The organism is Enterobacter cloacae complex sp. P13B (assembly GCF_014895915.1).
GTDB lineage: Bacteria > Pseudomonadota > Gammaproteobacteria > Enterobacterales > Enterobacteriaceae > Enterobacter > Enterobacter bugandensis.
This window is the reverse complement of sequence record NZ_JADBQN010000014.1, coordinates 56,655-114,325: the sequence shown is the minus strand read 5'-3', so window position 1 is coordinate 114,325 and position 57,671 is coordinate 56,655. Positions and strand designations below refer to the sequence as shown.

Annotated in this window: 50 protein-coding genes and 3 pseudogenes (1 of these 53 only partly in view); 23 read left to right on the top strand and 30 right to left on the bottom strand. The window is 56.0% G+C overall.

The genetic code is table 11. The annotated features are described in order from the left end of the window. The 7 genes from lpfE to IM273_RS08170 all read right to left on the bottom strand — a co-directional run. Positions 1–487 carry the 5' portion of a long polar fimbrial protein LpfE gene (lpfE, locus tag IM273_RS08200; RefSeq protein WP_193051703.1) on the bottom strand. 41 nt of this gene lie to the left of the window's left edge, so 487 of the gene's 528 nt are visible here — the first part of the coding sequence; the start codon lies at positions 485–487; the stop codon falls past the left edge of the window. A gap of 5 nt (positions 488–492) precedes the next feature. Continuing rightward, on the bottom strand, positions 493–1,566 hold the full coding sequence (gene lpfD / locus IM273_RS08195; protein ID WP_126327120.1) for a long polar fimbrial protein LpfD: 1,074 nt from the start codon (positions 1,564–1,566) through the stop codon (positions 493–495). 17 nt (positions 1,567–1,583) lie between these two features. Beyond that, positions 1,584–4,112, bottom strand: a complete 2,529-nt coding sequence (gene lpfC / locus IM273_RS08190) for an outer membrane usher protein LpfC (RefSeq protein WP_193051702.1) — start codon at positions 4,110–4,112, stop codon at positions 1,584–1,586. Between the two features lie 22 nt (positions 4,113–4,134). Further along, the gene (lpfB, locus tag IM273_RS08185; protein ID WP_045260012.1) at positions 4,135–4,833 is read right to left on the bottom strand and encodes a long polar fimbrial biogenesis chaperone LpfB; all 699 of its coding nucleotides are present in this window, start codon (positions 4,831–4,833) and stop codon (positions 4,135–4,137) included. A gap of 84 nt (positions 4,834–4,917) precedes the next feature. After that, positions 4,918–5,442 (bottom strand): long polar fimbrial major subunit LpfA, encoded by a 525-nt coding sequence (lpfA, locus tag IM273_RS08180; protein WP_226841185.1) that lies wholly within the window; start codon positions 5,440–5,442, stop codon positions 4,918–4,920. A gap of 355 nt (positions 5,443–5,797) precedes the next feature. Beyond that, positions 5,798–7,000, bottom strand: coding sequence for an MFS transporter (locus IM273_RS08175; RefSeq protein WP_193051719.1), 1,203 nt, complete (start codon positions 6,998–7,000; stop codon positions 5,798–5,800). A gap of 236 nt (positions 7,001–7,236) precedes the next feature. Continuing rightward, on the bottom strand, positions 7,237–7,779 hold the full coding sequence (locus IM273_RS08170) for a lipase (RefSeq protein WP_045260015.1): 543 nt from the start codon (positions 7,777–7,779) through the stop codon (positions 7,237–7,239). A 159-nt stretch (positions 7,780–7,938) separates the two neighbouring features. Between IM273_RS08170 and tag the strand changes: the two genes are divergently transcribed. Beyond that, positions 7,939–8,520 carry a DNA-3-methyladenine glycosylase I gene (gene tag / locus IM273_RS08165; RefSeq protein ID WP_028015087.1) on the top strand — a complete coding sequence of 194 codons (582 nt, stop codon included), beginning with the start codon at positions 7,939–7,941 and terminating at the stop codon, positions 8,518–8,520. Next, positions 8,498–8,944 (top strand): N-acetyltransferase, encoded by a 447-nt coding sequence (locus tag IM273_RS08160; protein WP_028015086.1) that lies wholly within the window; start codon positions 8,498–8,500, stop codon positions 8,942–8,944. Before tag ends, IM273_RS08160 begins: the two co-directional genes overlap by 23 nt. Here the strand turns inward: IM273_RS08160 and IM273_RS08155 are convergent. Further along, a complete protein-coding gene (locus IM273_RS08155; protein ID WP_255505982.1) occupies positions 8,907–11,186 on the bottom strand; it encodes a molybdopterin guanine dinucleotide-containing S/N-oxide reductase in 2,280 nt (759 codons plus the stop codon). The two genes, IM273_RS08160 and IM273_RS08155, sit on opposite strands and share 38 nt — an antisense overlap. Before the next feature lie 211 nt (positions 11,187–11,397). On the opposite strand from IM273_RS08155, the gene IM273_RS08150 reads away from it, so the two are divergent. The 6 genes from IM273_RS08150 to ghrB all read left to right on the top strand — a co-directional run bounded on the left by IM273_RS08150 (position 11,398) and on the right by ghrB (position 17,385). After that, the gene (locus IM273_RS08150) at positions 11,398–12,060 is read left to right on the top strand and encodes an OmpA family lipoprotein (protein ID WP_008502762.1); all 663 of its coding nucleotides are present in this window, start codon (positions 11,398–11,400) and stop codon (positions 12,058–12,060) included. Positions 12,061–12,174: 114 nt separating this feature from the next. Continuing rightward, positions 12,175–13,191: a LacI family DNA-binding transcriptional regulator gene (locus tag IM273_RS08145; protein ID WP_028015084.1), complete on the top strand. Its 1,017-nt coding sequence runs from the start codon at positions 12,175–12,177 to the stop codon at positions 13,189–13,191. Between the two features lie 103 nt (positions 13,192–13,294). Further along, positions 13,295–14,044: a sugar phosphate isomerase/epimerase gene (locus IM273_RS08140; RefSeq protein WP_193051717.1), complete on the top strand. Its 750-nt coding sequence runs from the start codon at positions 13,295–13,297 to the stop codon at positions 14,042–14,044. Positions 14,045–14,047: 3 nt separating this feature from the next. Further along, complete coding sequence (locus IM273_RS08135) at positions 14,048–14,986, top strand: sugar kinase (RefSeq protein ID WP_028015082.1); 939 nt, start codon at positions 14,048–14,050, stop codon at positions 14,984–14,986. Positions 14,987–15,103: 117 nt separating this feature from the next. Then, a complete protein-coding gene (locus tag IM273_RS08130) occupies positions 15,104–16,384 on the top strand; it encodes an MFS transporter (RefSeq protein WP_028015081.1) in 1,281 nt (426 codons plus the stop codon). Positions 16,385–16,410: 26 nt separating this feature from the next. Beyond that, positions 16,411–17,385 carry a glyoxylate/hydroxypyruvate reductase GhrB gene (gene ghrB / locus IM273_RS08125; RefSeq protein ID WP_047366950.1) on the top strand — a complete coding sequence of 325 codons (975 nt, stop codon included), beginning with the start codon at positions 16,411–16,413 and terminating at the stop codon, positions 17,383–17,385. 58 nt (positions 17,386–17,443) lie between these two features. On the opposite strand, the gene cspA is transcribed toward ghrB, so the two are convergent. Together cspA and IM273_RS08115 are read right to left on the bottom strand one after the other, a co-directional pair. Then, a complete protein-coding gene (gene cspA, locus IM273_RS08120; RefSeq protein ID WP_003860775.1) occupies positions 17,444–17,656 on the bottom strand; it encodes an RNA chaperone/antiterminator CspA in 213 nt (70 codons plus the stop codon). Positions 17,657–17,903: 247 nt separating this feature from the next. Then, positions 17,904–18,614, bottom strand: a complete 711-nt coding sequence (locus tag IM273_RS08115; RefSeq protein WP_045260020.1) for a DUF3053 domain-containing protein — start codon at positions 18,612–18,614, stop codon at positions 17,904–17,906. Positions 18,615–18,945: 331 nt separating this feature from the next. Here IM273_RS08115 and IM273_RS08110 point away from each other — a divergent pair, with 331 nt between their 5' ends. Further along, complete coding sequence (locus tag IM273_RS08110; RefSeq protein ID WP_028015078.1) at positions 18,946–19,233, top strand: HTH-type transcriptional regulator; 288 nt, start codon at positions 18,946–18,948, stop codon at positions 19,231–19,233. 38 nt (positions 19,234–19,271) lie between these two features. On the opposite strand, the gene IM273_RS08105 is transcribed toward IM273_RS08110, so the two are convergent. Then, entirely contained in the window at positions 19,272–20,891 is a 1,620-nt protein-coding gene (locus IM273_RS08105) for an ABC-F family ATP-binding cassette domain-containing protein (protein WP_193051716.1), read from the bottom strand. Positions 20,892–21,686: 795 nt separating this feature from the next. Here IM273_RS08105 and IM273_RS22680 point away from each other — a divergent pair. Continuing rightward, a pseudogene (locus IM273_RS22680) lies at positions 21,687–21,911 on the top strand (hypothetical protein); the annotation flags it as partial. Beyond that, positions 21,839–22,249: a hypothetical protein gene (locus IM273_RS08095; RefSeq protein WP_305043626.1), complete on the top strand. Its 411-nt coding sequence runs from the start codon at positions 21,839–21,841 to the stop codon at positions 22,247–22,249. The pseudogene IM273_RS22680 and the gene IM273_RS08095, both read left to right, overlap by 73 nt. A gap of 93 nt (positions 22,250–22,342) precedes the next feature. Here IM273_RS08095 and glyS read toward each other — a convergent pair whose 3' ends face one another. From glyS to IM273_RS08080, 3 genes are all read right to left on the bottom strand, one after another. Next, on the bottom strand, positions 22,343–24,412 hold the full coding sequence (glyS, locus tag IM273_RS08090) for a glycine--tRNA ligase subunit beta (protein ID WP_193051715.1): 2,070 nt from the start codon (positions 24,410–24,412) through the stop codon (positions 22,343–22,345). A 9-nt stretch (positions 24,413–24,421) separates the two neighbouring features. Continuing rightward, positions 24,422–25,333 (bottom strand): glycine--tRNA ligase subunit alpha, encoded by a 912-nt coding sequence (glyQ, locus tag IM273_RS08085; RefSeq protein ID WP_003860141.1) that lies wholly within the window; start codon positions 25,331–25,333, stop codon positions 24,422–24,424. 160 nt (positions 25,334–25,493) lie between these two features. Beyond that, positions 25,494–25,799 (bottom strand): YsaB family lipoprotein, encoded by a 306-nt coding sequence (locus IM273_RS08080; protein ID WP_028015074.1) that lies wholly within the window; start codon positions 25,797–25,799, stop codon positions 25,494–25,496. Positions 25,800–25,981: 182 nt separating this feature from the next. Here IM273_RS08080 and IM273_RS08075 point away from each other — a divergent pair, with 182 nt between their 5' ends. After that, on the top strand, positions 25,982–26,977 hold the full coding sequence (locus IM273_RS08075; protein WP_126300638.1) for an acyltransferase: 996 nt from the start codon (positions 25,982–25,984) through the stop codon (positions 26,975–26,977). Here IM273_RS08075 and IM273_RS08070 read toward each other — a convergent pair. From IM273_RS08070 to xylA, 4 genes are all read right to left on the bottom strand, one after another. Continuing rightward, entirely contained in the window at positions 26,970–27,890 is a 921-nt protein-coding gene (locus tag IM273_RS08070; protein ID WP_045260023.1) for a GlxA family transcriptional regulator, read from the bottom strand. The two genes, IM273_RS08075 and IM273_RS08070, sit on opposite strands and share 8 nt — an antisense overlap. Further along, positions 27,890–28,429 carry an isochorismatase family protein gene (locus IM273_RS08065; RefSeq protein ID WP_028015071.1) on the bottom strand — a complete coding sequence of 180 codons (540 nt, stop codon included), beginning with the start codon at positions 28,427–28,429 and terminating at the stop codon, positions 27,890–27,892. Before IM273_RS08065 ends, IM273_RS08070 begins: the two co-directional genes overlap by 1 nt. A gap of 103 nt (positions 28,430–28,532) precedes the next feature. After that, a complete protein-coding gene (gene xylB, locus IM273_RS08060; protein WP_193051714.1) occupies positions 28,533–29,987 on the bottom strand; it encodes a xylulokinase in 1,455 nt (484 codons plus the stop codon). 61 nt (positions 29,988–30,048) lie between these two features. After that, positions 30,049–31,371, bottom strand: coding sequence for a xylose isomerase (xylA, locus tag IM273_RS08055; protein ID WP_088204493.1), 1,323 nt, complete (start codon positions 31,369–31,371; stop codon positions 30,049–30,051). A gap of 371 nt (positions 31,372–31,742) precedes the next feature. Between xylA and xylF the strand changes: the two genes are divergently transcribed. The 4 genes from xylF (at position 31,743) to xylR (ending at position 36,720) form a co-directional block, all read left to right on the top strand. After that, the gene (gene xylF, locus IM273_RS08050; protein WP_028015068.1) at positions 31,743–32,735 is read left to right on the top strand and encodes a D-xylose ABC transporter substrate-binding protein; all 993 of its coding nucleotides are present in this window, start codon (positions 31,743–31,745) and stop codon (positions 32,733–32,735) included. Positions 32,736–32,807: 72 nt separating this feature from the next. Then, the gene (locus IM273_RS08045; protein ID WP_193051713.1) at positions 32,808–34,349 is read left to right on the top strand and encodes a xylose ABC transporter ATP-binding protein; all 1,542 of its coding nucleotides are present in this window, start codon (positions 32,808–32,810) and stop codon (positions 34,347–34,349) included. Next, positions 34,327–35,508, top strand: coding sequence for a xylose ABC transporter permease XylH (xylH, locus tag IM273_RS08040; protein WP_028015066.1), 1,182 nt, complete (start codon positions 34,327–34,329; stop codon positions 35,506–35,508). The genes IM273_RS08045 and xylH overlap by 23 nt, the downstream gene beginning before the upstream one ends. 33 nt (positions 35,509–35,541) lie before the next feature. Next, on the top strand, positions 35,542–36,720 hold the full coding sequence (gene xylR / locus IM273_RS08035) for a D-xylose utilization transcriptional activator XylR (protein ID WP_059357115.1): 1,179 nt from the start codon (positions 35,542–35,544) through the stop codon (positions 36,718–36,720). A gap of 39 nt (positions 36,721–36,759) precedes the next feature. On the opposite strand, the gene IM273_RS08030 is transcribed toward xylR, so the two are convergent. Continuing rightward, entirely contained in the window at positions 36,760–37,584 is an 825-nt protein-coding gene (locus tag IM273_RS08030; RefSeq protein ID WP_032644950.1) for a protein bax, read from the bottom strand. Between the two features lie 314 nt (positions 37,585–37,898). Between IM273_RS08030 and IM273_RS08025 the strand changes: the two genes are divergently transcribed. Both IM273_RS08025 and avtA read left to right on the top strand, forming a co-directional pair. Beyond that, positions 37,899–39,929 carry an alpha-amylase gene (locus IM273_RS08025; protein ID WP_193051712.1) on the top strand — a complete coding sequence of 677 codons (2,031 nt, stop codon included), beginning with the start codon at positions 37,899–37,901 and terminating at the stop codon, positions 39,927–39,929. Positions 39,930–40,130: 201 nt separating this feature from the next. Continuing rightward, the gene (gene avtA, locus IM273_RS08020) at positions 40,131–41,387 is read left to right on the top strand and encodes a valine--pyruvate transaminase (RefSeq protein ID WP_049137190.1); all 1,257 of its coding nucleotides are present in this window, start codon (positions 40,131–40,133) and stop codon (positions 41,385–41,387) included. Between the two features lie 4 nt (positions 41,388–41,391). Here the strand turns inward: avtA and IM273_RS08015 are convergent. Next, positions 41,392–41,532, bottom strand: a pseudogene (locus IM273_RS08015) (IclR family transcriptional regulator C-terminal domain-containing protein); the annotation flags it as partial. Here IM273_RS08015 and IM273_RS08010 point away from each other — a divergent pair. Next, positions 41,512–41,936, top strand: a pseudogene (locus IM273_RS08010) (class II aldolase/adducin family protein); the annotation flags it as partial. The pseudogenes IM273_RS08015 and IM273_RS08010 sit on opposite strands and share 21 nt — an antisense overlap. Here IM273_RS08010 and IM273_RS08005 read toward each other — a convergent pair. Continuing rightward, positions 41,937–42,755 (bottom strand): AraC family transcriptional regulator, encoded by an 819-nt coding sequence (locus tag IM273_RS08005; protein WP_126300642.1) that lies wholly within the window; start codon positions 42,753–42,755, stop codon positions 41,937–41,939. Positions 42,756–42,980: 225 nt separating this feature from the next. Here IM273_RS08005 and IM273_RS08000 point away from each other — a divergent pair, with 225 nt between their 5' ends. Then, complete coding sequence (locus IM273_RS08000) at positions 42,981–44,381, top strand: MFS transporter (RefSeq protein WP_193051711.1); 1,401 nt, start codon at positions 42,981–42,983, stop codon at positions 44,379–44,381. Between the two features lie 10 nt (positions 44,382–44,391). Continuing rightward, on the top strand, positions 44,392–46,341 hold the full coding sequence (locus IM273_RS07995) for a glycoside hydrolase family 127 protein (RefSeq protein ID WP_193051710.1): 1,950 nt from the start codon (positions 44,392–44,394) through the stop codon (positions 46,339–46,341). Positions 46,342–46,384: 43 nt separating this feature from the next. On the opposite strand, the gene IM273_RS07990 is transcribed toward IM273_RS07995, so the two are convergent. From IM273_RS07990 to IM273_RS07980, 3 genes are all read right to left on the bottom strand, one after another. Then, complete coding sequence (locus tag IM273_RS07990) at positions 46,385–46,789, bottom strand: type II toxin-antitoxin system HicB family antitoxin (RefSeq protein ID WP_045260040.1); 405 nt, start codon at positions 46,787–46,789, stop codon at positions 46,385–46,387. 14 nt (positions 46,790–46,803) lie between these two features. Then, positions 46,804–46,989 (bottom strand): type II toxin-antitoxin system HicA family toxin, encoded by a 186-nt coding sequence (locus IM273_RS07985; protein ID WP_041911637.1) that lies wholly within the window; start codon positions 46,987–46,989, stop codon positions 46,804–46,806. Positions 46,990–47,198: 209 nt separating this feature from the next. Continuing rightward, on the bottom strand, positions 47,199–47,939 hold the full coding sequence (locus IM273_RS07980; protein WP_059357122.1) for a MipA/OmpV family protein: 741 nt from the start codon (positions 47,937–47,939) through the stop codon (positions 47,199–47,201). A gap of 117 nt (positions 47,940–48,056) precedes the next feature. Between IM273_RS07980 and IM273_RS07975 the strand changes: the two genes are divergently transcribed. After that, positions 48,057–49,022: a LysR family transcriptional regulator gene (locus tag IM273_RS07975; RefSeq protein WP_193051589.1), complete on the top strand. Its 966-nt coding sequence runs from the start codon at positions 48,057–48,059 to the stop codon at positions 49,020–49,022. Here the strand turns inward: IM273_RS07975 and aldB are convergent. Then, a complete protein-coding gene (gene aldB, locus IM273_RS07970; protein ID WP_041911639.1) occupies positions 49,019–50,557 on the bottom strand; it encodes an aldehyde dehydrogenase AldB in 1,539 nt (512 codons plus the stop codon). The two genes, IM273_RS07975 and aldB, sit on opposite strands and share 4 nt — an antisense overlap. Before the next feature lie 165 nt (positions 50,558–50,722). On the opposite strand from aldB, the gene IM273_RS07965 reads away from it, so the two are divergent. Next, a complete protein-coding gene (locus tag IM273_RS07965) occupies positions 50,723–51,607 on the top strand; it encodes an ROK family protein (RefSeq protein ID WP_193051588.1) in 885 nt (294 codons plus the stop codon). 3 nt (positions 51,608–51,610) lie between these two features. Here the strand turns inward: IM273_RS07965 and selB are convergent, their stop codons facing one another. The 5 genes from selB to IM273_RS07940 all read right to left on the bottom strand — a co-directional run bounded on the left by selB (position 51,611) and on the right by IM273_RS07940 (position 57,129). Continuing rightward, positions 51,611–53,449 (bottom strand): selenocysteine-specific translation elongation factor, encoded by a 1,839-nt coding sequence (selB, locus tag IM273_RS07960; RefSeq protein WP_193051587.1) that lies wholly within the window; start codon positions 53,447–53,449, stop codon positions 51,611–51,613. After that, complete coding sequence (gene selA, locus IM273_RS07955; protein WP_193051586.1) at positions 53,446–54,831, bottom strand: L-seryl-tRNA(Sec) selenium transferase; 1,386 nt, start codon at positions 54,829–54,831, stop codon at positions 53,446–53,448. The genes selB and selA overlap by 4 nt, the downstream gene beginning before the upstream one ends. 103 nt (positions 54,832–54,934) lie before the next feature. Next, complete coding sequence (locus tag IM273_RS07950; RefSeq protein ID WP_193051585.1) at positions 54,935–55,543, bottom strand: glutathione S-transferase; 609 nt, start codon at positions 55,541–55,543, stop codon at positions 54,935–54,937. 90 nt (positions 55,544–55,633) lie between these two features. Beyond that, positions 55,634–56,770, bottom strand: coding sequence for an HlyD family secretion protein (locus IM273_RS07945; RefSeq protein ID WP_028015049.1), 1,137 nt, complete (start codon positions 56,768–56,770; stop codon positions 55,634–55,636). A 2-nt stretch (positions 56,771–56,772) separates the two neighbouring features. Beyond that, positions 56,773–57,129 carry a DUF3302 domain-containing protein gene (locus IM273_RS07940; protein ID WP_028015048.1) on the bottom strand — a complete coding sequence of 119 codons (357 nt, stop codon included), beginning with the start codon at positions 57,127–57,129 and terminating at the stop codon, positions 56,773–56,775. Positions 57,130–57,671: the final 542 nt, after the last annotated feature.

Below are 57,671 nucleotides of genomic sequence, written 5' to 3'. Positions count from 1 at the left end.
CGCCCACGGTGGCATCCGGTTTAACAGGCACGTAGCTGGCGATATAGTTCAGCTTGTTCGTACCATCAAACCAGATGGTATGCTCCACGGGCGTAGAATCGGTACTGGAGGGGAGCTGCTGCACCCCGCCCGACGTTTTAATTTTTAACGCCACGCCCGTCGCGCCGCCGCTGTCCAGGGCAAAGAGTGAAGCGTTTGTCGCATCTGGCGTACCGTCCATCGTGACGTAGGCCTTAGTGGCATACGCGCAGTCTTTCAAGCCGATGCTAAAGCTTTTCTGGTTAAGCTCTTTACCCACTTTTACCGGGCGCTGGAGCACCACGGTATCCATATCGACGTCAATACTGTCGTTTTCCAGCTCGCAGGTGGCCGCCTTAATGGTGATGGTAAAGTGGATATCCCCTGCGGAACCGATATTTACCGGCGCCGCCATCGCTGAGGCGGTGAGCAGCAAACACGCTGGCAAAAACGTATTCATTGTTTTCATCCGGCTTACTCCACATCAATACGCATGGTGGCGATCCCTTCGAACTCCCCGGCGGCCGGTAATTTGCCGGTGGTGCTGATGGGGTAAGCCGAAATTTTCGCCGAGGCAGTGCGGTGCGTCTCGTCAACAAGAGTCGTTACGCTCAGCTCCTGATTCGCGTTGATATCATTAGGCACCAAAATATTACCGTTTTCGCCTTTAATGACGGCACCGATATCCGGATTACCCATGTCGATAGCATTCGAATCATTGGCGTTTGGCATGCCCTCAATATGAAGGAAGATCTTTACGCCATCAGAGATATTGGTGCATTTAAACTGCAGTTCCTTGGTAAATATCGTCGCGTTCTTGGCAATTTGGCCTTTGCGATCTTTAAAATCACTGGCCTTAAATTCACCAAAGGGGATTTCCAGCGTGCTGCCGCTGGAGAGTTCGCAGCCCTGCGGGACGACAATGTGTCCACTAAAGTACACGGAAGCCATTGGTGTCGTACCGTATACCATGGATTTACGGGTGCCATACAAATCCATAATCCTGGTGCTCGGTATTATCAGTTCACCTACGAATGGGCGATGAATATAGAGGGATAATTTTCCTTTCGCTCCTGTTGAGAACAGTACAGGCTTGCCATCCACATCGCATGCTCCTCGGCCAGGGAGAGCATTATCTTTCTCATCGAATGGCACTGTAAAATAATCATTTCTTCCACCCTCGATCCATACATCTGCTGAAATCTGGATATTGTCGTTGATAATAAAATATTCACGATCACCCTCTTTGTGACCAAGAGGGAGCGGGGAAGTGCTCTTATAGTATGTCGGTGCAGTACTCTCCCCAGCTGGACATTCACAAACAGCGCTATATCCCCCCGCCCCTATATCCCACGACCAAAAATCAGGAAAAACAACGCCGGAGGCATTTTTAGACGTATCGGTAATGGTCTTTTCCAACGTAGCGGAAAATACATGTGTCCCCCCTTCCGGTACACACGGCCCCCAGTCTGCCGCCGCCAGCGCCTGGCCGGAAAACAGCACTGACCCGCCCAGCAGGCCAGCAAACATCATCATTTTTTTCATCATACTTGTGTCCTTCCCTGTTACCGGCAGACGGCATTCGCCATCACCACGCCGGTATTATCCTGTTGTTCCGGTAGCGTAAACGCCACGCGGCATTGCTGTGCCTGGTCTTTACCCCAGTTCACCTGGAGCGCACCTTTCTCCGGCATCCCGCTGATATAAAGCTGGCCGTCTTCACCCACGATACTGCTGGACTCTTTTTTGGTATCCAACAGCGTGGCGGTCGCACCAAACGGCACCGCTTTGCCATTCGCCTGCGTCAGGTTCATCAGCACGCGATAGCCCACGCGGGTGTCGAAACGCGCCCGGACAATCGCGCCGCGCGTCGGCACGACGTTGACGGAGGCGGTGTCCAGGTCAACCTGGCTGTTCAGGCTGTCGCTTCGCAGTGAGACTTCCGTTTCACGGTAAGGCGTGAGGTACGGCACCACCGCGTTCCCCATCCAGTCCACTTCCACACCGCCGTTGTTAATAACGTGCGCACCGCGTGCGCCCGGTGCAGAGATAATGGCCATCGACTCGCCCAGCGGCTGGGAAAGCGTAACGCCTTCACTGTGGGCAATCACGCCGCCGCGCAGGCCGTAGTTCACCTGCTGACCATCACGGTTGTAGTTGTAGCCCAGGCTGGCACTTCCTACGCCGCCCTGGTAATCCAGGTTCACGCTGCCGCTGTTACCCTCGCCGTTGCTGCCGTAGCCTTCCTGCACGCTATAGTTCAGGTTGCGGTCTTCCAGCACGGCACCGCTGACGCCCAGCTGCTGGTTTGTGCGGCCATGCTGATCGGTGGTGAGATGGTAGTTACTCCATGCACGTCCCAGCGGAATCGACATGGAGAAGGACAGCAGACGATCGCTCTCATCCCACTCCGGGCTTTTCGTCCAGGTGTAGGCAATGCTGTAGTTCACGCGACCAATACGGCCGTTATAACCGGCATTTAGCGAACGCTGCTTACCTTCATCGTTCCAGTAGTCCTGCTGCGTGACGTTGAAATAGACCGAGCCCCAGGTGCCCAGCTGTTGCGTCACGTTGCCCTGGATCTGGCTACGCTTGTGGTACTGGCTATACGAGCTGTCCGCATCGCTACGGACATCCGTCGCTTCCTGGAAGGTGTAATAGCCGCTGGTCGAATACTTGTAACCCAGCAGACGGAAATCGGTGCCGCTGTTAAAGCTCTTGGAGTAGAGGAAGCGATAAGACTGACCTTCCGAACTATCGTCATTGGCCAGGTTGCTTTTCGCCTGGGTTACGTCGATGGAGACCGCACCGATATAGCCGAAGTTTTTACCTAATCCCCCCGCCAGTGAGTAATAGTTTTCCGAGAAGATCGAACCACCGTAAACGGTAAAGCCGTACGGCAGACCGTACATGGCGTCCAGCTGCCCGAACTTCGGCTCGGCGCTGCTGTAGTTCCCGGCGCGGTATTCCCCGGCAGAGAGGCTGTACTTGAGATGGCCTTCACGCTGAAGGATCGCCACCGCGGAGAACGGCTGAACAAACTTCTGCTCGCTGCCGTCCGCCTCTTTAATGGTGACCGTCAGGTCGCCGCTGTTCGAGGTTGGGTACAGATCATTAATTTCAAACGCGCCTGGCTGAACAAACGTACGGTAAATCACGTAGTTGTTCTGCTCAACGGTAACTTCGGCGTTGCTTTTGGCAATACCGCGGATAACGGGCGCAAACCCGCGCTGACTGTCAGGCAGCATTTCTTCATCAGAGGTTAGCTGCGCACCGCGCATCTGAACGCTGTCAAAAATATCACCGGCTGTGGAGGTATCCCCTAACGTCAGCTGTGATTTCAACGGCACAATGGCACGGCTTAACGAGGTGCCGATGTTATCCCATCGGTTATTGCCATCGTTTCGCGTCCAGGTGCTGTAGTTACGTAACCGCCACGCCCCCAGGTTCACGCCGCTGCGCAGGTTCAGATAGTAACTGTCGCTGTTATAGCTGGAATCGCTGTCATGCGCGTCATAGCTGGCGTTGCTGCCGGTGAAGTTATAATCCACCAGCAGGGCATTCACCCCCTCGTCCCACTGTGATTCCGGCACCGTACCGCGCGCGGTCTGCTTCATCGCGGCCTGCGGGAAGCTCATGATTAACGTCTGATCCGCAAAATCGAAATGGCTGGCGGCCTGAGGAATAATGTCATCAAAAGCGACGCAGGCTTCCGGCGGCGCCATTTTCAACGCCGGGAAGCTATCAATGCGCACGCCCATATTCTCAAGCTGCACGCGGCTTAAGCACGGCACCAGGGACTCACCCATTTTTGCGCGCTGCGCCTCTGTCGCGGCCTTAAACTCCAGGGTGCGCGACTCCATTTTTTTATCGTTGACTATTACCGAGACGCGGTATTTACCCGGCAGCTGTTCGGCTTTATTGGATTCATACATTGAAAGGTCAACGTGCTGATCAATACCCGGCACATCCTCCAGAAAGCGCGGGTTAAATGTTCCCGCATAGGCGGGGAGCGTACCCGCGATCATCAGCGCAAGCGCAGAGAGCGGGAAACGCGGGGTCTTATTGACCAGAGGAAGATGCGTCCATGGCATAGTAATAAACCTTTAAAACGTGTTAATTAACGCGCTGTGTAAGCATGTCGCCAGCCGTACCGAAGTCATTAATAATGTTGTATTTAACTTCGCTTACCTTGCCGGAGTTGGCTGGCAGTTCAATATTTAATGAGCCTTTCGCCGGAACCATTCCCGCTTTCTCAATTTCGCGGCCGTTGGCATAAAATTTATTAAACGTCAGGTTAAAGGCGGATGGGTTTTCCACTTTGATCTGGTTAGCCCCTGCACTTGTAAACTTCAGTTTGCTCCAGCCGTCCATGCTGTTGCCTTTCAGGCCCGCCGGGCGATAGAACAGTTTTAAGCGGGTACGCACGGCAATTTGCAGCACGTTTTTATTCTCTGCGTTTTCACTTTTGGCAGGAATCGCCTTCACGTTAACCCAGTAAACAGATTCACGATCCTGCGGTAACGTATTAGACGTATTCACAATACGTAAGACGTTATTTTTCGTCGGGCTTAATTTAAATAATGGCGGGGTGATGATAAATGGCGTCTTTTTATTACCGCTAGCATCATCAATCCATGACTGGATAAGGAATTCATCCGTGGTACTTTTATTATTGACCGTCAGAGAAGCTTCCTTTCTGCTGCCGTCATAAATAACGCGCGTGCTGCTTAATGCCACGCCGCCTGCAAAACTGTTTTGAGCAATCAGCGCCAGCGCCAGTGCTGCGCAAGATATCAAACGTGAGCGGTTCATGATTCTCTCCCTGAGTCTCCGCTGGAAAAAATGGCAACGGGGTTTCCGTTGCCATTGTGATTGTCTGTATTAACGAAAATTCGATTATTCGTAGGACAGGTTGAAGTCAACTTCTGCGTTGCCGTAACCGGTAGTTACAGTAGCTTTGGTCGCAACGTAGTTAGCGGTGTAGTACAGCACGGTCTGGCCAGCAGACAGCGTGGTGGTGGATTTACCGCTGTTCATATCAACCAGCTGGTTTGCGTTGTCGTAGATACCAATGCCCACGCCAGATGCTGCGCCTGCTTCAGTGCTTACAGAAACCAGTTTCGCGTCGTCTGCATCCGCTACGCCATTGAAGCTCACGTTAACTTTGGTTTTGCTGGAAATATCGCAATCTTCCAGTTTGATCTGGAAAGGTTTGGAAACAGACTTGTCGCCAACCGCTTTGAAGACTGATTTCTTAACCTGACCCAACACAACTTCCTGGTTCTGAGTGTCAGTAGAAACTACGCATGGCGCGTCAACGATTTCGCCAGTGAATTTGATGGTGCCGTCACCAGACTCAGCCGCGAAAGCAGAAGTGGAAACAACAGCGAGAGCAGACAGTGCAAAAATAACCTTTTTCATTAAAAACTCCATTTATGTCGAGAGATGACAGAACGCATCCTTAGGAATAACCTGCATTCTGTGAGGGAATGGAGTATATAGAGCGAAAATCAGATTTTAAAATTAGAATAAATAAAGCTAATTTTCAGGTGAGCTTAAAAATAAGAAAAATCATAAAGCTATAAAACAACGGGTAAAAACACCCTTTTCATTAGGAATAAATCAATATAATTGATTTATTATTTTTGCCAATTCATAAAGCAGCGTAATGCTTCGCCATATTTATCCGCCGTTCCTTATGTTACAATTAATTACGTTTTTATGCTAAATAAAAAAAGCGCCCTCGGGCGCTTTTTTACAACGGGTGCATCAGGCGTTACGCATGCGCTTCGCTTAACATCTCGCGCTGCGGCTGGCGAATCGTCGTGGACAGCGCCAGGGAAATTATCAGCAAGGCAAATATCACGCAGAAGGTCACGTAGAACCCGCCGAACAGGGAAGCAATCAGCGAACCGCAGATACTGCCGATCCCGAAGCCGAGATAAATGACGCCGTAGTTTTTCGCCAGATTGTTCAGGCCGAAGAACTCGCTTACCAGCGACGGGAAAACGGTAATGGTGCCGCCGAAGTTAAAGGCGACGCAGGCAATCGCCGCAAAGAAGGTCGCCTCGTTCAGCGGTGCAAACAGCAGCGCCGCCATGCCCACCAGAGAGATGACCTGCCCCAGCGTAATCACGCGGATGCGGGCGATTTTGTCAGACAGGATACCGAGCACCAGACGACCCGAGAGGTTAGCAATGGAGATGACCGTCACCGCATTCGCCGCCGTCGCGGCATCCAGTTTTACCATCCCCTGCGCGATATCTTTCGCCACGCCAATAACATACAGACCGCTCATGCAGGCCGTCAGGAACATCACCGCCAGCATCCAGTACTGCGGTTTACGCATGGACTGCGCGAGGGTGAAATCGTTCTCCACCACGCCGTTAACGGATTTCACTTCCTGCTGCGGGGCATCTTTCATCAGCGTGGCGCCAAACAGAATCATCACCAGGACAATAGCCCCCCAGATCATGAACGTTTTTTCGAGGCCAACGGACGCCAGCAGTTGAGAGTCGATAAATTTAAAGCCAAGGCTGCCCAGGCCATAGGAGCCGATAGCAAACGCGGAGATTAAGCCTTTACGCTCCGGGAACCACTTCACGCAGTTCGACAGCGTCAGCAGGTAACCTGCGCCGTCCGCCAGCCCCACCAGCACGCCGGCGCTCAGCCACAGCATCATCAGGTTGCTGGAATGCGCCGTCAGGAAAAAGCCCAGGCCCAGCAGAATGCCGGAGGCCATGGTCACGCGCTTCACGCCGAAGCGTTCCTGAAGTTTGCCCGCCACGGAAGAGGAAATCGCTAATCCAAGACTCAGCAAGCCGAAGGAGAATGCCACCTGGCTTATCGGCGCGCCGAGCTTATCAGACAAGGCGCTGTTAAACAGACTCCAGGTATAAACCGAACCCAGTGCGAACTGGGTAATGATGGTGCCGAATAGCGTCAGCCAACGCGTGCGGTTATAGGTTGAGGTGTTCATGGCAGTATCCTGCAAGAGAAATTAAGGAAGTTCGCTGAGGACACGATAAACAAAACCCCAAAACGCCAGGGGTAAAACGGCATGAAATGCAGGAGAAACGGAATGAAATGCCTGGAAGCGGGAATGAACGACCTTGCCGAAAAAGAAAACGTTTAAAGGTGAGTGACCACTATCACCACAACCCTCGCCGTTATTGTATTAAATATGTTACCGCAGCGTTTAAAAAAGTAACAACCCTAAAATTTGGCGCTTAAGCCCAGGGTATACAAATATTCTTCTTCCGACTGCTGGTTGTAGCTGATCTTCGCCCAGGGGTGTAAATCGCCGTACTGGGTATCAACACGCCACCCCAGCGAGTTCACGCTGGCATGCCAGAGGGGTTCGGTAAGCGACTGCGCGGTGGTTGTATCACTAAACGTATTTACCGTTGAGGGTGGAGTGCCCTCTGTGCGCCACGCCATGACCGGCCCGGTTGTGATATGCCCCGCCACGGGAAAATTCCAGCCAACGCTCAGAACAGTTTCCGCATCCGACCCGGATGGGTCGTTCAACGCAAAGCCCGCAGCATTCTGCGAATGGTTAATACGCTCCGCGAGAATATCTTCATAACGAGGTTGGTGATCGGCGTCCCATGTATAGCGTTCTGTCGTATTACTTTGTGCATCTGAAACGATATATTCCTGTTGCCACGCAAAAGCGGTGTTACATATAAGCAGGCAGGCTGAAACGCCCACCAGGCCAGAAGCAGCATGGCGACCACTGATTTTTTTTATCATCATCAAAGCGACTCCAGAAAGAGCCGAGTTCGGCGATATATGTCATTGTTCGAAGAGGTATTGGGCATATAGCCCTGTATTAACTATTGTCTCTTTAGCAGACACGTCAAGCCGGGCAGATTGAAATTTTTGCGTTTATCGTATCAGGAAGGGAGATGACCTATGCAACGTTGCGGTTGGGTAAGCCAGGATCAGCTTTATATCGATTATCACGACAAGGAATGGGGCGTACCGGAAACCGACGGTGAAAAACTGTTTGAAATGATTTGCCTTGAAGGCCAGCAGGCCGGTCTGTCGTGGATCACCGTTCTGAAAAAGCGTGAGAACTACCGCAACGCCTTCCACCGGTTCAATCCGGCTGCGGTAGCCGCCATGACCGACGACGACGTGGAAAGGCTGGTTCTGAATCCCGGTATCATCCGCCATCGCGGTAAAATTCAGGCCATTATCGGTAACGCGCGGGCTTATCTGGCGATGGAGCAAAACGGCGAACCCTTCTCAGCATTTGTCTGGTCGTTTGTGGATAACGAGCCGAAGGTGACGCGGGCCGCCACGCTTGCAGAGATCCCAACCTCGACCCCCGCCTCGGATGCCCTGTCGAAAGCGCTGAAAAAACGCGGCTTCAAGTTTGTGGGCACCACCATCTGTTACTCCTTTATGCAAGCCTGCGGGCTGGTCAATGACCATATTACGGGCTGCATCTGCCACCCGGAGGGCAACCATGATCCGCAAATGGCACAGTGAGAATACCGCTCAGCTCCTGAGACTGTGGCTTGAGAGCACCACCGAGGCGCATCCGTTTATCGACGCCGACTACTGGAAAGCGAACGAAGCGCTGGTGCGGGATGAATACCTTCCCGCCGCCGAAACCTGGGTCTGGGAGGAGAACGGCACGCCGCGCGGTTTTATCAGCGTCATACAGTCGCAGTTTGTGGGGGCGCTGTTCGTTACGCCAGCGTATATCGGAAAAGGCATCGGGCGCGCGCTGCTGAACCATGTTCAACAGCGCTTCCCGCACTTAACCCTGGAGGTGTATCAGAAAAACGTCCGGGCGGTGAATTTCTATCATGCTCAGGGCTTTCGCATTGAAGACAGCGCCTGGCAGGATGACACCCAACACCCGACGTGGATCATGAGCTGGCAGGCGGATCAAACGCCGTTAAGGTAAGCGCCGGGCCCTGATATTTCTCTACCCAGGCCAGCGCCGTGTTCCCTGCGCAACCATTCCCCAGCTTCGAGCTGGGGAGATCTTTGGTCAGCACGTTAACCGCCCCGTTTTTACAGATCCCACCTTCGGTGGGCTCAAGGTCGGGCCATGCGCCCTGATGAATACAGATCACGCCTGGCTTAATCCCGTCGCTGACCACCGCCCCTGCCAGCACCTGTCCACGTGCGTTCCAGACGCGCACCACGTCACCGTCCGCAATCCCACGCGCTTTGGCGTCAAAAGTATTCAGCGTAATTGGCTCCCGCCCGGCGACCGCATACTGCTCGCGCAGAGAGGTGTAGTTAAGCTGACTGTGCAGACGATGCGCCGGATGGGCAGACAGCACCTGCAGTTGCTCCGGCTGAGCGTTGCCGTGCCACTCGTCCGGCTCCAGCCACGAAGGGTGTGGCGGACAATCGGCATATCCAAAGCTGGCGATGCGCTCGCTGTAGATCACAATCTTGCCGCTCTCGGTTTTCAGCGGATGGTTTTCCGGGTCGCGACGGAAATCGGCGAAACGGACAAATCGGGCGTTCTGTTCGCTTTCCGGCATTTCGAGAATCTGGTTCGCCTCCCAGAATTCAGCAAATGGCGGAAGCGTCACGCCCTGCGCCGCACCGCGCTGTCCGGCGATCTGGTAGAAACTCTCCAGCCACTGCAGGTCATTTTTCCCTTCGGTAAAGCGTTCGCGACCGCCCGCTTCCCAGAGCTCGCTCAGTTCAGCAAACACGTCAAAATCATCACGCGCTTCATCACGCGGGGCCACCACGCGCTTCATCGGCACCATATGCTGGTTGCTGTAATCGCCGGTCATGGTGAGATCGTTACGCTCAAACGACGTGGTCGCCGGCAGCACGATATCGGCATGTTTGGCCGAGGCGGTCCAGAAGCACTCGGAAATCACCACCAGCTCCGGCTTTTGCCAGGCGCGGATCAGGCGATTGGTATCCTGATGGTGCGTGAAGTTTGCCCCGCCCGCCCACCAGACAAACTTAATGTCCGGGAAGTGGCGGTCCAGACCATTATGCTGATAAAAACCGCCCGGGTTTTCCAGGGCTTCAACGATTCGCGCCACCGGGATTTTATCCACGGCATCCACGCCGCCCTGCACCGAGCCTTGCAGGGACGCCAGCACCGCCGCTTTACGCGTTGGGTTACCGCCATTCGCAAAGTGATAGGAAAGACCAAAACCGCCGCCCGGCGTACCAATCTGTCCTAGCATCGCGGCAAGCGTCACCAGCATCCAGTGTTTCTGCTCGCCGAACTGCTGGCGCTGCATCCCCCAGCCGGACATTAACATCGTGGTATTTTTATGGAACAGTGCCGCCAGTTCGCGGATTTTAGCGGCTGGAACGCCACAAATTTCCGCGGCCCACTCTGCCGTTTTCACTACCCCATCAGATTCGCCCGTCAGGTAGTCGGCGAATTTGTCGAAGCCGGAGGTGCACCGGGCGAGGAAATCGCGGTCGTGCCAGCCGTTCTCCACCAGCGTATGGGCGATACCCAGCATCATCGCCACGTCGGTGCCCATATGAGGAGCAATCCACTCGGCGCTGTCGCCGAAGAAATCCATGGTTTCAGAACGCATCGGATCAATGCAGATGATGCGTTTGCCGCTTTTGCGCAGCGCGTCGAAATACCCAATCCCCTGCTCGTCGCTGGCATTCCAGGCAATTTTCAGCGTGTTCAGCGGGTTGGCGCTCCACAGCACCACCACGTCGGTATGCTCCAGCACCAGCGGCCAGCTGGTCTGCTGCTGGTACACTTCGTTCCCACCCACGACGTACGGCATGATCGCCTGCGCCGCACCGGTGGAGTAATCCCCGAGATGACCGGTATAGCCCCCGGCCAGGCTCATGTAGCGCTGCAGCAGGGTCGAGGCCTTGTGCAGCACGCCGTTCGAGCGCCAGCCATAGGAGCCGGCAAAAATGGACGATGGGCCATAGCTGTCGCGAATGCGCTTATGCTGCGTATGGATCAGCGCCAGCGCATCGTCCCAGCTCACGCGAACAAACTCATCCTGACCACGTATCCCCTGCGGCTTATCCGGCGAGGCCAGAAAACCTTTGCGCACCATCGGCCAGCGCACGCGCGTTTTGCTGTGCACCTGATCGCGTACGACGGTCTGTAACGAATTGAGATGTTGTGTTGGCAGTGCCCCACGGGACGACAGAACATTTTCGCCATCGGTTTCGACCAGCATCGGCCCCCAGTGGGCGGCGGTCAGAATGGTTTTTGTTGAGGTGCTCAAGCGTGCGCTCCTGGTTGCGTGCAGGTTTACGGCCTTCTCGTTGAGGCCGTTTATGGTTTGTCACAAATTTCAGAGTTATACCCGGAATTTTCTCCGTATCTGGACGTCATAATCAACTGCCACGCTCGCCGTGGCAAAGAATAAAAAGGATTAAGGAAAGAAGATGAAAAAACGCGTACTCGTTATTGCCGCTCTGGTGAGCGGTGCACTGGCTGTTTCAGGCTGCACAACCAACCCTTACACCGGTGAGCGCGAAGCGGGTAAATCCGGCATCGGCGCAGGTATCGGCTCGCTGGTCGGCGCAGGCGTTGGGGCACTCTCCTCCTCCAAGAAAGATCGCGGCAAAGGTGCGCTGATTGGCGCAGCGGCAGGTGCGGCGCTGGGCGGCGGCGTCGGTTATTACATGGACGTTCAGGAAGCGAAACTGCGCGACAAAATGAAGGGAACCGGCGTGAGCGTCACCCGCAGCGGCGATAACATCATCCTGAACATGCCGAACAACGTGACCTTTGACAGCAGCAGCGCCACGCTGAAACCCGCGGGCGCGAACACCCTGACCGGCGTGGCGATGGTGCTGAAAGAGTACAACAAGACCGCCGTGAACGTGATTGGCTACACCGACAGCACCGGCAGCCAGGATCTGAACATGCGTCTGTCTCAGCAGCGTGCCGATTCCGTGGCCAGCTCCCTGATAACCCAGGGCGTTGAAGCAAACCGCATCCGCACCAGCGGCATGGGCCCTGCCAACCCTATCGCCAGCAACAGCACGGCGGAAGGTAAAGCGCAAAACCGCCGCGTAGAGATTACGTTGAGCCCGATTCAGTAATCCCCGAGGGAGAGGGCCGGGGTGAGGGCAACAGACCGCACACCCCGGCATGAACCACTTGCCATCGTTGATTTTCCCGCTAAGGTATTCTCACTAAATTCAGGGAAATCAGTGATGAGCAAACCAGCCCGGGCCACCATCAGCGACGTGGCGAAAGCCGCCAAAACCGGTAAAACCAGCATTTCGCGCTACCTTAACGGCGAGAAACATCTGCTGTCCGACGCATTGCTGGCGCGTATTGAACAGGCCATTGCCGATCTCGACTATCGTCCCAGCCTGATGGCGCGCGGGCTCAAACGCGGTCGCACCCGTTTGATCGGCCTTATTATCGCCGATATCACCAACCCCTACTCCGTCAACGTCCTCAGCGGTATCGAGGCCGCCTGCCGCGAGAAGGGCTTCACGCCGCTGGTCTGTAATACCAACAACGAAGTCGACCAGGAGCTGCACTACCTCGATCTGCTGCGCAGCTACCAGGTGGAAGGGATTGTGGTTAACGCAGTAGGCATGCGTGAAGAGGGCCTGAACCGCCTGCAGCAGTCCTCCCTGCCCATGGTCCTCATCGACCGTAAAATCCCGGAATTCGCCTGCGATGTCGTCGGGCTGGATAACACCCAGGCAGCCACAACCGCGACCGAGCACCTGATCGAACAGGGCTTCGAAGCGATTCTTTTCCTGAGCGAACCGCTGGGCATGGTAAATACCCGACGCGACCGCCTGGCGGCATTTCGCGCCACGCTTGCGCGTTATCCCGGTGCGATCGCCGAAAATGCCGAAACGCCGCTTCACGAAGCCGACCAGATCGACAACACCCTGCGCCAGTTCCATACCCGCCATCGCGGGATGCGCAAAGCCGTTATCTCCGCCAACGGGGCGCTGACGCTTCAGGTCGCCCGCTCGCTCAAGCGCATTGGTCTGCACTGGGGCAGCGATATCGGTCTGCTGGGCTTTGATGAACTGGAGTGGGCGGAGCTCGCTGGCGTGGGTATTACGACCCTTAAACAACCCACCTGGCAGATTGGCTATGCCGCTGTAGAACAAGTGATTCGTCGTATTGAAGGTACCCGCGATGCCGTACGCGAGCAGGTCTTCTCCGGCGAGCTGATCGTTCGCGGCTCCACCGCCCGTTAATTCCCCCTTGTGATAGCGATCATAAATTCGACATCCTGATCTTTTCTTTGGAACCGGTTCCATCTAGCGTAATAGTATTGATATGTTGCGATGGAGTCCGAAGATGGGCAGGAAAATCATGGTGGTCACCGCCGCGTATGGCGCGGAACAGGTGCGACAGGCAGGCGGTCAGCGGGCGATGCTCCCCGTTATTGCAGGCGCAGGGGCAGACGGCGTGGAGATCCGCCGCGAACTGTTTAACAGTGAAGAGCTGCTGGCGCTGCCTGCACTGAGCGAATCCATTGAGCTAATGGACCTGCTGGCGTGCTACTCCGCGCCCGCCGCCCTGTTTATGCCCGACGGCACCCTTAACCCGGACCTGCCCCGCTATCTCTCTGAGGCCAACACCCTTAACGCCCTGTGGCTGAAGGTTTCCCTGGGCCGTTTCAGCGACACACAGCCTCTCGACGCCCTGCGCGCCCTGCTGAATGCCAGCGGTATGGCGCTTGTCGTGGAGAACGATCAGACCGACTGCGGGCAGCTCGCGCCCATGCGGCGCTTCCAGGCCGTCTGTCGGGAAATGGCGTTGCCCGTCACGCTGACCTTCGACATGGGCAACTGGCTGTGGGTCGGCGACTCCCCCGAAGAGGCCGCACGTCACCTGGCCCCTGCGGTGAGCTATATCCACGTTAAAGCCGCCGTTCCGCATAAAGATAACTTCCGCGCCGTGGCGCCGGACCGCGCAGACGCGCGCTGGCTGGATCTGCTCGGCCAGCTGCCTGCAGGTGCACCGCGCGGTATTGAGTTCCCGCTGGAAGGGGCGGATTTAACCGCCGTTACCCGTCATTACGTCAACCTGCTGCGCGAGGAGTAAATCATGCACAAAACGCTGGATGCCATCACGATCGGCGAGGCTATGGCGATGTTTGTCGCGACCGAAACGGGCGAACTGAGCGCGGTTGAGCACTTTATCAAACGCGTAGCGGGCGCAGAGCTGAATGTCGCGACCGGCCTGGCGCGTCTCGGTCTGAACGTCGGCTGGGTCAGCCGCGTGGGGGATGACAGCTTTGGCCATTTCGTTCTCGACTCGCTGAAAAAAGAGAATATTGATGCCGCAGGCGTCACCCTGGACGGACGCTTTCCTACCGGCTTTCAGCTTAAATCGAAGGTCGAGAATGGAACCGATCCCATCGTGGAGTATTTCCGCAAAGGTTCGGCGGCAAGCCATCTCTCAACGGAAGATTACCACGCCGGCTATTTTGCCTCCGCGCGCCATCTGCACCTGAGCGGCGTGGCAGCGGCGCTCTCTGACAGTTCCTATGAACTGCTGGACCATGCGGCAACGACCATGAAGTCGCTGGGCAAAACGATCTCTTTCGATCCGAATTTGCGACCGGTGCTGTGGAAAAGCGAAGCGGAAATGGTCGAGAAGCTGAACCGCCTGGCGTTCCAGGCTGACTGGGTTCTGCCGGGCCTGAAAGAGGGGATGATTCTGACGGGTGAAAATACGCCGGAAGGCATTGCTGATTTCTATCTGAATCAAGGGGTAAAAGCGGTAGTGCTGAAGACCGGTGCCGATGGTGCATGGTTCAAAACGGCCGACGGCGAACAGGGCGCGGTCGCAGCGGTGAAGGTTGAGAACGTTGTCGACACCGTCGGCGCGGGCGATGGCTTTGCCGTAGGCGTCATTAGCGCCCTGCTGGAAGGCAAACCGCTGCAGCAGGCCGTCGCGCGGGGCAATAAGATTGGCTCGCTGGCGATTCAGGTGCAGGGCGACAGCGAAGGATTGCCAACGCGAGCAGAGCTCGGCGTTTAAATTCCCTCTCCCTGTGGGAGAGGGCCAGGGTGAGGGCAGCATGCCACACCAAATAATTAAGCCACCGTGTACCCTACAGACAACGGCGGTAACAACCTCAACAACAGAGGCAAGCCTATGAACAGTTCGACCAATGCAGTAAAACGCTGGTGGTACATCATGCCAATCGTGTTTATCACGTACAGCCTGGCGTACCTCGATCGTGCCAACTTCAGCTTCGCGTCCGCGGCGGGGATCACCGAAGACCTCGGTATCACCAAAGGTATTTCATCCCTGCTGGGTGCCCTTTTCTTCCTGGGCTACTTCTTCTTCCAGATCCCCGGCGCGATTTACGCGGAACGCCGCAGCGTGCGTAAGCTGATCTTCATCTGTCTGATCCTGTGGGGCGCCTGCGCGTCACTGACCGGCGTGGTGAACAATATTCCTGCCCTGGCGGCCATTCGCTTTATCCTCGGCGTCGTTGAGGCAGCGGTCATGCCGGCGATGCTGATTTACATCAGCAACTGGTTTACCAAATCTGAACGTTCACGCGCGAATACCTTCCTGATCCTCGGTAACCCGGTCACCGTACTGTGGATGTCGGTAGTCTCCGGCTACCTGATCCAGTCCTTCGGCTGGCGCGAGATGTTTATCATCGAAGGGGTACCCGCAATTATCTGGGCATTCTGCTGGTGGGTGCTGGTAAAAGATAAGCCTGCCCAGGCGAAGTGGCTTTCCGAAGATGAAAAAGCCGCGCTGCAGGCGCAACTGGATAAAGAGCAGCAGGGGCTGAAGGCGGTACGCAACTACGGCGAAGCGTTCCGCTCCCGCAACGTTATCCTGCTCTGCGCGCAGTACTTTACCTGGAGTATCGGCGTGTACGGGTTTGTGCTGTGGCTGCCGTCGATTATCCGCAGCGGCGGCGAGAACCTCGGCATGGTGGAAGTGGGCTGGCTCTCTTCCGTACCGTATCTCGCAGCGACCATCGCGATGATCGTTGTCTCCTGGGCGTCGGACAAGCTGCAAAACCGCAAGCTGTTTGTCTGGCCGCTGCTGCTGATTGCCGCTTTCGCCTTCATCGGCTCGTGGGCGGTGGGCGCGAATCACTTCTGGGCCTCTTATACCCTGCTGGTGATTGCCGGTGCCGCCATGTACGCCCCGTACGGTCCGTTTTTTGCCATCATCCCGGAAATGCTGCCGCGTAACGTCGCGGGCGGTGCAATGGCATTGATTAACAGTATGGGCGCGCTGGGGTCGTTCTGCGGATCCTGGTTCGTCGGCTACCTGAACGGTGTGACCGGCAGCCCATCCGCGTCGTACATCTTTATGGGGGTAGCGCTTTTCGCCTCCGTGTGGCTTACTTTGATTGTTAAGCCTGCTAATAATCAACAGCACCTCGTCGGCGCACGCCACGCCTGAATCCTTAAAAATCAACGGAGATTAGCATGAAGCCGTCCGTCATTTTGTATAAAGCTCTGCCGGAAGATCTGCAGAAACGCCTGGAAGAACACTTCACCGTTACGCAGGTGAAGAACCTGAGCCCGGAGACCGTGGCGCAGCACGCCGATGCGTTCGCCAGCGCCGAAGGCTTGCTGGGTTCAAGCGAAAAAGTGGATGTCGCCCTGCTGGAGAAAATGCCGAAGCTTCGTGCTACCTCAACCGTTTCCGTGGGTTATGACAATTTCGACGTGGATGCCCTGAACGCCCGTAAAATCCTGCTGATGCACACGCCGCATGCCCTGACGGAAACCGTGGCAGATACGCTGATGGCGCTGGTGCTCAGCACGGCCCGTCGCGTGGTGGAAGTGGCCGAGCGTGTGAAAGCCGGCGAATGGACGAAAAGCATTGGGCCGGACTGGTTCGGCGTGGATGTGCATGGCAAAACGCTGGGCATCGTGGGTATGGGGCGTATCGGGCTGGCGCTGGCGCAGCGCGCGCATTTCGGCTTCAACATGCCGATTCTGTATAACGCGCGCCGTCATCACAGTGAAGCAGAAGAACGCTTCAACGCGCGTTACTGCGAGCTGGATACGCTGCTGCAGGAAGCCGATTTTGTTTGCCTGATCCTGCCGCTGACGGATGAAACGCGCCATCTGATTGGCAAATCCGCGTTTGAAAAAATGAAGAAGTCCGCCATCTTCATCAACGCGGGTCGCGGCCCGGTGGTGGATGAGCAGGCGCTGATTGAAGCGCTGCAAAACGGCGAGATCCACGCCGCGGGTCTGGACGTGTTTGAGCAGGAGCCGCTTCCGGTGGATTCCCCGCTGCTGAGCATGCCAAACGTCGTCGCCCTGCCACACATCGGCTCTGCTACCCACGAGACGCGCTACAATATGGCGGCGACGGCGGTAGATAACCTGATAGCCGCGCTTGCTGGAAAAGTAGACAGGAACTGCGTTAACCCGCAGATCCAACAGTAGAAACGAAAAAACCCGCCAGAAGGCGGGTTTTTGAATTTTGTGCTACTGGGTTGGAAGCTTACAGGCTTACAACGTTACCAGCTGCTGGGCCTTTAGCGCCGCTTTCGATGGTGAAGGAAACTTTCTGACCTTCGTCCAGAGATTTGTAGCCATCGTTCTGGATAGCAGAGAAGTGTACGAACACGTCTTTAGAGCCATCGTCAGGAGTGATGAAGCCGAAACCTTTATCAGCGTTGAACCATTTAACCAGACCAGTCATTTTAGCAGACATAGAAATTACCTTATTAACAAATATATTGTGCCTTCCGGCTTGATGGATTGCGTTACAGATTTTTAAGCGATGAAGGAAGGGTCACTACGAAGGGTATCTATGGATAACAATCTGGACTGCTTTACTAAACTGCTTTAGGTCTGTGTAACAAACCGACGCGAACAGTTATACCGATGTGGTAGAGGAATGACAAGCGTTATTTTCTGAATGCCGAAAAAAAACCCCGCCTGAGGCGGGGTTTTTCGGTTTATTCTGTGGCAGCGACTGCTGCGCCCCACGCCTGGCTAAAGGCCTGGTGCTGGGCGGCCAGCGGCCCAATCAGCGTATTGTACTGACTTGCCTGCTGCGAGGTTGGGAACTGAATGCCGTTGGCAACAAAGCTCACCTGTGTCCCCTGCTGCGAGATAAAATCCCCGACCTGAACCAGCTGCTGAGTGAAGACCTGCGCGGCCGGAATCAGCGGTTGTATCGCTTCAGACGGTTTCGTCACTACTTTCTCATACACTTTATCGAAGACCGGTTTAAGATCCTCGCCCTGCTTCAGCGCAGAACGTGACGCGTCAGCCTGCATTTTCGCATTTTGCAGCTGCTGGCTCAGCACGCCGAGCGCACCGTTGGACTGGCGCAGCGGCTCGCGCTGAGTCATATAATCCTGGGGAACACGGATGGCGTTCACGCTATCCACTACCGGGCGGATACCGGAGTCCATCGCCTGGCTCACCTGCTGTGAATACCCATAAAGAATGGCGTAATCGGACACAAAGGGGCCAAACTGTTTTTTCTGATCCGCAGTCAGCGTCGGCAACCGCTCGCCGCTGCGCATCACTGTATTCTGCAGAAAATCGATAAACGCTTTGCGCTGATCGCCTTCTTTATCAAAACACCCACTCAGGCTAACAACCATCAACAACGCCGCAATAGGCGCAAACCAGCGAGAGCAGGACTTTCCTGTCGCCATTTTATTACTCCTTTCACCCAAAAAAGCGCACACCGGCACACGCGTGCCCGACGCTGACAAGGATAGTCCAGGTCAGCCTTGCAAGATACTCTTTTCATGTAAAACGACTATTGCCGATTTATTTCTTACTATTTACAAAAAAATACCTGGCGAAGCCGACATATGGTTAATCAGGGAATTAGCATAACTTTCCAGATAGCTGAATCGCGTAAAGCGATCGTTACCGCACGATTAATCACAGCCGTGACGATCCTCGGTTTGTATTAGGGACTATTCTTAACTGGCTCTCTGATGTTCTTGATCACGATGTGAGATTTAAGAGGAGTTCTCAATGGAATATAAAGATCCTGAGTTTGAGCTGCTGAGCAGTCTGGAACAGATCGTTTTTAAAGATGTACCGCAGGCCATTACCCTGCAACAAAAATCCAATCCCTTTACAGAATATGAGCAATTGCGCAAAGGGACAGGACTGAAAACTGAAGAATTCGCCAGAGCGATGGGTGTCAGCGTGGCTATGGTGCTGGAGTGGGAGTCAAAACGAGAGAAACCCACCCCAACCGAGTTAAAGCTGATGCGCCTGATTCAGGCCAACCCTGCACTCAGCAAACAGATAGCGTAGTAAAGTTTGAACGCCCCCGCCTCTGCGGGGGCTTGTGTTTAAAGGCTCTCGAAACGCCAGCCCGTCTCTTCCCACACCATCTCGTGCGTCAACGTTAACCCTTTTAAAAACGCATCATCGTGTGACACCACCAGCAGCGCGCCGGGGAAACCAGCCAGCGCCGCTTCAATAGCCTGCACTGAAGCCAGATCCAGATGGTTGGTCGGTTCATCCAGCAACAGGAGCTGCGTGGCCTCCCCGCGCCAAAGCACGCAGGCCAGCGCAGCCTTCAAACGCTCACCACCGCTCAGTTCCGCCAGCGGGAGCGAGACTTTGTCGGCCCCCAGCTGAAGCTGGGCTAAACGGGTGCGTAACATACCCTCTTCCATGGGCGTATTGCCCAGGTTGAGGTGCGTCATGACCGACTGCGACAGATCGAGCCGGGAAAGATGCTGATCGAGATAAGCACAGCTGACCGACACCTTGCAGGTTCCCGAGCGTGGACTAATGTCGCCGAGGATGGCTTTCAACAGCGTCGATTTCCCGCAGCCGTTCGGACCTTTTAGCGCCACCCGCATTGGCCCGTCCATCCGCCAGCTGAGCGGAGGAACAGGCACATGCGGCAGCACCAGATCTTCCAGCACCAGCACCTGTTTACCTTCCGGGATCTGACTCCCCGGCAGGGTAAACATCACCGGGTTATCTTCCTTAACCCGCTCACGCGCCTTGTTTACCGCGGCATTCAGGGCTTCATTTTGCTCGCTGTGCTGTTTTTTCCAGGCGCCGATACGTTCCTTTGCCGCGCCTTTGTATTTGACGCGTTCAAACGACGCGATATTCAGGGTATCGACGGTGCGTAATGTTTTCGCCGAGCGCCGCTGGCTGTCGTCATGCTCTTTTTGCATACGTGCGCGGGTGCGTTTGCGCTCCGTGGCCGCATGTTCCAGCGCCGCGCGGGCCGCCTGCTGTTCGGCATCGCGCTGGGTTTGATAATCCGCATAATTCCCGCCGTAGCTGCGCAGCCCGCCGCTGCTTAGCTCAAGAATACGCGGCACCTGCGCCAGCAGTTCACGGTCATGGGAGGCGACGAGCACGCCGCCCTGATAGCGGGCAAACTGGTCGTAGAACCACACCCGTCCTTGTCGATCCAGATGGTTAGTCGGTTCGTCCAGCAGCAGGAAATCCGCTTCAGCCGTAAACGCCCCGCACAGCAGCGCGCGAATACGCTCGCCGCCGCTGAGCTCACCGGCTGGCTTATCTGGATCAAACGGCGGAAGTTTCGCCCGGGCAAACGCCTCGCCAAGACGTTCAGCTAAATCCCAGAATCCATCAAGCATTTCCAGATCGTCAGGCTGGTAATCGCCGCTGTCGATACGCGCTCGCGCCGAAAAGATGGCCTCGTACCCGAGCAGCTCAGCCAGCGTCGTGTGCGGCAAAATGTCCTGCTGCTGAGCCACATAGACATGTGTTCCGGTACGTTCAATATGCCCGCTTGCAGGCTCATCAAGCCCCGCCAGCAGACGCAGCAGACGCGTTTTCCCGCTGCCGTTACGGCCAACCAGAGCGCACAGAGACGGCTCCAGAGAAAAACTCAGCGGACCAAAAAGGGTATCGCCCGTCGCAAACTGACAGGTGACCTGATGCAAAATAAAAGAAGGGGGCTGCGCAAAATGAGCCATAAGCACTCCTGAATGAAATCAAAACATCCCCTGCCCACGCGGTGGCGTTTAGCAAGGATCGAAATTCATCAGTCGTGTTTGTTCATTTTTGGGGGGCGCTCCAGAGCGAGAAATTTAACGGAGATAAGGATAGCGGTAATGGGTTGACCATTTCAAGGTTAAATTTTGGACGATTTGTACTCCCTCTCCCTTTGGGCTGAGGGATCCCCACCAAATATTGCCTGCACAGACGGCCCCCTCTCCCTTGAGGGAGAGGGCTGGGGTGAGGGGAAGCATACGACTCTGGTGGTCATTCCGTTCACTTTATGTTCCTTGCTACTCTGTAACGACAATACCCGTGAACGTGCCAGGGTGGCTCAGTCGCCACCACCCTGGCTACCCGGGCTCCCGGCGGTAAATCGCCGCTACGCGGTACCTTCGGCTTATTCCTTCCGGCTTATCGGGGACGGGCGGAGGTAACATCCCTGTAAAGCCCGCCCTCTCGGCGCATCCATGCGCCTCGCCCCGGCCTGCAGGAAACGCCTCAGCGATTTACAGCCGGACCATAGCGTCGCTGTAAGACCTCTGCCCGCAATATGTTTTTCATTGCGGTAATTTTGCGAGTCTCTTTCCAGAAATGGTAATATCCTCAGTGGCATAGCTCAAATCTATTGCCGCCTGTTTTGATGAGCAGTAAGTTCTCTTTGCACCTGCAAAATCAGGTGCCGGGTTTAGCATCCTGGCTTATCTTATCGGCGGCACATTATGTGCAGCATGCTTTGCTACATCTCAATGGTGGGCTGAGCAGGGGCATCGAAAGATGCGCCGGTATCCGATAAGGCCGGTAATGCTAACTCTGTTCAGTCCACCACCAGCGAAGTTAGCATTTCCGGTGGTGGAAGCTTTATCACTTATCGGAGGCTGCCAATATGGCTACTACCCCAACCCAAGCTCATTCTTTATTCACCCTGCCCTTCAACCACGCCACCGACTTCACCGAACAGGCGGATAACTGCGAACGTTTTACCGACGCACTGGTAGATTGCGAAGAACCCGCCCCAAAAATGGCGCTTTACGGCAGACTTTATGCCTGTCTGAATCTTCTGCAACCCACGCTTCTGGAACCTGTTCCGGACGCTTTAAAAGCCAGCCTGACCGTGAAGGAACTCCCGTCACGCGTTCCGGCTTTCGAACCCGAATGCGATCAGCTGGGGCGCTACTGTCAGGAGCTTACGCAGATGCTGATGAACGGCTCACTGTCGCGACAATCTGAAATCGTGATGGAAGATTTGCTGTGCGAGCTGGTCAGCTACTTTGCTGATACGCTGAAGGCACCGCGCTGGCTGCAGACAGACGAAGGCACAATCGCGATCGGCTAAACCTGCCGGATGGCGCTGCGCTTATCCGGTCTACAAAAGACCCATAAAAAAACCCGCCGAAGCGGGTTTTTAGCATTTGTTACAACGGGCACATTACTGCAACAGCGAAATATCCGCCACGCGCAGGAACAGCTCGCGCAGTTTTTCGAGCATGGAGAGACGGTTAATACGCAGTTCTTTATCTTCTACGTTCACCATCACTTTCTCGAAGAAGGCGTCGATCACATCACGCAGCTCCGCCAGCTCCACCAGCGCTTCCTGGTAACGACCTTCCGCGAAGTACGGTTCGAGCTTGTCGCGCAGCACCACAACCTGCATCGCCAGGGCGATCTCTTCCGGCTCTTTCAGCGTCGCGGCGTTTACGCGCTCGTTCAGCGTCTCGTCGGATTTCGCCAGGATGTTGGATACACGCTTGTTGGCCGCCGCCAGAGCAGATGCCGCTTCCAGCGTACGGAAGTGGGAAACCGCCTTCATACGCGCATCGAAATCAGCCGGACGGGTTGGACGACGCGCCAGCACCGCCTGAATGGTGTCGACGGTGTAACCTTCGTCCTGATACCACGCGCGGAAACGGCCGAGCATAAAGTCGATCACGTCATCCACCACGTTCGTGTTGGTCAGCTTGTCGCCGTACAGACGCACCGCTTCTTCGGTCAGGGTCTGCAGATCAAGGTTCAGGTTCTTCTCAACGATGATGCGCAGCACGCCCAGCGCGGCACGACGCAGCGCAAACGGGTCTTTATCGCCTTTCGGATGCTGGCCGATACCGAAGATACCCGCCAGGGTGTCCATCTTATCGGCAATCGCTACAGCGCAGGCAACCGGGTTGGACGGCAGATCGTCGCCCGCAAAGCGCGGCTGATACTGCTCGTTCAGAGCTACGGCCACGTCTTCCGCTTCGCCATCGTGACGCGCGTAGTGCATGCCCATTACGCCCTGGGTGTCGGTGAATTCGAACACCATGTTGGTCATCAGGTCGCATTTGGAGAGCAGGCCCGCACGGGTCGCGTGGTTAACGTCGGCACCGATTTCACGGGCGATCCAGCCGGACAGCTCCGCGATACGGTCGGTTTTGTCGCGCAGCGTACCCAGCTGCTGCTGGAACAGCACGGTCTGCAGGCGCGGCAGGTTATCTTCCAGACGCTTTTTACGGTCGGTATTGAAGAAGAACTCGGCATCCGCCAGACGCGGGCGCACCACTTTCTCGTTACCAGAGATAATCTGGCTCGGATCTTTCGATTCGATGTTCGCCACGAAGATGAAGTTTGGCAGCAGCTTGCCGTCGTTGGCGTAAACCGGGAAGTACTTCTGGTCACCCTTCATGGTGTAAACCAGCGCTTCTGCCGGAACGGCCAGGAATTTCTCTTCGAATTTCGCGGTCAGCACAACCGGCCATTCCACCAGAGAAGTGACCTCTTCCAGCAGGCTGTCGCTCAGGTCGGCATTACCGCCAATCTTACGCGCCGCTTCTTCCGCGTCCGCTTTAATTTTGGCTTTACGCTGTTCGTAGTCGGCAATCACTTTACCGCGTTCCAGCAGGATCTGCGGATACTGGTCGGCATTGTCGATGGTGAACTCTGGCTCGCCCATAAAGCGGTGGCCGCGGATCACGCGATCGGACGCCACGCCCAGAATGGTCGCCGGGATAACGGTATCGCCCAGCAGCAGGGTCACGGTGTGCACCGGACGCACGAAGTGTACGTCGGACGCGCCCCAGCGCATCAGCTTAGGAATCGGCAGCTTCGCCAGAGAAGTGGCGATCATGTTTGGCAGCAGCGCTTCAGCGCTTTCGCCTTTCACGTGGGCACGATACAGCAGCCATTCGCCTTTATCCGTGGTCAGACGCTCGGCCTGATCAACGGTGATGCCGCAGCCGCGCGCCCAGCCTTCGGCAGCCTTGCTTGGCTTGCCTTCCGCGTCAAACGCCTGGGCAATCGCCGGGCCACGTTTTTCAACTTCACGATCCGGCTGAGACGCCGCAAGATTTGCCACTTTCAGCGCCAGACGACGCGGTGCAGCAAACCACTCAATTTTACCGTGCGCCAGGCCAGCGTTATCCAGCTCGGCGGTCACGTTCGCAGCAAAAGATTCAGCCAGGCTGCGCAGGGCTTTTGGTGGCAGCTCTTCGGTGCCGATTTCCACCAGGAAAGTTTTCTCAGACATGGCCGCCTCTTATTTGTTTCGGTTGCACATCGGGAAGCCAAGGGCTTCACGGGACGCGTAGTAAGCTTCTGCAACGGCTTTGGTCAGGGTACGAATACGCAGAATGTAGCGCTGACGTTCAGTCACGGAGATGGCTTTGCGGGCGTCCAGCAGGTTGAAGCTGTGGGCGGCCTTCAGAATACGCTCGTAGGCAGGCAGCGGCAGCGGAGTCTCCAGCGCCAGCAGCTGCTGTGCCTCTTTCTCGTACTGCTCGAAGCAGGTGAACAGGAAGTCCACGTCCGCGTATTCGAAGTTATAGGTGGATTGCTCCACTTCGTTCTGATGGAACACGTCGCCGTAGGTGGTTTTACCCAGCGGGCCGTCGCTCCAGACCAGGTCGTAAACGCTGTCTACGCCCTGAATGTACATGGCCAGACGTTCCAGACCGTAGGTGATTTCACCGGTGATTGGCTTACATTCCAGACCGCCAACCTGCTGGAAGTAGGTGAACTGGGTCACTTCCATGCCGTTCAGCCACACTTCCCAACCCAGACCCCAGGCACCCAGCGTTGGGTTTTCCCAGTTATCTTCCACGAAACGGATGTCGTGGATGGTTGGATCCATACCCAGCTCTTTCAGCGACCCGAGATACAGTTCCTGAATGTTGTCGGGTGATGGCTTAATCACCACCTGGAACTGATAGTAATGCTGCAGACGGTTCGGGTTTTCACCGTAACGACCATCGGTAGGACGACGGGAAGGCTGCACATACGCGGTCGCCATTGGCTCTGGCCCCAACGCGCGCAGGCTGGTCATCGGGTGTGAAGTGCCGGCGCCGACTTCCATGTCCAAAGGTTGAACAATGGTACAGCCCTGACGAGCCCAGTAATCCTGTAAGGTCAGGATCAGGCCCTGGAAGGTCTTGGTATCAAACTTTTGCATAGTATTTCGTGCTGGATACGTGTGGTTTTAAATGGAAGGGACCAGTATACCCGCTGGCTGCAAGATATACAGTACGAAACGGGGTTGTTTAGGGAAAATTGGGAAATAAGCCTTCCGGCCAGAACGCTGGTGGCGTCTGGTTGTTGATTATGCGAGCAGGCTAGCGCATGGAGAGATGTAAAAACTGACCGTCCGCATCAAACGAGCAGACAAAGCCCTCTTTGCGCGCAGTATACCCTCTAAGCTCATAGCTGCCCTGAAAGCGCTCAAACCCAATGACGTTAATTTTCTGAACGTCCGAGTTATAGCGCCGAGCGGCCCGCTCTTTACAGAGCGCTTCCATATTCAGCGAACGCTCCGGGCTTATTTTTCCCTGCTGCGCTTTTTGCACGGGGACTTCCTGTGGCGCACTGCATCCTGCCAGCATCAACAGCAGAAAGAGTGATGCCACACGCTTCATCATCATTTTTATTACCGTCCTGGTCAGCGGCTGTTATTTTTAATATCAACACTTTTATAGATTAAGGTCTGCCATTCTGCGAATCTCGCGGTCTCCCGGCAAGCCTGCGCATAAAACTCAGAATTTTCCAAACGAAGACTTTTGGACGATGGGAGTCCCACTCACTTTACAGGGAATACGAGGAACTGATGCCGTCAAAAATTAACTGGATTGATAACCTGCGCGGAATAGCGTGTCTGATGGTGGTCATGATCCACACGACGACCTGGTATGTCACGAATGCCCACAGCATCAGCCCCGTTAACTGGGATATTGCCAATATCCTCAACTCCGCGTCGCGCGTCAGCGTGCCGCTGTTTTTTATGATTTCCGGCTTTCTCTTTTTTGGCGAGCGTAGCGCGCAGCCGAGGCACTTCATCCGCATCGCTGCCTGTCTGGGGTTCTACAGCGCCGTTGCCCTGCTCTATATCACCCTGTTTACCTCCATTAACGCCGGGTTATCCCTCAAATATTTGCTGCAAAAACCGGTTTTCTACCACCTGTGGTTCTTCTTCGCCATCATCGTTATCTATCTGGTCTCTCCGCTCATTCAGGTGAAAAACGTCAGCGGGAAAATGCTTCTGGCTCTGATGGTGGTGATTGGCATCGTCGCCAATCCGAACACGGTCTCGCAGAAAATCGACGGTTTCGAATGGTTGCCGGTAAACCTCTATATCAACGGCGACACCTTCTACTACGTGCTTTACGGCATGCTGGGGCGCGCCATCGGGATGATGGACACGCAAAAGCGCGGTCTGAACTGGCTCTGCGGAGCGCTGTTTATCGCCGGCGTGGCGGTGATTTCACGCGGGACGCTACATGAGCTTCAGTGGCGCGGCAATTTTGCCGATACCTGGTATCTGTATTGCGGGCCGATGGTCTTTATCTGTGCCGTATCGCTGCTCACGCTCGTTAAAAACACCCTGAATGCGCGTCCCCTTCCCGTGCTGGGCTTTATCTCGCGGCACTCGCTGGGAATTTACGGTTTTCACGCGCTGGTGATCCACGCCCTGCGAACAAGGGGCGTTGAGCTCAAAAGCTGGCCGGTGCTGGATATCGTCTGGATTTTTGCCGCTACGCTGGTTATCAGCCTGCTGCTGTCGATGCTGCTGCAAAAAATCGACGCGCGCCGCTTCGTCAGCTAACGCTGCGCTGCCGGGCGCGGTGGTACTGGCGCGGGGAGGAGAAGCCTGCCGCCAGAGAGGCCTGTTCCACGCCGCGCCCCTGCATCAGCCACTGCTCCGCCACCGCCAGACGCAGCTGCTCCAGATAATCGCGGACGCTAATCCCTAAATGCGTCTGGAAAAGCCGGGTGAGATGGCGCGGGCTGACGTGCGCCAGTGCGGCGATATCAGGCAAGCTCCACGTTTTTTGCGGCTCGGCGGTGAGCGCATCCTGCGCCCGATGGATCGCCGGATGAAGATGGTTGCGATAGCGCAGCCACGGTGAAAGCTGGGGATCGTCACCGGAACGGCGGAACCAGACCACCATCTCGCGCGCCACGGCCAGCGCCTTTTCGGGACCGCACAGGCGGTTAATCATATGCAGCGCCAGATCGATGCCCGACGTGATCCCCGCGCTGGTCCAGATATTCTCGTCCTGTACAAAGATGCGGTTTTCTTTAATCGTCGCCGTGGGAGCCACAGTGCGTAAACGGCTGATAACGTCATGGTGGGTTGTGCACTGTTTGTTATTCAGCAGGCCCGATTTCGCCGCCAGCAGCGCACCAGAACAGACGCACATCACCGTGATATCCCGGCGCTGAATGACCGGCTGCAAGCGCATTAGCCAGTGCTGGATCTGCTGCGCCTGCGGCGTTGAGAACTGAACGCGGGAGTCGCTCACCCCCGGCAGGACAAGCAGACTCCCCGGAGGCAGACTTTCCGGCAACGGCTGGATGCCGCCCATCGTCAGGCCTATCGACGTCGGCACGTCCGGTTGCGGCCCAATGTAATGCAGACGAAACGCGTCGCCAGCCAGCACAAAGGTCTCCGCCGGGCCTGACATATCCAGTGCCAGTACCCCGGGTAACATCACGAACCAGACGTCGATGCGCATTACAGTGACTCCAGCGTCTCCGCTACCGTTTTAATTTCGGCAAAACGCCCGGCCAGTACCGTCTCGGTACGATGGCGAATTTCCGCTGCGCTCAGGGTAATGCCCTTGTACATCATGGGAAACGTCAGCGTTGCCTCGCTCACAAACGTCACAGCATAACCCAGATCGGATGCTACCCGAGCGGTGGTTTCACAGCATTGTTCCGTGCGAATGCCGCAGATAATCAGCTGGTTGATATCACGCTCGCGCAGCCAGCGGTCAAGCCCGGTATCCGTGAAGGCATTATGGACGTGTTTCTGGAAAACCACATCCGGCTGATGACGCAAAAAGGCCATCGGTTTGACATAGCCGCTTTGCAGCGTGAAGGGGCCGTCTTCATCCACATGAAAAATATCAACGACAGGAATACCGCGCGCCTGGCAGCCTTCAATCAGCCCCAGCATCGCCTGCTGAAAGGCAGGAATGTCGCCCTCCTGCCAGTAAGGGCGATGATGGAAGGACTGCTGAGTATCAATATTGATGAGTGCAATGCGTGACATGATAAATCTCCTCGCCAGTGGGTGTGTCACCATACTGGCAAGGAAAGAGAGGCACGCACAGACCAAAAAAGGACATCCTCGTGCCTCTGTCGGACAAGCGAGTTTATGACATCAGCGGCAGCAGCTGCTGATAGATTTTGCGGAACACCTCGCGCCTTTCTGCATAACGGGCATGTCCTGCCGCGTCAGGCACATGCGCCTGTTCAAGCGTAAGCTGCGGCAGCAGTTGCGAAAGCGGCTTTTCCGGGTTCATAGCGATCTGCGCCAGACGCGCGGCGCCGAGCGCGGGGCCAACATCCCCTCCCGTGCGGAAATCCAGCTGCAACCCGCTGATATCCGCCAGCATCTGTCGCCAGTAAGGGCTTCGCGCGCCGCCGCCAATCAGGGTGACGCTCGCCGGTTTCAGGCCGCAGTCGTGCACTACATCCATTCCGTCGGCCAGCGCATACCCCACACCTTCCAGAACCGCACGCGCCAGCTCTGCCGGGCCGTGCTGATGGGTTAGGCCAAAGAATACCCCTTTCGCTTCCGGGTTGTTGTGCGGCGTACGCTCGCCAGAAAGATAGGGTAAAAACCAGACGGTACTCGCCGCGTCATCCGCCTGCTGCGCCGCCGCAATGAGTGCCGGAACGTCCGCCATGCCGGTAAGCTTCGCCGCCCAGTCCAGGCAGGATGCCGCGCTCAGCATCACCGACATCAAATGCCATTTTCCCGGAAGCGCATGACAGAAACTGTGCACAGCGCTTTCGGGATTGCTGCGATAGCCGTCGCTGACGGCAAAATAGACCCCAGAGGTTCCCAGCGACAGCATCGTCTGCCCCGCCTCAACCATCCCGACACCCACGGCACCCGCCGCGTTATCACCGCCCCCGGCCACCACCGGTACGGCAAGCATATTCCAGCGTTCCGCAACGTCTGGCAGCAGCGTACCCGTCACCTCACAGCCTTCGAACAGCGCGGGCATATGTTCCCGGGTCAGATGGCAGGCATCCAGCATCGCCTCGCTCCAGTCGCGCTTCGCCACGTCGAGCCACATGGTGCCCGCGGCATCGGACATGTCGCTGGCGAAATCGCCCGTCATACGAAAGCGCAGATAGTCTTTCGGCAGCAGGACTTTCGCCACCTGACGGAAAATCTCCGGCTCGTGGCGCTGTACCCACAAAAGTTTTGGTGCGGTGAAGCCCGGCATCATCAGGTTGCCCGTAATCTCGCGGGACGTGGGCACACGCGCTTCAAGGATTGCGCACTCTTCCGCACAGCGGCCATCGTTCCAGAGAATAGCCGGGCGCAGAACGCGATGCTGGCTATCCAGCAACGTTGCACCATGCATTTGTCCGGCAATGCCCAGCGCTTTCACGTCGCGCAGGCTGTGCTGCTCGCCTAAGGCTTTTATCGCGCGATCCGTCGCCTGCCACCACTGCTCCGGGTCCTGCTCCGACCACAGCGGATGCGGGCGTGAAACCTGCAGCTTTTCAGTCTGCGTTGCTAACACGTCGCCCTGCTCGCTTAACAGGATGGCTTTCACACCCGATGTGCCAAGATCGATCCCGATATACATTGTGGTGACTCCTTTGACAGAAATGCCCGGTGGCGCTTCCGCTTACCGGGCCTGGATGCTGTTATTTATCGAACAGGTAGTGATTAACCAGGTTTTCCAGCAATTCCTGATGCCCGCTCTGGTGCTGCGGCGCCAGCTGCTGTTGTTCAGCGTACTTCGCGATGTCCGCAAGCGATAACTGACCCTTCAAAATTTGCTGGCCCAGCTCACTGTTCCAGCCGCTGTAGCGCTTCGCCACGCGCTTATCCAGCTCGCCGTCTTCAATCATACGCGCCGCCACTTTCAGCGCCAGCGCCATGGTGTCCATCGCGCCAATGTGGCCGTAGAACAGATCGTATTTGTCGGTGCTCTGGCGACGCACCTTGGCGTCAAAGTTGAGGCCGCCGGTGGTGAAACCGCCCGCTTTGACGATCTCGTACATCACCAGCGCATTCTCTTCCACGCTGTTCGGGAACTGGTCGGTATCCCAGCCCAGCTGCGGATCGCCGCGGTTCGCATCTACCGATCCGAAGATGCCCAGCGCAATCGCAGAGGCAATTTCGTGATGGAATGAGTGGCCCGCCAGGGTAGCGTGGTTAGCCTCAATATTCACTTTGATCTCTTTTTCCAGACCAAACTGCTTCAGGAAGCCATACACGGTCGCGACATCGTAGTCGTACTGATGCTTGGTTGGTTCCTGCGGTTTAGGCTCGATCAGCAGCGTGCCGCGGAAGCCGATTTTGTGCTTATGGTCGACAACCATCTGCATAAAGCGGCCAATCTGCTCGCGCTCCTGGCGCAGGTCGGTATTGAGCAGGGTTTCATAGCCTTCACGGCCGCCCCACAGGACATAGTTTTCGCCGCCCAGCTGATGCGTAGCGTTCATTGCCGTCACCACCTGCGTAGCCGCCCAGCTAAACACTTCCGGATCCGGGTTGGTGGCCGCACCCGCACCATAGCGTGGGTTGGTGAAGCAGTTTGCCGTACCCCAGAGCAGCTTCACGCCGCTTTGCTGCTGTTTTTCTGCCAGCACGTCCACCATCTGCGCAAAATTGTTCAGGTACTCTTTCAGCGACGCCCCTTCCGGCGATACGTCAACATCATGGAAGCAGTAGTACGGCACGTTCAGCTTGTGGAAGAACTCAAACGCCACGTCGGCTTTGCGTTTCGCCAGCTCGATGGCCTCACCCGGCTGTTGCCACGGACGGTCAAAGGAACCCACGCCGAACATATCGGCGCCGTTCCAGCAGAAGGTATGCCAGTAACAGGCGGCAAAGCGCAGATGATCTTCCATGCGCTTACCCAGCACCAGCTCATCCGGATTGTAGTGACGAAATGCTAAAGGATTGGTCGTTTTTGGGCCTTCGTAACGAACGCGATCGAGTTGGTCGAAATAAGCTTGCATATTGAGCTCCATAATCAGGGTATGCGGCGAGTCGTTGATTCAGGAGCAATAGTGAATAGACATTTTGGGTTGCTCAATTACGTTATTTCACACTGCTATTGAGAGAATGCACAACTGTGCGCTGGCTCGCAAAATAATGCGCAGACAAACTATTTTTCGGCGCACATTCCAGAATCAAATGTAATTAAGGCGTTACGAATTTTAAAATCCGATCGCGGTCATAAATTCAGAAACAAACCAAATATCGTAATGAGAAGATAAAAATCTGTAATTGCCAGCCCGCCTTTCCGCGTTAAAAATTTGCTGCGACCCAGCAGTGAATGTTTCTTTTATCTCAGCAACACATACCCCTACAAAAAGGCCTAATAATTATGAAGATAAAGAACCTGACCCTAACGCTCTGCACTACGCTCCTCCTTGCAAGCTTTGCAGGGCATGCCAAGGAGGTCAAAATTGGCATGGCGATTGATGACCTGCGTCTGGAGCGCTGGCAAAAAGATCGCGATATTTTTGTGAAAAAAGCGGAATCACTCGGTGCGAATGTGTTTGTTCAGTCGGCTAACGGCAATGAAGAAACGCAAATGTCGCAGATCGAGAATATGATCAACCGGGGAGTCGATGTTCTGGTCATTATCCCTTATAACGGCCAGGTATTAAGTAACGTGGTGAAAGAAGCGAAGCAGGAAGGCATAAAAGTTCTCGCTTATGACCGCATGATTAATAACGCCGATATTGATTATTATATTTCCTTCGACAATGAAAAAGTGGGCGAATTACAGGCGCAAAGCCTGATCGACAAAGTGCCTCAAGGCAATTATTTCCTGATGGGCGGTTCGCCGGTGGATAACAACGCCAAACTGTTCCGCGAAGGGCAAATGAAGGTCCTTAAGCCGTACATCGACAGCGGCAAAATTAAGGTGGTCGGCGATCAGTGGGCCGACGGATGGTTACCAGAAAATGCCCTGAAGATTATGGAAAATGCGCTGACGGCTAATAACAACAAAATTGATGCTGTCGTGGCCTCCAACGATGCCACAGCAGGCGGGGCTATTCAGGCTCTGAGTGCCCAGGGACTGGCCGGTAAAGTCGCGATTTCTGGTCAGGATGCCGACCTGGCGGGCGTAAAACGCATTATCGCAGGTACCCAGACCATGACGGTCTACAAACCGATTACCGAACTTGCCAATACGGCGGCGGAAATTGCCGTTGAGCTGGGCAACGGTAAGCAACCTAAAGCAGATGCAACGCTGAATAACGGCCTGAAAGACGTTCCGGCTCGCCTGCTCACGCCAATTGAAGTCAATAAAGAGAACATTGACGCCACCGTTATTAAAGACGGTTTCCACAAGAAGAGCGAACTGTAATCCGGCGCTGCCCCTGCTCTGCGGGGGCGCATCACGTTGTACTGTTCTTCCCTCGGGTTATGTGGAGCAGTTATGCCTTATTTACTTGAAATGAAAAGCATCACCAAGCGCTTCGGCGCGGTGAAAGCCGTCGACAACGTCAGTCTCCGGTTGAACCCTGGCGAAGTGGTTTCGCTGTGTGGCGAGAACGGTTCGGGCAAATCAACGCTGATGAAAGTCCTGTGTGGGATCTACCCGCACGGCAGTTACGAAGGCGAAATTGTCTTTGCCGGTGAAGTCATCCAGGCGACGCACATTCGCGACACCGAACGTAAAGGCATCGCCATCATCCACCAGGAGCTGGCGCTGGTGAAACATCTCACCGTGCTGGAGAACATCTTCCTCGGAGCCGAGATTTCCCGCCACGGCGTGCTGGATTACGACACCATGACGCTCCGCTGTGAAAAGCTGCTGGCGCAGGTGAGCCTCAACATTTCACCGGATACCCGCGTGGGCGACCTGGGCCTGGGGCAACAGCAGCTGGTCGAAATTGCGAAGGCGCTGAATAAACAGGTCAGGCTGCTGATCCTCGATGAGCCAACGGCGTCGCTCACCGAACAGGAAACTGCGGTTCTGCTCAATATCATCCGCGATCTGCAAAACCACGGTATCGCCTGCATCTACATTTCGCACAAGCTGAACGAGGTAAAAGCCATTTCGGACACCATCTGCGTGATCCGCGACGGGCAACACATTGGCACGCGTGAAGCTGCGGGCATGAGTGAAGATGACATCATCACCATGATGGTGGGCCGCGAGCTGACCGCGCTCTACCCGAATGAGCCCCACACTAAGGGCGATGAAGTGCTGCGCGTGGAAAACCTGACCGCGTGGCACCCCGTTAACCGCCACATTAAGCGGGTCAATAACGTTTCGTTTTCCCTTCACAGCGGCGAAATTCTTGGGATTGCTGGGCTCGTCGGTGCCGGGCGTACCGAAGCCGTGCAGTGCCTGTTTGGCGTGTGGCCAGGGCGCTGGGAGGGCACGATATATATAGACGGCCAGCCCGTGAGAATCTACAACTGCCAGCAGGCGATTGCCCGCGGCATTGCCATGGTTCCGGAAGACCGCAAAAAAGACGGCATCGTACCGGTCATGGCGGTGGGTAAAAACATCACCCTTGCGGCACTCGATCGGTTCTCCGGCGCGCTGAGCAGCCTGGATGATGCCGCCGAGCAGCAGTGCATCCTTCAGTCACTTGCCCGGCTGAAGGTCAAAACCTCCTCGCCGGAACTGGCGATTGGCCGACTGAGCGGTGGTAACCAGCAGAAGGCGATTCTGGCGCGCTGTCTGCTCCTCAATCCACGCATATTAATCCTTGATGAGCCGACGCGCGGGATCGATATCGGTGCCAAATACGAAATCTACAAACTGATTAATCAGCTTGTACAGCAAGGGATTGCCGTCATTGTCATCTCGTCTGAGTTACCCGAAGTGCTCGGCCTGAGCGACCGCGTGCTGGTCATGCACGAGGGGAAACTGAAAGCCAACCTGATTAACCAGAACCTGACGCAGGAGCAGGTGATGGAAGCCGCTTTAAGGAGCGAACGTCATGTCGAAAAGCAATCCGTCTGATATCAAAGTCGCTGTTCCGACGCCCGGCGCGTTCGCGGGGCTAAAAGCGCTGAACCTGCAGGTTTTCGTGATGATCGCGGCGATTATCGTCATCATGCTATTCTTCACGTGGATGACGGATGGCTCGTACTTAAGCGCGCGTAACGTCTCAAACCTGCTCCGCCAGACCGCCATCACCGGCATCCTGGCCGTGGGCATGGTGTTCGTGATCATCTCTGCGGAAATCGACCTGTCGGTCGGGTCGATGATGGGTCTTCTCGGCGGCGTAGCGGCCATTTTTGACGTCTGGCTCGGCTGGCCGCTGCCGCTGACCGTGGCGGTGACGCTGGTACTGGGGCTGGTTTTAGGGGCCTGGAACGGCTGGTGGGTTGCCTATCGGAAGGTGCCATCGTTTATCGTCACCCTGGCGGGAATGCTGGCCTTCCGCGGGATCTTGATCGGTATCACCAACGGCACGACCGTCTCCCCGACCAGCGCGGCGATGTCGCAAATTGGCCAGAGTTACCTCCCGGACAGCATAGGCTTTACGATCGGCGTGGTGGGACTACTGGCGTTTGTCGCGTGGCAGTGGCGTGGACGTATGCGCCGTCAGGCGCTGGGTCTTGCGTCGCCAGCGTCAACGTCCGTGGTAGGACGTCAGGCGCTGACGGCGGTCATTGTGCTGGGCGCCATCTGGCTTCTTAACGACTATCGCGGCGTTCCGACGCCGGTACTGCTGCTGGCGCTGTTACTGCTCGGCGGCATGTTTATGGCGACGCGCACCGCGTTTGGCCGTCGTATTTATGCCATCGGCGGCAACCTTGAAGCTGCCCGCCTGTCGGGTATTAACGTCGAACGTACCAAGCTGGCGGTTTTCGCCATTAACGGCCTGATGGTCGCTATCGCCGGGTTGATCCTCAGCTCGCGTCTGGGGGCAGGCTCTCCTTCCGCCGGTAACATCGCCGAGCTGGATGCTATCGCTGCCTGCGTCATCGGTGGCACCAGCCTCGCAGGCGGTATCGGTAGCGTGGCTGGCGCGGTCATGGGGGCATTTATCATGGCGTCGTTGGATAACGGGATGAGTATGATGGACGTCCCGACGTTTTGGCAGTATATCGTCAAGGGGGCCATTCTTTTACTGGCAGTCTGGATGGACTCTGCCACCAAGCGACGAGCCTGATAACCGCATTGTGACTTAATTGGGAAGCGAGCCATGTTTGAAAAGCGTCACCGCATTACGTTGTTATTCAATGCCAACAAAGCCTACGACCGTCAGGTGGTCGAAGGCGTGGGTGAATATTTGCAGGCGTCGCAATCCGAATGGGATATTTTTATTGAAGAAGATTTCCGCACCCGTCTGGAGAACATCAAAGACTGGCTGGGTGATGGCGTCATCGCCGACTATGACGATCCCATCATCGAGCAGCTGCTAACCGACGTCGACGTGCCGATTGTGGGCGTCGGCGGCTCGTATCATTCACCCGAACACTACCCGCCGGTCCACTACATCGCCACCGATAACCATGCCCTGGTCGAGGCCGCCTTTCTCCATTTAAAGGAGAAAGGCGTCCATCGCTTCGCGTTTTATGGTTTACCCGCCACCAGCGGCAAGCGCTGGGCCGTGGAGCGTGAACATGCGTTTTGCCAGCTGGTCGCGCAGGAGAAGTACCGCGGCGTGGTCTATCAGGGGCTGGAAACCGCACCGGAAAACTGGCAGCACGCGCAAAACCGCCTGGCGGACTGGCTGCAAACGCTGCCGCCACAAACCGGCATTATTGCCGTGACGGACGCACGCGCCCGACACGTGCTGCAGGTCTGCGAACATTTGCATATCCCGGTGCCCGAAAAACTGTGCGTGATTGGCATTGATAACGAAGAACTGACCCGCTACCTGTCCCGCGTGGCGCTCTCCTCCGTAGCACAGGGCACACGTCAGATGGGCTATCAGGCGGCAAAGCTGTTGCACCGTCTGCTGGATAAAGAGTCTCTGCCGCTTCAGCGCCTGCTGGTGCCTCCTGTTCGCGTCGTAGAACGACGCTCAACGGATTATCGCTCCCTAAGCGACCCGGCCGTCATTCAGGCCATGCACTATATCCGCAACCACGCCTGCAAAGGAATTAAGGTCGATCAGGTGCTGGATTCGGTGGGCATTTCGCGTTCGAATCTGGAGAAGCGCTTCAAAGAAGAGGTGGGCGAAACCATTCATGCCGTCATCCATGCGGAGAAGCTGGAGAAGGCCCGCAGCCTGCTTGTCTCTACGTCACTGTCGATCAACGAAATCTCGCAGATGTGCGGCTATCCTTCGCTGCAGTATTTCTATTCGGTGTTTCGCAAAGAGTATGACACCACGCCGAAAGAGTACCGGGATCGCCACAGCGAGGTGCTGATCTAGAAAAGAAAACGCCTTCCAGTGGAAGGCGTTTTTTTGAGATTACATATGGGCGGCGATTAAGCGCTGGTTATCCTGGTACATAGCAAACAGATAGTTGTTATAGCTCTGTCCCTTCGTCGAATAACCTTTCAGCTTGTGAATCATCGTACTGGCCGTCACTTCCTGGTCCGCTTTACGCAGCTGAGCGCGTGATTTACGGAACGATGAGTAGGCCGGGTGCGTGTTCAGATTCACCACATAGGCGTTCACGGAATCTTTCACAGATTCAAACTGCGAATAGCCTTTCACCTTGCCAGGCGCATTCGTACAACGCCCTTTCGCACATTTCATGCCGAACAGGTTGTTGTTATTACGCGCCAGCTTAGAGGTTCCCCAGCCGCTTTCGGCTGCTGCCATGGTCGCTACCATGCTGCCTGGGATAATGTCCACACGCTCAAGGAGAGCATTCCACGGTACGCGACGCGTGTTACCGTTCCAGCTCAGTTTGTAGCGCTTCGTGATGTCTTTCAGACGCGCGCGTTCAGACGGCGACCAGCGGCTATCGTACTGTTTTGAAATTAACCAGTTACGATCCGCCGTAATCGCGGCATTTTGACTTGTTATGTAAGGCATTACCGTCCGGAGAAACGCTTTTTTTCTTGGTGTTCCGGAAGGGTATTTTCGCAAATCAGGAAGTGAACTACTCTTTGCACTATTGCGAGAATACTCTTGTTTACTGCTAACCTTACTACTTGTCGTCTTTATTACGTGGGCTTTCTTACTCGTTGTATCCGTGTGCGTCTTCGCAAGCACCCCACCCGAAAATGTCGTGGTGAGTAACATGAGTATCGCGGCCCCATATCGTCGAATGGGAGTCGATATCATTAGGTCTCCTGGTCGGATGTAATCATCCCAACACCTTATTTTTTTCACAAATTTGAGAGCGGAATCTCAAATCATATCAAAAATAGACTTCAAGAGCACGTATAGAAATAGTCCAAATCCGAAACTATGTCACCTGAAACTTGCTCATAAAAACATCATTCCTGAAAAAATGTGTGCGATATCGCATATAACTGCCTAATTTTGCGCAAGATCACTCATCCTCACGCATCCTCCTGGCAGAAAGCGACAGGGGATGAGTTTTTCCCGCCCGCCTGCTGGCAAACTGGTCAAAAAATCCGCGACAGGAACCAGGAATGAAACGCACCGCAATAGCCTTTCTGATGTTACCCGCACTGGCACATGCCGACTGGTCATCGCCGGGGTTTGACGCATTTCGCGCCGAAGGCACTGGGGTTTTCACCAGCCAGGCAAAGCTTGCGAAGGGTACGCGCCCTCTTACACTGAGTTTTGACAAGACGTGCTGGCAGCCCACAGGCGCGATAAAACTCAATGAGATGCTCTCGCTCAAGCCCTGCGACGGGTCTCCGCCGCAGTGGCGCCTTTTCCGCGACGGTCAATACCAGATGCGGATTGATACCCGATCCGGCACGCCCACTCTGTTGCTGACAATTCAGAGCACCGCAGAACAGCCGGTTGCAAGCGTTATCCGCCAGTGCCCGAAGTGGGACGGTAAGCCGCTGACGCTGGACGTCAGCCATACCTTCCCGGAAGGATCCGTCGTGCGCGACTACTACAGCAAACAGACGGCCACCGTACAAGATGGAAAAATCACCCTGCAGCCAGCCGCCAACAGTAACGGCCTGCTGCTGCTCGAGCGCGCCGAAACCGACAAACCAGCGCCGTTTAGCTGGCAAAACGCCACGGTCTATTTTGTACTGACAGACCGCTATGTGAATGGCGACCCGGGCAACGACAACAGCTACGGTCGCCACAAAGACGGCATGCAGGAAATTGGCACCTTCCACGGTGGCGATCTTAAAGGGCTCGCCAGCAGGCTCGACTATTTACAGCAGCTGGGGGTGAACGCGCTCTGGATAAGTTCCCCGCTTGAGCAGATCCACGGCTGGGTAGGCGGTGGCACCAAAGGGGACTTCCCACACTATGCCTATCACGGCTACTACACCCAGGACTGGACGAAGCTCGATGCCAACATGGGCACCGAGGACGATCTGCGCCATCTTGTTGATGAAGCGCACAGGCGCGGCATTCGCATCCTGTTCGATATCGTCATGAACCACGCGGGCTACGCGACGCTTGCGGACATGCAGGAGTACCAGTTTGGCGCGCTGTATCTGCAGGGTGATGAGCTGAAAAAGACCCTGGGCGACCGGTGGACGGACTGGAAGCCGGGCGCGGGCCAAAGCTGGCATAGCTTCAACGATTACATCAACTTTAGCGACAAAGCCGCATGGGAAAAATGGTGGGGCAAGAAATGGATCCGCACCGACATCGGTGATTACGACAACCCCGGCTTCGACGATTTAACCATGTCGCTGGCGTTCCTGCCGGATCTGAAAACGGAATCCACCGCCCCTTCCGGGCTACCCAATTTCTACCAACACAAGCCCGATACCCACGCGAAAGCCATCCCGGGATATACCCCGCGCGACTATCTCACCCAATGGCTCAGCCAGTGGGTGCGCGACTACGGCATTGACGGTTTCCGGGTGGATACCGCGAAGCACGTCGAGCTTGCGGCCTGGCAACAGTTAAAGGACCAGGCTAGTCAGGCGCTGGCCGCGTGGAAAGGGGCCAACCCGGACAAAAAGCTCGATAACGCACCGTTCTGGATGACCGGCGAGTCCTGGGGTCACGGAGTGATGCAAAGCGACTATTACCGCCACGGTTTCGACGCGATGATCAACTTTGATTATCAGGAGCAGGCGGCAAAAGCGGTGGATTGCCTGGCCGATATGGATCTCACCTGGCAGCAGATGGCGGAAAAACTGCAAAGCTTCAACGTGCTGAGCTATCTCTCCTCCCATGACACACGCCTGTTCCGCGAAGGAGGCCAGCGCGCTGCGGAGCTGCTCCTGCTGGCACCGGGCAGCGTACAAATCTATTACGGTGATGAATCCGAGCGTCCGTTTGGCCCGACGGGGTCTGACCCGCTGCAGGGTACCCGCTCGGATATGAACTGGCAGGACGTGACGGGCAAGCAGGCCTTAACCGTCGCCCACTGGCAAACGCTGGGCCAGTTCCGCGCTCGCCATCCGGCGATCGGTGAAGGCAGACAAACCACGCTGTCGCTGAAAGAGGGGTACGGCTTCGTGCGCGAGCACAAGGGCGATAAGGTGATGGTGGTATGGGCGGGTAATCAATAATTATTCCCCCCTCACCCTGGCCCTCTCCCCGCATGGGGAGTGAGCCGGGGGTGAGGGGTGAAACCCACCAGAACTATTCACTACAAAAATCCCACTCCGCCCTACAAAACAACAAATCCGACCACATCTCCCGATTTGCACCAGCACAGTGCTAGCGTTATGGTTACCCACTTTCAAAATAAGCTCGATAGAACACCTGCTATGACGTTTTCACTTTTTGGCGACAAATTCACCCGCCATTCAGGCATTACTCGCCTGATGGAGGACCTCAACGACGGGCTGCGCACACCGGGTGCCATCATGCTCGGCGGCGGAAACCCGGCGCAAATTCCGGAGATGACAACCTATTTCCAGACGCTGCTCGCGCAGATGCTGGAAAACGGCAAAGCGACCGATGCGCTCTGCAATTACGACGGTCCGCAGGGTAAAACCGAGCTACTGACTCTCCTTGCCAAAATGCTGCGTGAAGAGCTGGGCTGGGATATCGAACCACAGAATATTGCACTAACAAACGGCAGCCAGAGCGCGTTTTTCTACTTGTTTAACCTGTTCGCAGGGCGTCGCGCCGACGGCACCACCAAAAAAGTGCTGTTCCCGCTGGCGCCGGAGTATATCGGCTACGCCGATTCCGGCCTGGAAGAGGATCTGTTCGTCTCCGCGCGTCCGAACATTGAGCTGCTGCCGGAAGGCCAGTTCAAATATCACGTCGATTTTGAACATCTGCATATTGGTGAAGAGACGGGGATGATCTGCGTATCGCGCCCGACTAACCCAACGGGCAACGTGATCACCGACGACGAACTGATGAAGCTGGATGTCCTGGCGAACCAGCACGGCATCCCGCTGGTGATCGACAATGCCTACGGCGTGCCGTTCCCGGGCATTATCTTCAGCGAAGCACGTCCGCTGTGGAACCCGAACATTGTCCTGTGCATGAGCCTCTCCAAGCTGGGTCTGCCGGGCAGCCGCTGCGGCATCATCATCGCCAATGAGAAAATCATCACCGCCATCACCAATATGAACGGCATTATCAGCCTATCACCGGGCGGCATTGGCCCGGCAATGATGTGCGAGATGATCAAACGCCAGGACCTGCTGCGTCTGTCAAATGACGTGATCAAGCCTTTCTATTACCAGCGCGTTCAGGAGACGATTGCGACGCTTCGCCGCTACTTACCGGAAGAACGCTGCCTGATCCACAAACCTGAAGGAGCGATTTTCCTGTGGCTGTGGTTTAAGGATTTACCTATCACTACCGAATTGCTTTACCAGCGCCTGAAAAAGCGCGGCGTGTTGATGGTGCCGGGCGATTACTTCTTCCCGGGTCTGGATAAGCCGTGGCCGCACACGCACCAGTGCATGCGCATGAACTACGTGCCCGATCCGGCAAAAATCGAAGCGGGCGTCAAAATTCTCGCCGAAGAAATTGAAAAAGCGTGGCACGAAGGCAGCCAGTAACACGCTACCCCTCACGCACGTTAAAACCCAGCTCTTTTGATATCGCCTCTGCCGTTTCGCGCAGAGGCTTGAGCAGGTTTTTCTCGCCAACCTGCTTCATGCGGGACGTCGACAACGAAATGGAGATCGCGAAAGCGGCATGATGGTCATCAAGCCGTCCGGCGTGGAGTACGACGTGATGACGGCGGAGGATATGGTGGTGGTGAACATTGCCACCGGTCTGGTGGTCGAAGGCAGTAAAAAACCCTCCTCTGATACACCAACCCATCTGGCACTGTATCGCCGTTATCCGGAGATTGGCGGCATCGTACATACCCATTCCCGCCACGCCACCATCTGGTCGCAGGCGGGACAGGATTTACCCGCCTGGGGCACGACACACGCAGACTATTTCTACGGAGCGATCCCCTGCACGCGGCTGATGAAGAGTGCGCCTATATGGGCCTGTTCTCACGCCAGCTCGCACCACAGTTACCGGCTATGCAGCAGGCGCTGCTGGACAAGCATTATCTGCGCAAGCACGGGGCGAACGCCTATTACGGGCAGTAATCAACCGGAATTAATATGCTCCTTACAGTACCGCCGTTTCCAGACGGCGGGGGTTAACCCGGTATGCTTCGAGAATATCTGCCGGAAATATCCCACGTCGTTAAAGCCGCAGCGCGCTGCGACCTCGGTTAATGACGCAGCGTCGTTGAGCAGGAGTTTTTCCGCCGCCCTGACGCGCTGGCGATGTATCGCCTCCGTCAGGGTTAAATGGAAAGTCCGGCGAAAGACGCGCCCGAGATAATCTGCATTACAGTGCAACGCTTTTGCCAGCTGCGAGGTGGATATCGGTAAATGAAACTGCGTGCGAATAAGCTGTTTTGCCTTCCATGCCATCGCCGCGCCGGCCTGATCTGCGCTGTCTTCATATCCTGAAGAGTTCGACACCTGCTGTAAAATCAATAATAAAATCATCTCCAGCGCCATGCTACGCCGTAATTTCTCCTGCTCGCTGAGGAATTGACGAAAGAGCGCAATCACATATTCCGCATCCCTTACGCGGCAGTGTTGTTCTATTGCCAGAGGAGCAGCGTTGGGTAACGTTGGATCTTGCGGCTCCACCTCAAAATGCAGCCAGTAAAAGCGCAGGTCCGCCGGGAAATCCTCCACGCCCACATGCCGACGCTGCGGCCAGAGCAATAAACTCTCTCCCGCATTAACATCAAAAACATGATTTTCTTCCTGGATCGTTAAAGTCCCTTTTTCGACAAAAATAATCTCCCACGATGTTAATTTTCGCGCAGGGTGGCGGCCCACTCCGCGGGAGATAAATAGCCCGCCATTTTGAACCTTAACCGGAAGCGCTATGGATAATTCGAGCATGGATATTCACCATTCCGCTTTTATTGTCGTTAATATTCGACTTACCCGTTGATTATTAATCAATATTAAAATATCTGTCCGATCGGAATCACATTTTTATCATCAGGTCGGAATCGTCACCTTTTTATACTTTTCCCTTCCCTTGTTGGCCTTCCCGTTCGATGCAGAATAAAGAGGTACCCAGCATAAATACGATAATAAATTCGATCTCCGAGGAGTTACTTCATGACTTCCACACCGATTACAGACGCAGACGCTGCAAAACAGAAAGTCGATGACCGGCTGTCCGTCCGCGAGAAAATGGGCTACGGCCTGGGCGATGCGGGCGGCACGGTAATTACCTGCCTGATCATGAACTTTCTGACCTTTTTCTATACCGATGTATTTGGTCTCACCCCTGCGCTGGTGGGCACGCTGTTTATTGCCCTTCGCGTGTTTGACGCCATTTCCGATCCGGTGATGGGCGTCATTGCTGACCGCACGCAGAGCCGCTGGGGCCGATTTCGTCCCTGGCAGCTGTGGGTCGCCGTCCCGATAGGCATTATCGGCGTAATGACCTTCACCGTTCCGGAAGCCAGCATGGGCGTGAAAATCGCCTGGGCGTTCGGCACCTATTTGCTGTTATCCGTGGGCTATACCGCCATCAACGTGCCCTACTGCGCGCTGATCAACACCATGACCACCCGCCACAACGAGGTGATCGCCTGCCAGTCCTGGCGCTTTGTGCTGTGCGGCGTGGCGGGCTTTCTGGTCTCCGTTGGCCTGCCGTGGCTGGTAGCGGAGCTGGGTCAGGGCGATGCCGCGAAGGGTTATCAACTGGGCGTTGGCGTGCTGTGCGCTATCGCCGTGGTGATGTTCTTGTGCTGCTTCTTCTGGGTTCGCGAACGCGTTCCGCTGGCGCTGATGGGCAAATTCACCCTGCGCGAGCACCTGGCGGGCCTGCGTAAAAACGATCAGCTGCTGCTGATGTTGTTGATGTCGTTTCTGCTGATCAACGTCTTCAACATTCGCGGCGGTGGATATATGTACTTTATCACCTACGTGCTTCAGGGCAGCACGGCGTACACCTCGCTGTTTTTCACCATGGTGACCTTTGCCGCTATTCTGGGCGCGGTGATCGTCAGCCCGCTGTCGCGCCGTATTGATACCGTCAAACTCTACTACTACACCAACCTGGCGCTCGCTGCGCTTGCGGTGGGCATGTGGTTTCTGCCGGGTGGCCCGGCGCATCAGACGCTATGGCTGATCGTCATTTTAAGCAACGGCGTGATCCTGGGCTTCACTCTGCCGCTGCACTTCTCGCTAATGGCCTTTGCCGATGACTACGGCGAGTGGAAAACCGGCGTGCGTTCGTCGGGCATGAACTTCGCCTTCAACCTGTTTTTCATCAAGCTTGCGTGGGCGTCAAGCGCCGGGATTATCAGCCTGGTGTTTATTGCCGTGGCCTATCAGCCAGGCGCGGGCAACCAGACGCCAGCCTCACTGCAGGGCATCACCGCCATGGAGACGCTGCTGCCTGCCCTTGTCCACCTGCTGCTGGCGGTCGCTATCCGCTGGTGCAGGCTTAATAACCCAATGATGTCGCGCATTTCCACCGACCTGCGCCAGCGTCACGTACCGTCCTGAGGAGAATGCTATGTCCATAATGGAATCCGACCTGCACCAGCTGAAAATCAACGATCCGTTTCTCGGGCAATATCAACGGCTGGTCCGTGACGTGGTGATCCCTTACCAGTGGGATGCGCTAAACGACCGCGTGGCGGAGGCCGAACCCAGCCACGCCATCGCTAACTTCCGCATCGCGGCCGGGCTGGAACAGGGGGAGTTTTACGGGATGGTGTTTCAGGACAGCGACGTGGCGAAATGGCTCGAAGCCGTGGCGTGGTCGCTGTGCCAGAAGCCGGATGCAGCACTGGAAAAAACCGCCGACGAGGTGATTGAGCTGGTCGCGGCGGCGCAGTGTGAAGATGGCTACCTCAACACCTACTTTACGGTAAAAGCCCCCGAGGAACGCTGGACGAATCTGGCCGAATGCCACGAGCTGTACTGCGCCGGGCATATGATTGAAGCGGGCGTGGCGTATTTCCAGGGAACCGGAAAACGTCGCCTGCTGGACGTGGTGTGCAGGCTGGCGGACCATATCGACAGCGTGTTTGGCCCGGGAGAAACACAGCTACACGGTTACCCTGGTCACCCGGAAATCGAGCTGGCGCTGATGAGGCTGTACGACGTCACGCAGGAGCCGCGTTATCTCAATCTGGTGAAATACTTTATTGAAGAACGCGGCGCGCAGCCTCACTTCTACGATAGCGAATACGAGAAGCGCGGCAAAACATCTTACTGGAACACCTATGGTCCGGCGTGGATGGTCAAGGACAAAGCCTACAGCCAGGCGCATCTGCCCCTTGCGGAACAACAAACGGCCATCGGCCATGCCGTGCGTTTCGTCTATCTGATGGCGGGCATGGCGCATCTGGCGCGCCTGAGCAACGACGAAGGTAAACGCCGGGACTGTCTGCGTCTGTGGAACAACATGGCGCAGCGCCAGCTGTACATTACCGGCGGGATTGGCTCGCAGAGCAGCGGCGAGGCGTTCAGCAGCGATTACGATCTGCCCAACGATACGGTTTACGCCGAAAGCTGCGCCTCAATCGGCCTGATGATGTTCGCCCGCCGGATGCTGGAGATGGAGGCAGACGGCCACTACGCCGACGTGATGGAGCGCGCGCTGTACAACACGGTGCTGGGCGGGATGGCGCTGGACGGTAAGCATTTCTTTTATGTCAATCCACTGGAAGTGCATCCGAAAACGCTGGCCTTTAACCATATCTATGACCACGTGAAGCCGGTGCGTCAGCGCTGGTTCGGCTGCGCCTGCTGCCCGCCGAATATCGCCCGCGTGCTGACCTCGCTGGGGCACTACATTTATACCGTTCGTCCGGATGCGCTGCTGATAAACCTGTACGTGGGGAACGACGTCGCCATTCCGGTGGGCGATAACGCCCTACAGCTGCGCATTAGCGGTAACTATCCGTGGCAGGAGCAGGTGAAGATCGAAATCACCTCGCCGGTTCCGGTCACCCACACGCTGGCACTCAGGCTGCCGGACTGGTGCGCGGAGCCTGTCGTTTCGCTGAATGGCGAAGCCATTACCGGTGAAGCGTCACGCGGATATCTCTACCTCAACCGCCGCTGGCAGGAAGGCGACACCCTGACCCTGACGCTACCGATGCCGGTCCGCCGCGTGTACGGTAACCCCCAGGTGCGCCAGCAGGCGGGTAAAGTCGCGCTACAGCGCGGGCCGCTGGTTTACTGCCTGGAAGAAGCTGATAACGGCGCCAACCTGCATAACCTCTCCTTGCCCCGAGATAGCGAGTTCCGGGTGTATGAAGGCAAAGGCATTTTCGCGCATAAGATGCTAATACAGACAGAAGGGATTGGGTGTCACATGAAGGAAACGGATGCGTTGTGGCAGTACGACCGCTCGCCGGTACAGCGTCAGCCCCGTACGTTGACCTTTATTCCCTGGTTTAGCTGGGCTAACCGGGGAGCAGGGGAAATGCGGATATGGGTGGATGAAGGCTGAATAGCGGCGGTCTGTTGCCCTCACCCACGGGAGAGGTTGAACGCTATGGCAGCACGCGACGTGCTGCCTCAGCCAGAAATGCGCTTCGATTACCGAACTGAGGATGCTCGCTGACAAAGGAATCAATCTTTACCAGCAAACGTCGAGGCATCGTGATGTTAATACGCTCGGCTCTGCCGTCAAACTGCTTCATATTAATATCCACCAGCAACCATTGCCCGCCCGTGAAGTCGTCAGGGTGATTTTCAAGGTGCACTTCGACATTTCCCGGAAGAGGCAATGCTTCATCCATTTCAAACAGCGCTTCGAAGTGCGCGGTGAGCGCCTCACGTGCATCCTGAAAAGCGTCGTCCAGGGAATCACCTGCAAAAAAACAGCCTGGAACGTCAGGAAAAAAGCCGCTGGCGCTACCGTCGGTGTCAGAATGAATGTAAGCCGGATAAAACATAACTACTCCTGATATCAGTGTTTAATTCCCGCCTGCCGCCATATCTGCGCGAGCGTGCCCGGTTTAATATCCTTCTTAGGATGTGGGACAGTAACCAGCCCTTTCTGTTCGGGATGGCGAAACTGATGATGGCTTCCTTTCGTTCTGACACATTTCCAGCCGTGGCCGATCAGAACGGTAATGACATCCGCACTTTTCACATCCCAGCCCTTCCATGATTATACACATGATACACACCATTGCTATCGGGTCGAATCACATTAGCGCATAAGGAACATCAGTGCAGCCGTGTTTTGGCGGAACAGGAAGAAGCATCGAGAAATGAAAAAGGAATACGTTGTATTGCAGATAAAAATGCAGGCAAGATCGTAGGCCGGGCAAGGCAACGCCGTCGCCCGGCTTTACCGCATCAGAAGCGCCAGGTCAGGCCGGTCATTAGCGCGAAGCTATCATCGCGGTCGATCATCGGGCTGTTCTTCACGTCATCAGGCAACACGGTGTAGACCGCGCTGGCGTTGAGGTACAGCTTCTGGGTTAACTGATATTTAGCTGCCAGACCAACGTAGGGCGTCCAGCTGTCGCCGGCGGTGTATTGATCCAGCCCTGAGCGGCGTGACTCGCTGCCGGATACGCCGTAGTAGTAGTCGTTATAGCTCTCGTCGCTGTAAAAAACACCGACAGAAGGCGTCAGGGTCAAACGCTCCATCCTGATTGGACGGAAGTAGGATACCTCGCCCACCACGCCGCCGCTTTCATCCGTGGCATCGCCTGAAACCGCCACTTTCAGAGAACCCCAGCTTTCGTGGTGGTAGTACGCACCGCCGAGGAACGCAGAGGCTTTACGCTCATCAAGCTGCTTCATCTGGTGGTCGTCGTTATCATCCGGATCAAAATGCAGCGGCATCCAGGATGCGGTCAGGCTGAGTTCATTTTTTGCGTCTTTCCACAGGATCCATCCGCCCGTGGTCTGGCGAACATAGAAGCGATCGCCCTCATAGCTAATTAACGGCACCGCGGTGGTATTTTCGTTATAGCCTTTATAAGGAGACTCATTAAATACGGCCCCCGCGCCAAGTGAAAAGTCACCGGCCATTGCAGAAGAGGTTGCAAATAACGTGGCAGCAATCAGTAAATTGTATTTAATAGTCATGTGAAGTAATCCATTTATACGCCAAATAAGCGGGGCGAATAATAATGGTTACAAATTTGCCGGTGCAACGCTGCAGTTTATATAATATTATATATAAAATCATATAGATGGGTGCGCATGATGAATAAATTACAGATAAAGCCACGCGAGTTAAAAATAATCTCCGTCATCGCAGCCACCCACAGCATTGGTGATGCCGCCGCCCTGCTGGGCATGGCGCAGGCCAACGTCAGTAAATATCTCTCGGATTTTGAAACGCGGGTTGGGCTTAAGGTTTTTGAGCGCACGACCCGCCAGCTCGCTCTGACGCAGTTCGGTGAGGCGTTGCTCCCCTATGCCGACGCCACGCTGAACAAAAACACGCAACTTATTAATTTCATTGCCGATTATAAGCATGAAAAGCGTGGAAAAGTCACGATTTACGCCCCAACGGGCATTGTGACCTATCTCGCGCGCCACGTGATCCACCAGATAAAGGACATCGGGGACATTCGCATTTCCCTTAAAACCTACAACCTGGACCGCAACGAATATTCAGAAGGTGTGTCCTTCCCGGATGACTGTGATATTTTAATTACCTATGCGCAACCGAAAGATGAAAGTCTGGTCGCCAGCGTGTTAGCAAAATATTCCGTCACTGCATTCGCAACCCAGGAATATTTAAATAAACATCCTTTAACCGGACCTGAAGATTTAATTAATCACTCCTGTATTCTGATCGACTCCATGCTGGTCGATGACGCCAACATCTGGCGTTTTCGCATGCATGGCAGTGATGATGTGCATGATTATCGGGTAACCGGAAACTATATTTGCGACAATACCCAGACGGCTCTGGAGCTGGCAAGAAATAACCTTGGCATTGTGTTCGCGCCGAAAGAAAGCCTGAAGAAGGAATTAACGCAAGGCACGCTGGTCCCCTGTTTCCCGCATCAGGAAGAGTGGTGGCTCGATCTGACCGCCATCTTCCGCAAGCGCGAATATCAGCCCTGGCGCGTACAATATGTTCTGGATGGCGTCCTCAACTGCCTGCGCCAGCAAATTGCTCAGGCCGTCCATGGACGGCCTGAACTGGGCGATTAGAACAGCCCCAGCGGTTTATCGGAGTAGCTGACAAGCAGACATTTCGTCTGCTGGTAATGCTCCAGCATCATCTTGTGCGTTTCACGCCCGATGCCCGATTGCTTATACCCGCCAAATGCCGCATGAGCCGGATAGGCGTGGTAGCAGTTGGTCCATACGCGTCCCGCCTGAATGCCTCTGCCCATTTTATAGGCCAGGTTGCCGTTGCGGCTCCAGACTCCCGCCCCCAGGCCATACGGCGTGTCGTTGGCAATCTCCAGCGCCTCCTCCATCGTTTTGAAGGTAGTCACCGCCAGCACCGGTCCGAAAATCTCCTCCTGGAAGACGCGCATGTTGTTCTGCCCGAACAGGATCGTCGGCTCAAGGTAATACCCTTCCTGCAGATCTCCGCCGAGCACCTTACGACGACCGCCGGTCAGGATATCCGCCCCTTCCTTCTTGCCGATATCGATGTAGTTGAGGATAGTCTCAAGCTGGCCATGCGAGACCTGCGCCCCCATCTGCGTAACGTTATCGAGCGGGTTACCGCTGCGGATAGACTCGACGCGGCGAATGGCCCGTTCCATAAAGCGCTCGTAGATGGACTCCTGCACCAGCGCGCGGCTTGGGCAGGTGCAGACTTCGCCCTGGTTAAAGGCAAACAGCGCAAACCCTTCCAGCGCCTTGTCGAAGAAAGCGTCCTCTTCCTCCATCACGTCCGCGAAGAAGATGTTCGGGGACTTCCCGCCCAGCTCGAGGGTCACTGGAATAATGTTTTGCGTGGCGTACTGCATAATCTGCTGGCCCACTTCCGTCGACCCGGTAAACGCCACTTTAGCGATCCGTTTTGAGGTGGCCAGATATTCCCCTATCTCACCGCCCGCGCCGTTCACCACGTTAATCACCCCCGGCGGCAGAAGATCGGCAACAATTTCCATCAGCAGCAGGACAGAGAGCGGGGTTAAACGCGCCGGTTTAAGCACAATGCAGTTCCCGGCGGCCAGCGCGGGCGCCATTTTCCAGCTCGCCATCAGCAGCGGGAAGTTCCACGGAATAATTTGCCCGACGACCCCCAGCGGCTCGTGGAAGTGGTACGCCACGGTGTCGCTATCTACCTCGCTTATTCCGCCCTCCTGCGCGCGAATACAGGAGGCAAAATAGCGGAAGTGGTCGATAGCCAGCGGCACGTCTGCCGCCATCGTTTCCCGGATCGGCTTGCCGTTATCCCAGGTTTCCGCCGTCGCCAGCAGCTCCAGATTCTGCTCCATCCGGTCGGCGATTTTGAACAAAATGGCCGCGCGCTCCTGAACGGAGGTATGGCCCCATTTATCTTTCGCTTTGTGCGCCGCATCCAGCGCCAGATCGATATCCCGCTTGCCGGAGCTGGCAATCTCGCACAGCGGCTGGCCGGTAACGGGCGTCAGGTTGGAATAGTATTCGCCGTCGACGGGGGCCACCCAGTCGCCGCCGATAAAATTGTCATAACGGGGCTTCAGCTTGAGGGGAAAACCATACTCGCCGGGCTGGATACGCGAAGAGGGAGGATTGTTTGTCATGACCGTCTCCTTGCTGTTGGTGTACAACAAGGGTAGTCCCGGCTGGCGGTTTTCTCGCCAGTGGGTGACGAGTTTACGAGCCGTATCACGGATTACCGTACTTTACGTTTCGTTTCTGCCACTGAGCCATACTTAACAGCTCAAGGGCTCATGAGGAACGATGCGATGCAGCTGTTTATCGGTTTTGACGTAGGCGGAACCCACATCAAACACGGCGTGATTGATGAAAATGGCAAGGAGCTGACGACGGACGAGTACGATACTCCTGAGGATAAAAACACCTTCAAAAAGAAGTGGAAAGCGGTAGTTGAAGCGTATCAGGACGAACACGACATCGTCGGTATCGGCGTGAGCTTTCCCGGCCATATTAACCACCACAGCGGCGAAGCGGCAAAAGCGGGCGCGCTCGACTATCTCGACGGTGAAAACCTGTGCGCACTCTTCGCCGGGCTGACCGATCTTCCCGTCACCGTGGAAAACGACGCCAACTGTGCGGCGCTGGGCGAGCGCTGGCAGGGCGCGGGTAAGGACTACGAGCATTTCGTCTGCATCACTATCGGCACGGGCATCGGTGGCGGGATTGTGATGGAAGGCGATCTTTATCGCGGGTCGCATTACCGCGCCGGCGAATTTGGCGTGCTGCCCGTGGGTAATAACGGCGAACCCATGCATGACGTGGCGTCGGCCAGCGGCCTGATGAAAGCCTGCCGCCGCGCGCTGGCCGTATCAGAAGAAGAGATGCCTGACGGCGAGGAACTGTTTAAACGCATGGAGAGCGACGTGCATCTGCGTGAGGCCATTGAGGAGTGGGCCCATTGCCTCTCGCGCGGCGTTTACAGCGTAATCTCGATGTTCGATCCACAGGCAGTGCTGATTGGCGGCGGGGTAAGCGAGCAGGAGAAAATCTATCTCCTGCTCGATAAGTACCTGCAGCGATTCGAGGAGTGGGAGGCGCTCAAGGTGCCCATTCTGCCCTGCGAGCTGGGTAACCAGGCGGGGAGGCTGGGCGCGGTATGGCTGGCTAAGCAGAAACTCTCCCGCCGCACGTAGCGCTCAGGGGAACAGCTGCGCGTCGCGAAGCAGATGGTCATTACCCCGGCGACGCGTAAAACCGATGCGGTTGAAATATTCCAGGATCTGGATCGCCAGCTTGCGGCCAACGTTCAGCCGGTCGCGGAAATCGGCTGCGCAGGTGGAGCCGCGCGCCTGATCCAGTTCGCGGATCAGGTTAGCAAACGCCACAATGCGATCGTTACGGTAATAACGATCTTTCACTATCGCGACTATCAGCCCCTGCTGCGCCGCATGGCGCAATACCTGGCGCATCACCTGCTCGTCGGTGTTCGTTTCACGCGCCAGATCGCGAACCCACCACGGTTCATCGCCAAACAGCGAGGCCACTTTTTGCCAGATTGCCTCCTGCTCTGCGGTGAACCCGGCTTTGTGATCCGGCAGATGCAGCCAGCCGTGATGGCTTTTAATCACCCCGCTTTCGCGCATGTTTTCAATCAGCAGCAGCACCAGCGCATCGTCTTCCATCGGCAGCGCCATGCGTCGCAGGCGCTCGCGACCAGGACCGGGTTCATCCTGATGCTGTTCATGGTAAGTGGCGAGCGTGTTCAGGATCTTACGCTGCCAGTTTGCCGCAACCGGCGCATCGAGCAGGCTGTTGCCGGCCTGAATAAAGCCCGGCTGTTGGGTCAGCTGATGCAACCCTTCGCCGCTCAGCTGGCGTGCCCATGCAAAATCACTCAGGCTCACGGCCCCGCGCTCAAGATGCACCCGCAGCGCGGCGTTATCATCCTGAGCCTGTGCAAGCGCAGCCAACCATTGCAGGTATTCAGGCTTACGCTTGCCGCGTCGCGGCGGTTTCAGCGTCACTACCCGCGCCCCGGCCAGCGTTTCCCGTGCGGAAATGTCCCGCAGTACCAGACGGTCGTTATCCGCCAGCCAGAGCGGCGAATCAAAAACCAGTTCGGCAAGATCGTTTTCCAGCAGGGACACGCGCCCGGTGATATGGCTGGCCGCGTGGTGAATATGCAGCGGCTGCCATTGAGTCAGCGGGACGTTTGTCTGCAGGGAGACGATGACGCGTTCAGACGGCTCGGGCGGGGCGTCGGCCAGCAGCCAGTCGCCGCGGTTAAGCTGCTCTTTTTCCGCATCCCCGGCAATGTTGAGCGCGATCCGCTGCCCGGCGTGGGCGTGCTCCGCAGGCTGATTTTGTGCATGTAAGCCGCGCACGCGCATCGGTTTATTAACGCCCGTCAGCCAGAGGCTATCGCCCACCTTCACTTCACCGCTTAACGCCGTACCGGTGACCACCAGCCCCGCGCCTTTGACGGTAAACGCCCGGTCAATCGCCAGACGGAAGCGGTGATGGCTGGCGTGGTCTCGCGACGAAAGCTGCTGCAAATGGTGGCGAAGTTCGCCGATACCGCGCCCTTCTGTCGCTACGGTGACAAAAAGCGGTGCATCGGCAAAACCATATTCCCGTAAGGTCGCCTGCACCGCTTCGCGCACCTCGTTGACGCGCGCGTCGTCAACGCGATCGGCTTTCGTCAGCGCCACGGTCAGCTGCGGGTTGCCTGTCAGCTGGAGGATCGCCAGATGCTCACGGGTTTGCGCCATCACGCCGTCATCGCAGGCCACCACAAGCAGGGCATGATCGATGCCCCCCACGCCCGCCAGCATGTTGGAAAGAAATTTTTCATGCCCCGGAACATCAATAAAGCCCAGCACGCGGCCATCGGGCTGGGGCCAGTAGGCATAGCCAAGATCGATGGTCATGCCGCGCTTTTTCTCTTCCGGCAGACGATCGGCGTTTATGCCGGTAATTGCCTGCAGTAACGTGGTTTTTCCGTGGTCGACGTGACCGGCGGTGGCAATAATCATTTCAACAACATCTCCAGAAATCGCTCTTCATCTTCAAGGCAGCGCAGATCCAGCCACATGCGGCCGTCGTAAATCCGTCCGATAACCGGCGTCGGCAGGCCACGCCAGCGCAACGACAGGGCCTCAAGGCGGCTACCGCGCCCGTCACGCGGGGTGAAAGTGAGCGCTTGACTCGGCAGCCTGTCCACCGGCAGCGAACCGCTGCCAATTTGCGACTGGCAGGGCTCAATGCGAACGTCAAAATCGGGGTAGTGCGGGGCAACGCGCGGCAGCAGCCGTTCGGCCTGGGCGCGAATCGAGGCGGCATCCCGGCTTAACAGGCGCAGCGTGGGCAGGCGGTCAGCCAGTTTCTCCGGGTGGAGATAGAGGCGCAGCGTCGCGTCCAGCGCGGCAAGGATCATTTTATCGGCCCGCAGGGCGCGCTTGAGCGGGTGCTGCTGCAGCTGCGCAATCAGCTCGCGCTTGCCGACGATAATTCCGGCCTGCGGCCCGCCCAGCAGTTTGTCGCCGGAAAAGCTGACCAGGCTCACGCCCGCCGCAATCATCTCTTGCGGCATCGGCTCTTTAGGCAGCCCGTACTGGCTGAGATCCACCAGCGAACCGCTGCCGAGATCGGCAATCACCGGAATATTCAGCTCGCGCCCAATCGCCGCCAGCTCGGCCTCTTCAACCGTTTTGGTGAAGCCTTCAATATGATAATTGCTGGTGTGGACCTTCATCAGCAGGGCGGTGTTTTCATTCACCGCCGCGCGATAATCTTTCGCATGGGTACGGTTAGTCGTACCCACTTCATGCAGCGTGCAGCCCGCCTGGCGCATCACGTCCGGGATGCGAAACGCCCCGCCAATCTCCACCAGCTCGCCGCGGGACACCACCACCTCTCTGCCGCTCGCGGTCGCCGCCAGCATCAACAGCACCGCCGCCGCGTTGTTATTCACAATGCAGGCATCTTCCGCACCGGTTAGCTGGCAGAGCAGATCCGCCAGCGCGCGATCGCGATGCCCGCGCCCGGCGCCGTCCAGATCGTACTCCAGCGTCACCGGCGAGCGCATGGCCTGCACGACCGCAGCCACCGCCTCTTCCGCCTGCTGGGCGCGTCCCAGGTTGGTGTGCAGCACGGTCCCCGTCAGGTTGACCACCGGGCGTAACGCGCTTTGCGCCTTCTCACCCAGCCGATGCTCAACTTCCTGCTCCCACGCTGCACACCAGTCGGGCAAGGCGTTTTCGGCCTGGATATGGCCTCGGGCTTCATCCTGAAGCAGACGTAACATCTCCACCGTCGCGGTATGGCCGAAGCGCTCAACGGCAGCGTGAATGCGGGGCTCGCGAAGAAGTCGGTCGGTCGCGGGGATCTGGCTGTACAGCGAATGATGAGTAGTCATGAAAGCGCCTGGCGAGTAAATATCTTCCCCCCTCCCGACGGGAGAGGGAGTTAACATATGGAGGGATTGTACCGCCTCCGACGCCGAAGTGTTATAACCCGCGTCAAGCCTTTGGCGGTTCGGTGCGGGCAAAGCTCTCGCGGCTAAAGAGCGTTTCTGCGAGTTTCACCAGCAGCGGACGGTCAACGCACCAGCCAGGGGACACCCGGCGGAAGTTGAGATAGCCGATGGCGCAGGCGATGGCGATGGTTGCCAGGTCCAGGCTGTCGGTGTGGATCTTGCCCTCCCGTATAAGCTTTTCGCACATATCCAGACTGCGGCTGATTTTTTCCCGCTGGCGCAGCAGCTCGTTTTCTGACTGCTGGGCGGCGGGCCTTGCCTGCTCGCGAACGGAGGTGAGTGCTGCATCCATAATGCCGTCGGCCAGGGCTTCAATTTGCTTCACCGCCAGCGCCGCTTTAGGGTCAGACGGCAGCATTGACGGGGCAATGCCCAGCTGTTCGATATACTCCGCAATAATGGGGGAATCGAACCAGTATTCGCCCTCGTCCGTCACCAGCGCCGGAACTTTCCCCAGCGGGTTATACTGCGCGACGCCGTTTTCGGCGTTGTAGGGCTGTTCATTAACGAATTCAAATTCAATCCCTTTCTCCAGCAGGAGAATCGAGATTTTTCGCACGAAGGGACTGGTGTAGCTACCGATGAGTTTCATTGCCTGATCCTTGATGCCGGGAAAAAGTCAGTATGGATCAAGCGATGAAAAAAGGGCAGATATGCGTGTCGCATTCCCGCCCCGGAAGGATTAGTGATCGAGATAGAGGTAGTGCATCCAGCTGGTCATACGCAGCAGCACTTTACGCATCACCGAGACGTGGGCGAAATGATCCGAATAGACCGCCACCTGGGCATAAATACCGTCCGGCAAAGCATCGACGTCGGCGTTAGGCTCCAGTTCAATCAGCGCCTGTACGCCATCCGTACCCGGCGCAACGGTCAGTGCCTGCAAGGCACCCTGCGCCTGATACGACCCGCCCGGCACTACCGGCAGAACGCTGGTGAGCTTACCGGTGAACACCTGGCCCGGCAGCGCGTTAAATACCACTTCCGCTTCATCACCCGGCTTCAGACGCAGCAGCGAGTTCTGACGGAACTGGGCCACAATCTGGCGCTTCTGTTCAGGAATGAAGACCATCACCGGGCGCAGCGGCAGCGCGGCGGCATAGGTTCCCGGACGAATCAGCACCTGAGTGATGTAGCCATTGCTCGGCGCGCGCACCACGGTCTGATCGAGGTTGTATTTCGCTTCAGCAAGCTGGGCGCGTAACGAGGCAATCTGCGACTGCTCGCCGTTCACCATGCTGTCCAGCTGGCTTTGAATCTGCGTCTGTTCAGCAACGGAGCCTTTCACCATGGCATCCTGCGCCAGATAGTTCTGCCGCGCGTTATCAATATCGCTTTCAGAGAACGGATTCACCTTCGCCTGGCTGCCTTTGAGGTAGCGCTGATAATCTTTATATAGTCGATCGCGCTCAGCGGAGACGCGTGTCGTATTGGCAACCGCTTCCGAAAGCTGCGCTTTCAGAGTGTCGATATTGTGCGTCGCGGTCACCAGGTCCGCCTTCAGTCTGTCGACGCGCGCCTGATAGCGGCCCGGATCCAGTTTAAATAACACTTCGCCTTTTTTAATGAGCTGGTTATTTTTATCGGTCACTTCAGTAACCACCCCCGTGACCTGCGGCGTAATCGGAATGGAAATTACCGCTTTTTGCGCCGTAAAGGTATACGGATGGTTATAGTTCATTAGCAGAATGAGTCCGGCAACAATAAACACCCCGCCTAACGTCGCGGTAGCAAGCGTCCACTGATTTACCGGAATACGGAATATTTTAAAGATTGCCCAGGCAAATGCCACATAGGTCAGAATAATCAACAGATCCATGATTAGCGCTCCAGCGTGTTTTTATCATCAGAGGGCTGAACCGCTGCCAGCTTGTGTTCTAACTCGGCCACGCGTTTGGCCAGCGCATCCATCCCCGGAACCTCATCAGGCTTAGTAATGTGGTTCTGCATGCCCCAGCCGCGATCTTCGCGGTACAGCGTGGCCCAAATCCACAGGAACGGCCAGATGGCATGGAGCGTAAACAGGCTGATCCAGCCTGCCGTATGAATAGCATCGGCATGGGGATGATTACGCTTTTTAGCCATATTATAGGGGATGTCATGGATGGCGATGATTCCGTAAAAAAGAACCAGAAATACAAAAATCAACACGCCCAGCGCGAAATAGTTGAGAAACATAGTCTCCTCACTTAAACAACGTCAACTCATTACATTAATAAAACAGCACGCAGCGTAATTAATTTATTTTTAAATTTAAAAGGCACACTGATTATTTCAGAGCCGGGGAGTATCGGTTTTTATAATATCTCCACGCAAGTTTATAAGCGTGTCAAAATATATCCTGAATAATAATATACTCAACCTTACATTATGAGCGTAATTCAGGTTTCAACTTTCCGCCATACTACATATGTAAACTGTTTTATTAGCTTTCCGTGTTACTCGAGGCCGTCCTGACGCCGATCGCAGTCGGAGAAATCCGCATAAAAATATTTTGTGAAACCAGTCACAATCCGGAAACAAACACGCAAAAACAAAATGTGACATCAATCACATAAAGAGGTGGTTTTTGCTCTATTTTTCGCCATCGTATTTTTTTTACTCGCCTATTCTGTGACTCAGATCACTTCATTCAACGCCACACCCCCTACATTTACGTGACACACATCACACAAAATTCCGCTATCTGGACAGTTGAACGATTCAGTGCCAGATTTCAC

Bases quoted from the DNA above. Each gene is read 5' to 3' on its own strand.
- xylH (WP_028015066.1), top strand. From the start codon at position 34,327: ATGTCGAAAAGCAATCCGTCTGATATCAAAGTCGCTGTTCCGACGCCC.
- IM273_RS08145 (WP_028015084.1), top strand. From the start codon at position 12,175: ATGAGCAAACCAGCCCGGGCCACCATCAGCGACGTGGCGAAAGCCGCC.
- IM273_RS08170 (WP_045260015.1), bottom strand. From the start codon at position 7,779: ATGATGATAAAAAAAATCAGTGGTCGCCATGCTGCTTCTGGCCTGGTG.
- IM273_RS07995 (WP_193051710.1), top strand. From the start codon at position 44,392: ATGTCCATAATGGAATCCGACCTGCACCAGCTGAAAATCAACGATCCG.
- IM273_RS08080 (WP_028015074.1), bottom strand. From the start codon at position 25,799: ATGATGATGAAGCGTGTGGCATCACTCTTTCTGCTGTTGATGCTGGCA.
- IM273_RS07965 (WP_193051588.1), top strand. From the start codon at position 50,723: ATGCAGCTGTTTATCGGTTTTGACGTAGGCGGAACCCACATCAAACAC.
- IM273_RS07950 (WP_193051585.1), bottom strand. From the start codon at position 55,543: ATGAAACTCATCGGTAGCTACACCAGTCCCTTCGTGCGAAAAATCTCG.
- xylF (WP_028015068.1), top strand. From the start codon at position 31,743: ATGAAGATAAAGAACCTGACCCTAACGCTCTGCACTACGCTCCTCCTT.
- IM273_RS08115 (WP_045260020.1), bottom strand. From the start codon at position 18,614: ATGGCGACAGGAAAGTCCTGCTCTCGCTGGTTTGCGCCTATTGCGGCG.
- IM273_RS07940 (WP_028015048.1), bottom strand. From the start codon at position 57,129: ATGTTTCTCAACTATTTCGCGCTGGGCGTGTTGATTTTTGTATTTCTG.
- lpfD (WP_126327120.1), bottom strand. From the start codon at position 1,566: ATGATGAAAAAAATGATGATGTTTGCTGGCCTGCTGGGCGGGTCAGTG.
- glyQ (WP_003860141.1), bottom strand. From the start codon at position 25,333: ATGCAAAAGTTTGATACCAAGACCTTCCAGGGCCTGATCCTGACCTTA.
- IM273_RS08160 (WP_028015086.1), top strand. From the start codon at position 8,498: ATGATCCGCAAATGGCACAGTGAGAATACCGCTCAGCTCCTGAGACTG.
- IM273_RS08150 (WP_008502762.1), top strand. From the start codon at position 11,398: ATGAAAAAACGCGTACTCGTTATTGCCGCTCTGGTGAGCGGTGCACTG.
- lpfA (WP_226841185.1), bottom strand. From the start codon at position 5,442: ATGAAAAAGGTTATTTTTGCACTGTCTGCTCTCGCTGTTGTTTCCACT.
- aldB (WP_041911639.1), bottom strand. From the start codon at position 50,557: ATGACAAACAATCCTCCCTCTTCGCGTATCCAGCCCGGCGAGTATGGT.
- IM273_RS08065 (WP_028015071.1), bottom strand. From the start codon at position 28,429: ATGTCACGCATTGCACTCATCAATATTGATACTCAGCAGTCCTTCCAT.
- lpfC (WP_193051702.1), bottom strand. From the start codon at position 4,112: ATGCCATGGACGCATCTTCCTCTGGTCAATAAGACCCCGCGTTTCCCG.
- IM273_RS08025 (WP_193051712.1), top strand. From the start codon at position 37,899: ATGAAACGCACCGCAATAGCCTTTCTGATGTTACCCGCACTGGCACAT.
- avtA (WP_049137190.1), top strand. From the start codon at position 40,131: ATGACGTTTTCACTTTTTGGCGACAAATTCACCCGCCATTCAGGCATT.
- IM273_RS08000 (WP_193051711.1), top strand. From the start codon at position 42,981: ATGACTTCCACACCGATTACAGACGCAGACGCTGCAAAACAGAAAGTC.
- IM273_RS08140 (WP_193051717.1), top strand. From the start codon at position 13,295: ATGGGCAGGAAAATCATGGTGGTCACCGCCGCGTATGGCGCGGAACAG.
- xylA (WP_088204493.1), bottom strand. From the start codon at position 31,371: ATGCAAGCTTATTTCGACCAACTCGATCGCGTTCGTTACGAAGGCCCA.
- glyS (WP_193051715.1), bottom strand. From the start codon at position 24,412: ATGTCTGAGAAAACTTTCCTGGTGGAAATCGGCACCGAAGAGCTGCCA.
- lpfB (WP_045260012.1), bottom strand. From the start codon at position 4,833: ATGAACCGCTCACGTTTGATATCTTGCGCAGCACTGGCGCTGGCGCTG.
- xylR (WP_059357115.1), top strand. From the start codon at position 35,542: ATGTTTGAAAAGCGTCACCGCATTACGTTGTTATTCAATGCCAACAAA.
- IM273_RS08030 (WP_032644950.1), bottom strand. From the start codon at position 37,584: ATGATATCGACTCCCATTCGACGATATGGGGCCGCGATACTCATGTTA.
- xylB (WP_193051714.1), bottom strand. From the start codon at position 29,987: ATGTATATCGGGATCGATCTTGGCACATCGGGTGTGAAAGCCATCCTG.
- IM273_RS08005 (WP_126300642.1), bottom strand. From the start codon at position 42,755: ATGCTCGAATTATCCATAGCGCTTCCGGTTAAGGTTCAAAATGGCGGG.
- IM273_RS08105 (WP_193051716.1), bottom strand. From the start codon at position 20,891: ATGGCTCATTTTGCGCAGCCCCCTTCTTTTATTTTGCATCAGGTCACC.
- selA (WP_193051586.1), bottom strand. From the start codon at position 54,831: ATGACTACTCATCATTCGCTGTACAGCCAGATCCCCGCGACCGACCGA.
- IM273_RS08070 (WP_045260023.1), bottom strand. From the start codon at position 27,890: ATGCGCATCGACGTCTGGTTCGTGATGTTACCCGGGGTACTGGCACTG.
- IM273_RS07980 (WP_059357122.1), bottom strand. From the start codon at position 47,939: ATGACTATTAAATACAATTTACTGATTGCTGCCACGTTATTTGCAACC.
- IM273_RS08155 (WP_255505982.1), bottom strand. From the start codon at position 11,186: ATGCTGGTCGAAACCGATGGCGAAAATGTTCTGTCGTCCCGTGGGGCA.
- ghrB (WP_047366950.1), top strand. From the start codon at position 16,411: ATGAAGCCGTCCGTCATTTTGTATAAAGCTCTGCCGGAAGATCTGCAG.
- IM273_RS07990 (WP_045260040.1), bottom strand. From the start codon at position 46,789: ATGTTTTATCCGGCTTACATTCATTCTGACACCGACGGTAGCGCCAGC.
- IM273_RS07945 (WP_028015049.1), bottom strand. From the start codon at position 56,770: ATGGATCTGTTGATTATTCTGACCTATGTGGCATTTGCCTGGGCAATC.
- IM273_RS08175 (WP_193051719.1), bottom strand. From the start codon at position 7,000: ATGAACACCTCAACCTATAACCGCACGCGTTGGCTGACGCTATTCGGC.
- IM273_RS08135 (WP_028015082.1), top strand. From the start codon at position 14,048: ATGCACAAAACGCTGGATGCCATCACGATCGGCGAGGCTATGGCGATG.
- IM273_RS07975 (WP_193051589.1), top strand. From the start codon at position 48,057: ATGATGAATAAATTACAGATAAAGCCACGCGAGTTAAAAATAATCTCC.
- tag (WP_028015087.1), top strand. From the start codon at position 7,939: ATGCAACGTTGCGGTTGGGTAAGCCAGGATCAGCTTTATATCGATTAT.
- selB (WP_193051587.1), bottom strand. From the start codon at position 53,449: ATGATTATTGCCACCGCCGGTCACGTCGACCACGGAAAAACCACGTTA.
- cspA (WP_003860775.1), bottom strand. From the start codon at position 17,656: ATGTCTGCTAAAATGACTGGTCTGGTTAAATGGTTCAACGCTGATAAA.
- IM273_RS08045 (WP_193051713.1), top strand. From the start codon at position 32,808: ATGCCTTATTTACTTGAAATGAAAAGCATCACCAAGCGCTTCGGCGCG.
- IM273_RS08075 (WP_126300638.1), top strand. From the start codon at position 25,982: ATGCCGTCAAAAATTAACTGGATTGATAACCTGCGCGGAATAGCGTGT.
- IM273_RS08130 (WP_028015081.1), top strand. From the start codon at position 15,104: ATGAACAGTTCGACCAATGCAGTAAAACGCTGGTGGTACATCATGCCA.
- IM273_RS08110 (WP_028015078.1), top strand. From the start codon at position 18,946: ATGGAATATAAAGATCCTGAGTTTGAGCTGCTGAGCAGTCTGGAACAG.